Annotated in this window: 43 protein-coding genes and 1 tRNA gene (1 of these 44 running past the window's edge); 9 read left to right on the forward strand and 35 right to left on the reverse strand. The window is 31.9% G+C overall.

Features of this window, described 5'->3' with window-relative positions; genetic code table 11:
• Window positions 1-998: aspartate--tRNA ligase (aspS, locus tag ACKVOV_RS07260; RefSeq protein ID WP_409206098.1), on the reverse strand; the 998-nt coding region annotated here is incomplete at its 3' end.
• A 102-nt stretch (window positions 999-1,100) separates the two neighbouring features.
• Here aspS and ACKVOV_RS07265 point away from each other — a divergent pair.
• Complete coding sequence (locus ACKVOV_RS07265; RefSeq protein ID WP_409206099.1) at window positions 1,101-2,105, forward strand: TlpA family protein disulfide reductase; 1,005 nt, start codon at window positions 1,101-1,103, stop codon at window positions 2,103-2,105.
• 58 nt (window positions 2,106-2,163) lie between these two features.
• Here ACKVOV_RS07265 and ACKVOV_RS07270 read toward each other — a convergent pair.
• Window positions 2,164-2,245: transfer RNA gene (locus ACKVOV_RS07270), tRNA-Leu, on the reverse strand.
• Between the two features lie 177 nt (window positions 2,246-2,422).
• Here ACKVOV_RS07270 and ACKVOV_RS07275 point away from each other — a divergent pair.
• The 3 genes from ACKVOV_RS07275 to ACKVOV_RS07285 all read left to right on the forward strand — a co-directional run bounded on the left by ACKVOV_RS07275 (window position 2,423) and on the right by ACKVOV_RS07285 (window position 5,610).
• A complete protein-coding gene (locus tag ACKVOV_RS07275; protein ID WP_409206100.1) occupies window positions 2,423-3,811 on the forward strand; it encodes a dipeptidase in 1,389 nt (462 codons plus the stop codon).
• A gap of 12 nt (window positions 3,812-3,823) precedes the next feature.
• A complete protein-coding gene (locus ACKVOV_RS07280) occupies window positions 3,824-4,375 on the forward strand; it encodes a class I SAM-dependent methyltransferase (RefSeq protein ID WP_409206101.1) in 552 nt (183 codons plus the stop codon).
• 134 nt (window positions 4,376-4,509) lie between these two features.
• Complete coding sequence (locus ACKVOV_RS07285) at window positions 4,510-5,610, forward strand: DUF4407 domain-containing protein (RefSeq protein WP_409206102.1); 1,101 nt, start codon at window positions 4,510-4,512, stop codon at window positions 5,608-5,610.
• 63 nt (window positions 5,611-5,673) lie between these two features.
• Here the strand turns inward: ACKVOV_RS07285 and ACKVOV_RS07290 are convergent, their stop codons facing one another.
• Window positions 5,674-7,005: an efflux RND transporter periplasmic adaptor subunit gene (locus tag ACKVOV_RS07290; RefSeq protein ID WP_409206103.1), complete on the reverse strand. Its 1,332-nt coding sequence runs from the start codon at window positions 7,003-7,005 to the stop codon at window positions 5,674-5,676.
• Window positions 7,006-7,011: 6 nt separating this feature from the next.
• The gene (locus tag ACKVOV_RS07295) at window positions 7,012-8,454 is read right to left on the reverse strand and encodes a TolC family protein (RefSeq protein ID WP_409206104.1); all 1,443 of its coding nucleotides are present in this window, start codon (window positions 8,452-8,454) and stop codon (window positions 7,012-7,014) included.
• Window positions 8,455-8,601: 147 nt separating this feature from the next.
• On the opposite strand from ACKVOV_RS07295, the gene ACKVOV_RS07300 reads away from it, so the two are divergent.
• The gene (locus ACKVOV_RS07300; protein ID WP_409206105.1) at window positions 8,602-9,996 is read left to right on the forward strand and encodes a DUF4403 family protein; all 1,395 of its coding nucleotides are present in this window, start codon (window positions 8,602-8,604) and stop codon (window positions 9,994-9,996) included.
• On the opposite strand, the gene ACKVOV_RS07305 is transcribed toward ACKVOV_RS07300, so the two are convergent.
• From ACKVOV_RS07305 to ACKVOV_RS07400, 20 genes are all read right to left on the reverse strand, one after another.
• The gene (locus tag ACKVOV_RS07305) at window positions 9,997-10,260 is read right to left on the reverse strand and encodes a hypothetical protein (RefSeq protein ID WP_409206106.1); all 264 of its coding nucleotides are present in this window, start codon (window positions 10,258-10,260) and stop codon (window positions 9,997-9,999) included.
• A complete protein-coding gene (locus tag ACKVOV_RS07310) occupies window positions 10,250-10,792 on the reverse strand; it encodes a DUF420 domain-containing protein (protein ID WP_409206107.1) in 543 nt (180 codons plus the stop codon). Before ACKVOV_RS07310 ends, ACKVOV_RS07305 begins: the two co-directional genes overlap by 11 nt.
• Before the next feature lie 3 nt (window positions 10,793-10,795).
• Complete coding sequence (locus ACKVOV_RS07315) at window positions 10,796-11,479, reverse strand: SCO family protein (protein WP_409206108.1); 684 nt, start codon at window positions 11,477-11,479, stop codon at window positions 10,796-10,798.
• A gap of 10 nt (window positions 11,480-11,489) precedes the next feature.
• A complete protein-coding gene (locus ACKVOV_RS07320; protein ID WP_409206109.1) occupies window positions 11,490-12,164 on the reverse strand; it encodes a hypothetical protein in 675 nt (224 codons plus the stop codon).
• A gap of 78 nt (window positions 12,165-12,242) precedes the next feature.
• The gene (locus ACKVOV_RS07325) at window positions 12,243-12,593 is read right to left on the reverse strand and encodes a cytochrome C oxidase subunit IV family protein (RefSeq protein ID WP_348075778.1); all 351 of its coding nucleotides are present in this window, start codon (window positions 12,591-12,593) and stop codon (window positions 12,243-12,245) included.
• A gap of 28 nt (window positions 12,594-12,621) precedes the next feature.
• Window positions 12,622-13,629 (reverse strand): cytochrome c oxidase subunit 3, encoded by a 1,008-nt coding sequence (locus ACKVOV_RS07330; protein ID WP_409206110.1) that lies wholly within the window; start codon window positions 13,627-13,629, stop codon window positions 12,622-12,624.
• Between the two features lie 40 nt (window positions 13,630-13,669).
• Window positions 13,670-14,254: a heme-copper oxidase subunit III gene (locus tag ACKVOV_RS07335; protein ID WP_409206111.1), complete on the reverse strand. Its 585-nt coding sequence runs from the start codon at window positions 14,252-14,254 to the stop codon at window positions 13,670-13,672.
• A 5-nt stretch (window positions 14,255-14,259) separates the two neighbouring features.
• On the reverse strand, window positions 14,260-15,162 hold the full coding sequence (gene cyoE / locus ACKVOV_RS07340) for a heme o synthase (protein WP_409206112.1): 903 nt from the start codon (window positions 15,160-15,162) through the stop codon (window positions 14,260-14,262).
• 79 nt (window positions 15,163-15,241) lie between these two features.
• Window positions 15,242-17,359, reverse strand: coding sequence for a gliding motility protein RemB (locus ACKVOV_RS07345; RefSeq protein WP_409206113.1), 2,118 nt, complete (start codon window positions 17,357-17,359; stop codon window positions 15,242-15,244).
• 10 nt (window positions 17,360-17,369) lie between these two features.
• Entirely contained in the window at window positions 17,370-18,113 is a 744-nt protein-coding gene (gene deoC / locus ACKVOV_RS07350) for a deoxyribose-phosphate aldolase (protein ID WP_409206114.1), read from the reverse strand.
• 104 nt (window positions 18,114-18,217) lie between these two features.
• Window positions 18,218-18,595 (reverse strand): VanZ family protein, encoded by a 378-nt coding sequence (locus ACKVOV_RS07355; protein ID WP_409206115.1) that lies wholly within the window; start codon window positions 18,593-18,595, stop codon window positions 18,218-18,220.
• Window positions 18,567-18,947: a glycine cleavage system protein GcvH gene (gene gcvH / locus ACKVOV_RS07360; RefSeq protein ID WP_409206116.1), complete on the reverse strand. Its 381-nt coding sequence runs from the start codon at window positions 18,945-18,947 to the stop codon at window positions 18,567-18,569. Before gcvH ends, ACKVOV_RS07355 begins: the two co-directional genes overlap by 29 nt.
• 67 nt (window positions 18,948-19,014) lie before the next feature.
• A complete protein-coding gene (gene sprA, locus ACKVOV_RS07365; protein WP_409206117.1) occupies window positions 19,015-26,259 on the reverse strand; it encodes a cell surface protein SprA in 7,245 nt (2,414 codons plus the stop codon).
• Between the two features lie 3 nt (window positions 26,260-26,262).
• Complete coding sequence (gene ruvA, locus ACKVOV_RS07370; RefSeq protein WP_409206118.1) at window positions 26,263-26,844, reverse strand: Holliday junction branch migration protein RuvA; 582 nt, start codon at window positions 26,842-26,844, stop codon at window positions 26,263-26,265.
• Between the two features lie 72 nt (window positions 26,845-26,916).
• Window positions 26,917-29,235 carry an NADP-dependent malic enzyme gene (locus tag ACKVOV_RS07375; RefSeq protein ID WP_409206119.1) on the reverse strand — a complete coding sequence of 773 codons (2,319 nt, stop codon included), beginning with the start codon at window positions 29,233-29,235 and terminating at the stop codon, window positions 26,917-26,919.
• 87 nt (window positions 29,236-29,322) lie between these two features.
• Entirely contained in the window at window positions 29,323-29,685 is a 363-nt protein-coding gene (locus tag ACKVOV_RS07380; RefSeq protein ID WP_409206120.1) for a nuclear transport factor 2 family protein, read from the reverse strand.
• A gap of 109 nt (window positions 29,686-29,794) precedes the next feature.
• Window positions 29,795-30,703, reverse strand: coding sequence for a pseudouridine synthase (locus ACKVOV_RS07385; protein WP_409206121.1), 909 nt, complete (start codon window positions 30,701-30,703; stop codon window positions 29,795-29,797).
• A 237-nt stretch (window positions 30,704-30,940) separates the two neighbouring features.
• Window positions 30,941-31,858, reverse strand: a complete 918-nt coding sequence (locus tag ACKVOV_RS07390; protein WP_409206122.1) for a geranylgeranylglycerol-phosphate geranylgeranyltransferase — start codon at window positions 31,856-31,858, stop codon at window positions 30,941-30,943.
• A gap of 34 nt (window positions 31,859-31,892) precedes the next feature.
• Window positions 31,893-32,831, reverse strand: coding sequence for a mevalonate kinase (locus tag ACKVOV_RS07395; RefSeq protein WP_409206123.1), 939 nt, complete (start codon window positions 32,829-32,831; stop codon window positions 31,893-31,895).
• 33 nt (window positions 32,832-32,864) lie between these two features.
• Window positions 32,865-33,947 carry a diphosphomevalonate/mevalonate 3,5-bisphosphate decarboxylase family protein gene (locus ACKVOV_RS07400; protein ID WP_409206124.1) on the reverse strand — a complete coding sequence of 361 codons (1,083 nt, stop codon included), beginning with the start codon at window positions 33,945-33,947 and terminating at the stop codon, window positions 32,865-32,867.
• Window positions 33,948-34,042: 95 nt separating this feature from the next.
• Here ACKVOV_RS07400 and ACKVOV_RS07405 point away from each other — a divergent pair, with 95 nt between their 5' ends.
• A complete protein-coding gene (locus ACKVOV_RS07405; protein WP_409206125.1) occupies window positions 34,043-34,534 on the forward strand; it encodes a TspO/MBR family protein in 492 nt (163 codons plus the stop codon).
• Between the two features lie 55 nt (window positions 34,535-34,589).
• Here the strand turns inward: ACKVOV_RS07405 and ACKVOV_RS07410 are convergent, their stop codons facing one another.
• The 11 genes from ACKVOV_RS07410 to ACKVOV_RS07460 all read right to left on the reverse strand — a co-directional run bounded on the left by ACKVOV_RS07410 (window position 34,590) and on the right by ACKVOV_RS07460 (window position 51,750).
• A complete protein-coding gene (locus tag ACKVOV_RS07410) occupies window positions 34,590-35,744 on the reverse strand; it encodes a T9SS type A sorting domain-containing protein (RefSeq protein ID WP_409206126.1) in 1,155 nt (384 codons plus the stop codon).
• A 207-nt stretch (window positions 35,745-35,951) separates the two neighbouring features.
• Entirely contained in the window at window positions 35,952-38,519 is a 2,568-nt protein-coding gene (locus ACKVOV_RS07415) for a LytTR family transcriptional regulator DNA-binding domain-containing protein (protein WP_409206127.1), read from the reverse strand.
• Between the two features lie 132 nt (window positions 38,520-38,651).
• Window positions 38,652-39,866: an NAD(P)/FAD-dependent oxidoreductase gene (locus tag ACKVOV_RS07420; RefSeq protein WP_409206128.1), complete on the reverse strand. Its 1,215-nt coding sequence runs from the start codon at window positions 39,864-39,866 to the stop codon at window positions 38,652-38,654.
• Window positions 39,866-40,525 (reverse strand): glycerophosphodiester phosphodiesterase, encoded by a 660-nt coding sequence (locus tag ACKVOV_RS07425; protein ID WP_409206129.1) that lies wholly within the window; start codon window positions 40,523-40,525, stop codon window positions 39,866-39,868. The genes ACKVOV_RS07420 and ACKVOV_RS07425 overlap by 1 nt, the downstream gene beginning before the upstream one ends.
• A gap of 54 nt (window positions 40,526-40,579) precedes the next feature.
• Window positions 40,580-41,986 (reverse strand): alpha-amylase family glycosyl hydrolase, encoded by a 1,407-nt coding sequence (locus ACKVOV_RS07430; protein WP_409206130.1) that lies wholly within the window; start codon window positions 41,984-41,986, stop codon window positions 40,580-40,582.
• Window positions 41,987-41,996: 10 nt separating this feature from the next.
• Window positions 41,997-43,835: a glycoside hydrolase family 13 protein gene (locus tag ACKVOV_RS07435; RefSeq protein WP_409206131.1), complete on the reverse strand. Its 1,839-nt coding sequence runs from the start codon at window positions 43,833-43,835 to the stop codon at window positions 41,997-41,999.
• A 58-nt stretch (window positions 43,836-43,893) separates the two neighbouring features.
• Window positions 43,894-46,008, reverse strand: coding sequence for a glycoside hydrolase family 97 protein (locus ACKVOV_RS07440; protein ID WP_409206132.1), 2,115 nt, complete (start codon window positions 46,006-46,008; stop codon window positions 43,894-43,896).
• A 4-nt stretch (window positions 46,009-46,012) separates the two neighbouring features.
• Entirely contained in the window at window positions 46,013-48,298 is a 2,286-nt protein-coding gene (locus tag ACKVOV_RS07445) for a glycoside hydrolase family 65 protein (RefSeq protein WP_409206133.1), read from the reverse strand.
• Between the two features lie 72 nt (window positions 48,299-48,370).
• Window positions 48,371-49,027 (reverse strand): beta-phosphoglucomutase, encoded by a 657-nt coding sequence (gene pgmB / locus ACKVOV_RS07450; protein WP_409206134.1) that lies wholly within the window; start codon window positions 49,025-49,027, stop codon window positions 48,371-48,373.
• Window positions 49,020-50,549, reverse strand: a complete 1,530-nt coding sequence (locus ACKVOV_RS07455) for an MFS transporter (protein WP_409206135.1) — start codon at window positions 50,547-50,549, stop codon at window positions 49,020-49,022. The genes pgmB and ACKVOV_RS07455 overlap by 8 nt, the downstream gene beginning before the upstream one ends.
• 184 nt (window positions 50,550-50,733) lie before the next feature.
• Complete coding sequence (locus ACKVOV_RS07460) at window positions 50,734-51,750, reverse strand: LacI family DNA-binding transcriptional regulator (RefSeq protein WP_409206136.1); 1,017 nt, start codon at window positions 51,748-51,750, stop codon at window positions 50,734-50,736.
• A gap of 227 nt (window positions 51,751-51,977) precedes the next feature.
• Here ACKVOV_RS07460 and ACKVOV_RS07465 point away from each other — a divergent pair, with 227 nt between their 5' ends.
• The 3 genes in view from ACKVOV_RS07465 to ACKVOV_RS07475 are tightly spaced (at most 17 nt apart) and all read left to right on the forward strand, a layout consistent with a single transcriptional unit that may run on beyond the window.
• A complete protein-coding gene (locus ACKVOV_RS07465) occupies window positions 51,978-55,013 on the forward strand; it encodes a SusC/RagA family TonB-linked outer membrane protein (protein ID WP_409206137.1) in 3,036 nt (1,011 codons plus the stop codon).
• 12 nt (window positions 55,014-55,025) lie between these two features.
• On the forward strand, window positions 55,026-56,618 hold the full coding sequence (locus tag ACKVOV_RS07470) for a RagB/SusD family nutrient uptake outer membrane protein (RefSeq protein ID WP_409206138.1): 1,593 nt from the start codon (window positions 55,026-55,028) through the stop codon (window positions 56,616-56,618).
• A gap of 17 nt (window positions 56,619-56,635) precedes the next feature.
• A protein-coding gene (locus ACKVOV_RS07475) for a SusE domain-containing protein (protein WP_409206139.1) crosses the window boundary here: on the forward strand, window positions 56,636-57,671 show its 5' portion. Its footprint extends 53 nt past the window's final position; only the first 1,036 of its 1,089 coding nucleotides appear in the window; the start codon lies at window positions 56,636-56,638; its stop codon lies beyond the right edge, outside the window.

The raw sequence follows: 57,671 nt of genomic DNA on the forward strand, positions 1-57,671 counted from the left end.
TCAATTTCTTTTCTAGAATATTCTCCAACACCTGGAACTGCAATAGCTACAACTAATTCGGCAGCATTAAAAACTGGAAAATCTTTATGTTTTGCATATTCGTTTAGTTCTCCAAATTCCATCCCGAAACGAATATCTGGTTTGTCATTTCCATAGGTTCTCATAGCATGATCATAAGTCATACGAGGAAATTTTTCTACTTCAATTCCTTTTATTTCTTTTAATAAATGACGTGTTAGTCCTTCAAAAACATTCAAAATATCTTCTTGTTCTACGAATGCCATTTCGCAATCTATTTGTGTGAATTCTGGCTGACGATCGGCACGTAAATCTTCATCACGGAAACATTTTACAATTTGAAAATATTTATCCATTCCACCGACCATCAATAATTGCTTGAATGTTTGTGGTGATTGCGGCAAGGCATAAAACTGACCTTCGTTCATTCTAGATGGAACTACAAAATCCCTAGCTCCTTCTGGTGTAGATTTTATTAAATATGGAGTTTCTACTTCACAAAAATCTAAATCCGATAAGTATTTACGAACTTCCATTGCTACTTTATGACGAAAAAGTAAACTGTTTTTTACAGGATTTCTTCTAATGTCAAGATAACGGTATTTCATGCGAATATCTTCTCCACCGTCAGTTTCGTCTTCTATTGTAAATGGAGGTGTTAATGAAGCATTTAAAATAGTCATTTCAGAAACTAAAATTTCTATTTCACCCGTTGGTATATTTTTATTTTTAGCTTCACGCTCAATAACCGTCCCTTTTACTTGAATAACAAATTCACGACCAAGAGTTTTAGCCAATTCAAAAACTGTTTTATCTGAACGACTTTCGTCGAACATTAGTTGTGTGATTCCGTAACGATCTCTTAAATCGACCCAATTCATAAAACCTTTGTCTCGAGATTTCTGAACCCAACCTGCCAGCGTAACTTCTGTATTGATATGCGTAGCGTTTAATTCGCCACAATTATGACTTCTGTACATTACCTAAAATTTAGGTTGCAAAAATACTATTTTGTTTGAAGTTTGTACTTAAAATAATCGAAATAATTGTAAGTTTGATTACATATAATTAAAACAACACATATGAAAAAATTATTTTTGATCGCATTAACCACTTTTTGTTCTATTTACAGCTTCGGACAATCTAAAAATACAGTAACCTTTCAGGCAGAAATAGCTAATAGAAACGGCGATGTTATTTATATTAAAGACAATAAAAACAAAACCATTAAGGAAATAAAAATTAATGACAAAGGAGTTTTTAAAGACACTTTTGAAATTGAAAAAGAAGATTTTTATATCTTTTTTGACGGAACCGAATACACACGATTGTTCCTGAAAAATGATTATGATTTAAAATTGAAAATGGATGCCAAACAATTTGACCAATCTATCATTTACACTGGAAAAGGTGCAGCCGAAAATAATTATTTAGCACAAGATGTCATAAAAGAAGGAGACGTAAATCCTGAGAAATTAGTCGCTTTGAGCGAAGAAGATTTCAAAAAAATGACCGATGAAAAGAAACTAACAGAAGAAACATTTTTAGATAAATCTAGTTTAGATAAAACATTTATTGAAATTCAGAAGAAAAATATTTTGATGAATATTAAAGGTTTACAAAAATATTATAACGAAAGTAAAGCAGTTCAGAAATTGAATAATGCTACTGCGCCAACATTTAATTATGTAAATCACAAAGGAGGAACTACAAAACTAGAAGACCTAAGAGGAAAATATGTATATATTGATGTTTGGGCAACTTGGTGTGGTCCTTGTCGTGGAGAAATTCCTTTTTTGCAAAAAATAGAAGAAAAATATCACGGAAAAAATATAGAATTCGTTAGTATTTCGGTAGACGTGCAAAAAGATTTTGAAAAATGGAAAAAATTTGTAAGCGACAAGCAACTAGGAGGAATACAACTTTTTGCTGATAATGATTGGAATTCGGATTTTACCAAAAGTCTTAACATTAACAGTATTCCTAGATTTATTTTAATTGATCCAGCTGGAAAAATTGTAAATGCTGATGCCGAGAGACCTTCTTCTCCAGAACTTCAAGAGACATTAAATAAACTATTGAATTAGTTAGAAATAACATCAAATTAATTAAAAAACAAAAACCCAACTTTTCAGTTGGGTTTTGTGCGGATAATAGGACTCGAACCTACACGCCTTGCGGCACCAGATCCTAAGTCTGGCATGTCTACCAATTTCACCATATCCGCGAAATTTGTGAGTGCAAATATAAACATAATTTTGAATTATAGATTATGAATTATGAATTTTTTTATTGTATTTTTGAGAGATGATATTAAAAATCAATAACCAACATAATGTATAATATTTAAACATTTGATTTTTAGAGTTTTAATTTTAAATCTTCAATTTTAATTAATAAAATAATGAATACTATAAAACAATACGTTCAAGATAACAAGCAACGTTTCATAGATGAATTAATAGAATTATTAAAAATTCCTTCTGTAAGTGCTGATGCTGCTTATTCTAAAGATGTTATTAAAACTTCCGAAGCAGTAAAAATAAGCCTTGAAAAAGCAGGTTGTTATTTTGTTGAAATTTGCGAAACACCTGGATATCCTATCGTTTTTGGCGAACATATTATCGACAAAAATTTACCTACAGTTTTGGTTTACGGACATTATGATGTACAACCAGCAGATCCTATCGATTTATGGACATCTCCTCCGTTTGAACCAGTAATTAAAATAACCGATATTCATCCAGAAGGCGCTATTTTTGCTCGTGGATCTTGCGATGATAAAGGCCAAATGTATATGCACGTTAAGGCATTCGAATATATGATTGCCAATAATAATTTACCTTGCAATGTCAAATTTATGATTGAAGGTGAAGAAGAAGTAGGCTCTAAATCACTTTCTTGGTTCGTAGAACGCAACCAAGAAAAATTAGCATGTGATGTCATCTTAATTTCTGATACTGGAATGATTTCTAACCAACAACCGTCAATCACAACTGGTTTACGCGGATTAAGTTATGTTGAAGTAGAAGTCACTGGACCAAATAGAGATTTACATTCTGGTCTATACGGTGGAGCCGTGGCTAATCCTATCAATGTTTTAGCAAAAATGATTGCTTCACTTCATGACGAAAATAACCATATTACTATTCCTGGTTTTTATGATAATGTAGAAGAATTGTCGCTTGAAGAAAGAGCCGAAATGGCAAAAGCACCATTCAATTTAGACAACTATAAAAAAGCACTCGATTTAAATGATGTTTACGGAGAAAAAGGATATGTTACTAACGAAAGAAACTCTATTCGACCAACTTTAGATGTAAATGGAATTTGGGGTGGATATACAGGTGAAGGTGCAAAAACAGTAATTGCCAGCCAAGCCTTTGCAAAAATATCTATGAGATTAGTTCCTAATCAAGATTGGGAAAACATTACAGAGTTATTTACCAAACATTTTGAAAGCATTGCTCCATCAGGAGTTACTGTCAAAGTAAAACCACATCACGGAGGTCAAGGTTATGTGACTCCAATAGATAGTATTGGATACAAAGCAGCAAACATGGCTTATACAGAAACTTTTGGAGTTCCTGCTATACCAGTACGTTCTGGAGGAAGCATTCCTATTGTAGCGTTGTTCGAAAAAGAACTAAAAAGTAAAACAATACTAATGGGATTTGGTTTAGATAGTGATGCCATTCACTCGCCTAATGAACATTTCGGAATTTTTAATTATCTAAAAGGAATTGAAACTATTCCATTATTTTACAAGTATTTTGTAGAATTAAGCAAATAATCACAAAATACTTTGAGCAAAAAAAAGTTTATCTCAGAAGTTTTCAAATCAGGAGGAACTATCGGTGCATTATCACCAAGTTCCTCTTTTCTTGCAAAAAAAATGCTAAAACCTATTCATTTTGACAATGCAAATTGCATTGTCGAATTTGGGCCAGGAACTGGTGTTTTTACACATAAATTATTAGAAAAAATGTCTTCTAATGCTATATTATTAACATTTGAAATTAATCCTGCATTTCATGATGAATTAATGAAAATTAAGGATTCCCGATTAATTGTTATAAATGATAGTGCCGAAAAAATAGACCATTATCTGCTTTTACACAATCAGAAAAAAGCAGATTATATTATTTCTTCCTTACCTTTTGCTATGATTCCAGATGTTGTTGTAGACAATATTTTAAAAAACTCTTTCGAAGTTTTATCAGAAAAAGGAAAATTTATTCAGTTTCAATATTCATTAAATGCATTGTCAAAATTGAAAACTCTTTTTAAGAAAGTAGATATAAATTTTACTTTCTTAAATATTCCTCCAGCATTTGTCTTTACTTGTGGCAAATAACTATGAAAATTACAAAATGATTTCAGAGCAAATATTTAATAATTAAGGTTTTATAAAAAATAAATCAACGTTTTATACTGAATTTAGATTTTTGGCGTTAAATTTGTACATCATCAATCAAATCAAAATCAATCATGTTAAAACGTTTTTTTATTCTGTGCTCCGGCGCAGATAGGAATTTACTTTCCTCTTGTTCTGAAGGAGAACAAACCAAGTATGTTGGCATTGGAGCCACAGTTTTCTTCACAGCTATTATGGCTTTTATAGCTAGTAGTTACGCACTTTTTACTGTTTTCGATAGTATTTATCCCTCCATCTGTTTTGGAATTGTATGGGCTTTTCTTATTTTTAATCTCGATCGATTTATTGTATCTACAATTAGAAAACGTGACCGATTATGGAACGAATTTCTCCAAGCGACACCAAGGATAATTCTTGCTATGATTATCGCAGTAGTAATTTCGAAACCATTAGAAATCAAAATTTTCGAAAAAGAAATCAATACCGTTTTGCTCAAAGAGAAAAATCAATTGGCAATGGCTAATAAAAAGCAGATTTCAGATTATTTCAAATCTGATTTGGATAAAAACAAAGCCGAAATTGATAGTTTAAAATCTCAACTTTCTAAAAAAGAAAAAGAAGTAAATACTTATTATGAAACTTATATAGCAGAAGCAGAAGGAACTGCAGGTACAAAGAAATTAGGTAAAGGTCCTGTTTTTAAAGAAAAAATAGCAAAACACGATTTAGCAAAAAAGGAATTAGATACTTTACAAAAAAGAAACTTGGCAAAAATCGCCGAGAAAGAAAAAAAAGCTAAAACACTACAAGCTGAATTAGATAAAAAAGTAACTGATACACAACCTATAATTGATAGTTTTGATGGTTTGATGGCACGAATAAATGCTTTAGGAAAATTACCTTCTCTTCCATCTTTTTTTATTATGCTTTTATTTTTAGCCATTGAAACATCTCCAATTATTGCTAAAATGTTATCTCCAAAAGGAGAATATGATTATAAATTAGAAGATAATGAAACATCTCTAAAAACACATATAGAACAAAATAATTACCAACGAAATCTTCACAAGCAAACTGACGCTTCTATTTATGATAGGGTTTATGATGATATTCGTGACGAAAAAGAATTGTACGAATATAAACGAAAACGAGCCAAAGAATTACTCGAATTACAAGCAGACGTTTTCCTAGAAAAACAAAAAAATGTAATGTAAGTGAGAATAAAAAAAAGCCAAAAATTTAAATCAATTTTCGGCTTTTTTTATTTTTATTTATTTTTAGCTATCCTTATTTTCTTTTTTCTTTTCGGCAGCAATTTGTTCTTTGGTTTTTACATAAACCACATCACCAGGATTTAGTTCTTTAGTAACCGTTGTGTAAGGTCCTGTAACAATCGTTTCTCCTTTTTTAAGACCCGAAATTATCTCGATATAAGTATCGTCTTGAATTCCAGTTGTTACAATACGAAGTTTTACTTTATCTCCAACTTTAACAAAAACACATTCATATCTTTTTTCGTTTTTCACCTCTGGCACTTCACCTTCTTTGTCTGAATTTTTATCTTCAACAACAAATGCTTTACGCGAAGAAGTGGTATCTGTCCTCATTACAACAGCACTAATAGGAACAGCAACAATATTTTCTTTACGAGTAGTTATAATATCAACAGTTGCTGTCATACCTGGACGAAAAGGGGAGAAATTTGACGATTTCCCTACCATTAAATCTTGGTAAGATTCCTTAAGAATTCTAACTTTTACTTTAAAATTTGTAACTTGATCAGCAGAAAGTGCTGTACTTGCAGAGTTAGATATACTGGTTACAATTCCTCTAAATTCTTTTTTTAAATAAGCATCTACTTCAACTTTTGCAGAATCTCCAATTGCAATTTTTACAATATCATTTTCATTTACGTCTACTTCAACCTCCATATTATTTAGATCGGCAACACGCATCATTTCGGTCCCAGTCATTTGTTGTGTCCCCAAAACACGCTCTCCTAACTCCACTCCAAGTTTAGAAATTGTCCCATCAACAGGCGAATAAATAGCTGTTTTTCCTAAATTTTCTCTAGACTCATTTACGGTAGCCGATGCGCTCTGCACGTTATAATATGCTGCTTGCTTAGCTGCCTGAGCACCTTCGTAAGTAGCCACAGATTTATCCCATTCTGCTCTAGAAATTATACCTTTATCATATAATTTTTTACTTCTCTCATAACTGGCTTTTGCTTCTTTAAACTGAGCATCTGTTTGACTTAAACCAGCTCTAGTATTAGACAAACCAGCTTGAGAACGATTAAGTCCTTGTGTATATAGTTTAGGATTAACCCTTACTAATAAATCCCCTTTTTTAACAATTTGCCCTTCTTTAATAGGAAGAGCGATAATCTCTCCTGAAACTTCAGATGAAATTTTGACTTCAATTTCTGGCTGAATTTTCCCAGTCCCAGAAACAGTTTCTATTACCGTTCGTTGTGTTGTTGTAGCAATTTCTACTTCTTTCCCTTTGTTATTGTCGCCTATAACACCTGATTTTTTAAGATATATTGCACCTATAACTGTAGTAACAGCTAATCCCAATAAAATATATTTTGTCTTTTTTGTCATGATAACTTATTGTTTTTTAATAATTGGAATTCCAAAATAAAATTCTAAAATTTTAGTTCTAAAAATATAATCGTATTTAGTTCTTAAAACATCCGATTGGGCATTTACAAATAAAGTTTGCGCCTGATTAAAATCGAAAACATTCATTAATCCTACTTCGTATCTTTCTTTTGCATAGTTTAATGCTTGTTGTCTTGCTTCTAATGTTGAAACTGCTGCTTCATGAGTTTTTTGCGCACCTTTTGTATCGGTATATGCTGTAAAAACAGTTCTCTCTAAATCTAATTCTTGTTGCTGCAATGTTGTTTTCGAACGATCTAATGCAATTTTTGAACGAGCTACATTATTTCTTGCTGAAAATCCGTTAAGAATTGGAATACTTAAATTTAATCCAAAATTTTGTCCTTTATTATCACTAAACTGATTAAAAACAGCATCTGGTTTACCTAAAATTGTAGAAAAATTAGGTTGCAAAACAGCTTGATTTGTACCATCTACATAACCAATTATCGATGTTGGATTGCTAGTATTTGGTGTGAATCCCACTACTCTATTTGAATATCCTGCACGTGTACTAAAACTATAAAAACCTTGTAACGTTGGCTGGTAAGCACCACGAGCAATTTTAACTTCCTTCTCGGCAATTTGCACGTTTGTTTGGGCAATTTTCAAGTCAGTTCTAGTTTCTTTTGCTTTATCAAAAATTGTTTTTGGATCCTGCATTAAAATAGAACTTTCTTGAACAGGAATTTCCGCATCTGCAATATCAAATTCTTGAAAATCATCTATTTGTAATAATTGTGCTAAACTTAATTTAGATAAAAACAAAGCATTTTCGGCAGCAATCAATCTCTGATTATCTGTAGCTACTGTAGCTTTTACATCAAGCAAATCTCCACGAGGTGTTACTCCTGCGTCTACAAGCTCGTTAGTTCTTTCTAACTGTTTATTATCGTAAGCCAATTGTTGTTGTTGCACTTTTAGATTTTCTTTATTAAAAAGTATTTGCAAATAAGCATTTACAACATTTAATGAAACATCTTCTTGCATTTTTGTAAGTTGATATTGAGAAGCAATCCTACTAAGGTTTGCTTTTCGCAACTGATTTTGGTTTTGTAAACCTTTATAAATATCTATACCAACATTTAATCCTGCTGAAGTAAATTGTGTTGTTTGATTTTCTAACAAACCCGTGGTAATATTCTGATTTAAACCAATATTCCAAGAATGAGATCCTTGTGCATTTATTGAAGGAAGAAATCTTCCTATTGCATCTTTTTTTGAAATATCAGACAACTGCTTATCTAAAGTAGATTGCTTTATTGAAATATTATGTTCGACTGCATAAGTTACACATTCCTCGAGCGTCCATTTTTTGGCTTGACCAAAAGAAACGAAAGAGTAGAACAATGTTGTAATTATTAAAAATGAGTATTTTATATTTTGCATTTTATATAATATGGAAGTTTTTTGCATAGCGAATTTAATCTTTTCTAATTAAATTTACAATAAGACTACTGCTTTAACAATTTGTTACAATTAATGCATGAAAAATTTTAAAAAATAATTTTACATTTGTTCAAATTACTCTTTTTGATGAAAAACATTTTGCGAATTATTGGATTTTTTACAATTGCGATTTTTTACACCAGTTGCTCGACAACTCAAAAAATAGAACTTATGAAACCCGAGCCAGATGAAGCTACACCTATAACTTATCCTGTAACTTCTTCTTACATTAGTTTTCCAGTAACATTAACGCTAAAAGATATTGAAAATCAAACCAATAAAGCTTTAGTAGGTTTAATTTATGACGACCATAATATTGATGATGATAAAACCGAAATGAAAATCTGGAAGAGTGCTCCAATATTAATTTCGGAAGAAAACAATAAGCTAAAAACAATTGTTCCGCTAAAAATTTGGGCAAAAGTTAAATACGGAACATCTGCACTAGGAATTAATTTATACGACACTCGCGAATTAAACCTAAATGGAACAATTACTTTTTTGAGTGATGTAAAAATGAGTAATTGGAAAATTACTACCACAACCGAACTACAAGATTTTGAATGGCAAGAAAGCCCAACGATTATAATTGCTGGAAAAGAAATTCCTATTACTTATTTAGTAAATCCAACTATACGGATTTTTAGAAGTAAAATTGAAAAAACTATTGATAACTCATTAGAAAAATCGCTTGATTTTAAATCTAATATTCTCGAAATGATGCAAAAAGCAAGTGAACCATTCGAGATGAGTCTAACATATCAGACTTGGCTAAAAGTGACACCACAGGAAATATATGCTACCGAAGCTACTTTAGAAAAAAAAGCTGTTTCAATGACTGTTGGTCTTAAATGCTTGATGGAATCCTATATAGGACAAAAGCCAAAACCTAATTTCGCAAAAGAAAAAATGGTATTGAAACCCATTGCAAATCTACCTGAAAAAGTAATAGCAAATATTGCTGCAGTTTCTACTTATCAAGATGCTTCTAGGGTAATGACAGCTAATTTTAAAGGAAAAGAATTTGGCGAAGGAAAACGAAAAGTAACCATACAAAATGTAGAAATTTGGCACAAGCAAGGCAAAATGGTTATTGCACTAGATATGCTTGGAAGCTTAAATGGGCGCATTTATTTATCTGGTTTCCCACAATATAATACAGAAACCAAAGAATTGTTTTTTGATAATTTAGATTATGCCTTAGAAACCAAAAGTAAACTCATGAAAACTGCCAACTGGTTTGCACAAGGTTTAGTATTAAACAAAATAAGAGCCACTTGTCGTTACTCGATACAACCAAATTTAGAAGAAGGAAAGCAAAATATTCTAAAATACTTAAATAACTATTCACCCATGACTGGCGTTTTTGTAAACGGAAAATTAAACGATATTGTTTTCGAAAAAGTACAACTGACTAACAATGCTATTGTTGCTTTTTTAAATATTACAGGAAATGTGAAAGTAAATATAAATGGAATGTAGTTAGTTTTTCTTCCTATACATTCTATAAACTGCAAAAGCAATAAGAACCACTAAAACATACGGAATAATCATTAGATATACAATTCCGTCATTTACTGCCTCTGCTTGCGATACGTTTCCTGAACTTTCTAGCGAAGCACGACACATAGCACATTGGGCATTTGAACTTAAAGTATAGAAAGCAGAAAGTAGAAAACAGAAAACTATAATTTTTCCTGAATATCTATTCTTTATATTCTTTGTTCTATTTATTTTAGTTTGCATAATAAGGGGAAATCATTAAATAAACAATTACTCCAGTAACAGCAACATATAACCAAATAGGAAAAGTGATTTTTGCTATTCTCTTGTGTTTGTCAAATTTTTCTGCCAATGCACGAACGTAAGTAACTAAAACCAAAGGAATAGTAATTATAGATAGTGTAATATGAGTAATTAATATAAAAAAGTAAACCAATTTTAAAACACCATCTCCTCCATATTTTGTAGCTTCAGATGTCATGTGATACGCCACATACATTCCTAAAAATGCTACCGAAAGTGCAATAGCAGTTTTCATTAAATTCTCGTGTAGCTTTCGTTTTCCGTTTTTGATAGAAATAACCGCCCAAACTAACACTATAGCCGTAATTCCGTTAATTGTTGCATAAATAGGTGGCAAAAAAGACAATGGCTTTACATCGAAACCTAAATCTCTTAGTTTAACTTTAAATAAAATTGCTACCACAAGAGGAATTGCTATTGATAATATTGTAATCCAAACATTATACTTTTTTTCTGAAATCTTATTTTCCATTTTTTATTCTGCTAATAATTTAGTAATATCTTGTTTTATTGCCGTTATTCCTTTTTGTTCTAAACCATCATAATAAATAATAGGGTTCCCAAATTCGTCTTTTCGGCAACGAATATTTCCATCTTTATCTATTAATGCAAAGAATCCAGAATGCTCAAATCCTCCAGGTATTTTAGTATTTTGCCCGACAAATAAATTAAATCCTTTGTTTGCGATTTCAAAAATTTTAGTCTTATCACCAGTTAAAAAATTCCAATTTATTCCTTTTGCACCTATTGTTTCGGCATGTTTTTTCAGTACTACGGGTGTGTCATTTTCTGGATTTATAGTGATGGAAACAATTCCGAAATTAGTATTAGTAGCGAATGCTTCTTGAACCAGTTTCATATTCCTATTCATAATTGGACAAATAGATGGGCAAGTAGAAAAGAAAAACTCGACAACATATACTTTCCCTTTATAACTTTCGTTAGAAATTGTCAATTTATCCTGATTTATAAGTGAAAAATCTGGTGCTTTCCCTATAGTCATCAAATCACTTTTAGTCGATGTTGGTGTTCCTTCAATATTTAATCTATCACCTTTTACGACATCATTATTTTTTATTCTGTCAATAATTTTAGGAACAAAATAAATTCCAAAAACTAGAATAATAAAAGCGGTACCTATGTATGATTTATTTTTCATATTTAAATAATTATTTACTTTCGTGCAAACGGAAATCTTTTCTTTTATTGTTACGTTTTAAAGCTAATCGATATTCTCTCAACATAATTTTTACATCGTCAGACATATCATTATGCAAATCGGCGGCAGAATTTGTATTATAACTTTCTTTATATTCGTTTTTACCTTCTTTATTTTTCCCTTTTCGTCCACGGTGATTTTTATCCTTATCTATAATAATAACCTTTGTTGTGCTAAGATTTTCGTTAAGATGATCATGAAGTTTAAATGAATCAAAATAAGACTGAATCTCATTTGGTTTAGCAAAAACGAATTTCCAGCCTGATAAATCATCCGAAAATCTAGATAATTTCTCTAATAAATCTTCTACTTGTTTTTCAGAACCTTCTTGAACGATCATTACCAATTGAAAATCATGAAATCCTTCATATTTTCCATATATTTTTTGGTTCAGATTAAATAAGTTTTCTTCATTCTTTAGTACATCATTCCCTAAAAATCCTAGAACTGTAATTTTGTTTGTGAGAGAAACTGGCTTTCCATCTAAACTTTTCCATTTTGGCAACTCTTTGTTATCTCTAGAAATAGTTGGCAAAAAAAGTGAATTATGAGTTGCTGTTGCAAATATTAAATAAATTAAAACAGGAAGTATTAGAAGGACAATTAGGACTAATTTATTTCTCATAGGGAAAGTATAATTTATTTGAGTACAAAAATAAAAAAAGCTCCTGTAATAGGAGCTCTTTTTTGAATTAATATGTTGTTAAAAATTCCATTTAATTGTGGCGTTTTTAAAAACTTCGAATATATAATCAGCTTCAACTAGCAAAATAAATACTAAATAAATAATTAAGAATACAACTGTTCCCACAACTGCCCAACGCAATGATGCTGTTTCTCCTTCTAAGTGCATAAAAGCCCACATAATCCAATATGCTTTATACACTGTTAATGTGATGAAAATCCAGTTTAACAAATTCATACTTAAAAAAGTATTAAAATGTAAAAAATCAGGTTTAACGATCCCTAAAATAACCTCTACTATTGTAATTATTGATAACAATCCGAATACTTTCCAGATTCTTCCTACATTTGATACGTGTTCGTGTGACATAACAATATATATTTTTCTTATATTAAAATTAAACTAGGTAGAAGAATGTAAATACAAACACCCAAACTAAATCGACAAAGTGCCAATATAAACCTACTTTTTCTACCATTTCATAAGTTTTTCTTTTATCATAAGTTCCTAAAAGTACATTGAAGAAAATTAAGATATTAATCATTACCCCTGAAAATACGTGAAAACCGTGAAAACCAGTAATAAAGAAGAAGAAGTCGGCAAATAATTTTTGTCCATATTCATTACGAACTAAGTTAGCACCTTCTACTACATATTTAGTTCCCTCAATTCTTTTTAGTGACTCTTCACGAGTTAAAGTAACTTTCCTTTTTGTTTTAGGATTGATAACTTCTGTACGAATTAACACATCTGAATGCGCTTTGAATCCTTCTACCACTTCTTCTACTGAATAAGTTGGCAAAGTCTCGTCTCCAAAAAACCAAATTCCTTTGCTTTTAGTATCTTCTACTCTTTCACTAGGAATATCGGCCGCAAATTCAGCAAGCGCTACTCTTTTGTACACAATATGATCAGCTGTTGAAAGTTCTTTATCAATTTTTTCAAATTGTAATATAGAACCTCCTTTAGTTTCTACTGCACCATACTCACCTTTTATGAAATTCTTCCATTCCCAAGCTTGTGAGCCTACGAATATAAAACCACCGATTATAGTAAGAAACATGTAAAGAACTACTTTGTCTTTTTTCATTTGATGACCTGCGTCTACAGCCAGAACCATTGTCACTGATGAAAAAATCAGGACAAATGTCATAAATGCGACATAATACATAGGTGCAGAAACACCATGCATAAAAGGAAAGTGTGTAAAAACTTCATCAGCCAAAGGCCAAGTTTCGATAAATTTAAATCTTGAAAAACCGTATGCTGCCAAGAATCCTGAGAATGTTAATGCATCGGAAACGATGAAAAACCACATCATCATTTTTCCGTAACTAGCATTCATCGGCTCATTTCCGCCGCCCCAAGTTTTGCCTTCAGCACTAGTAGTAACTGTCGTTGCCATAGAATTGTGTTTATAAAGTTGTCAAATTTACAATATTTTCTTATTTTACGAAATATAAAAATAAAAACAAATATACCCAAAGAATATCTAGAAAATGCCAAAACATCGCACCAAGCTCTATACCAGTACTTTGAGTTGAATTGTATTTTTGTTTAAAATGATTATAAATTATAATTAATAATGAAATTATACCTCCTGCGAGGTGTGTTAGGTGCAAAACTGTTAAAACATACAAGAAAGAAGAAGTAACTGTACTTGCACTTCCTGTAAAAAAATAACCCATTTCTATTACCTGACTAAATCCTTTTAGTTGCAAAAGAACAAAAGTTATCCCTAAAACCAAAGTAGTTAATAAAAATAATGTTGTTTTTTGCCTGTCATCTTTTTGAATTGCTTTTTTTGCCAAATAAATAGTCAAACTACTTATAATGATTACAATTGTACTAAAAGTAAATGCTGGCGGCAAAATCATAGTGTGAACCCAGTCTTTTCTTGATGAACTCACTAAATAAGCACTTGTTAATCCTGCAAAAACCATAAACATACTTATCATTCCAAAAAGCAACAACAATTTGTAAGATCTTGCTTTTCTTTCGTTATGTTCTTGAATAGTCATTCCTTCCATAATTATTATCTTAAAAATTTATCTAATATATATACCACTTGAATTAATGATATATAAGCAACACTTACTAACATTAACGTTTTTGCAGACTTATCTGTTTGATTTTTGTATAATTTGACAGCATAAACAAGCATCCACAAACCTAATAAACCAACAATTATCGTAGAAACAGTTGTCAAATACAAACGTCCAGTATAACCGAAACTAGGTAAAATGGAAGCGACAGTTAACCACAATGTATATAAAATAATTTGAGTTGCCGTTCCTTTGTTCTTACTCCCTGTCGGCAACATAAAGAAACCTCCTTTTTTATAATCTTCAAATAAAAACCAACCTATTGCCCAAAAATGAGGAAATTGCCAAAAAAATTGAATTAAAAATAGTGTTCCTGCTTCAATCCCAAAATCATTTGTAGCTGCTACCCACCCTAACATAAATGGTATTGCTCCAGGGAAAGCACCAACAAAAACTGATAATGAAGTTACCGTTTTGAGCGGTGTATAAACACAGGTATACAAAAATATTGAAATCGCCCCAAACATTGCTGTTTTAGGATTTATCATATATAAAATCCCTAAACCTATAATGGTTAAAATCGTTGCTATTATAAAAGCTGTGTTTACAGACATTCTTCCTGCAGGAATAGGTCGATTCTTAGTTCTATCCATCAAAGCATCTAGGTCTTTTTCGATAATTTGATTATATGCATTAGATGCTCCAACCATACAATAACCACCTATAGCCAGCATGAAAAGTGTATAAATACTTCCTAAATTAAACTCATAAATCCCTAGCATATATCCTGCTAACGAAGAAAAAACCACACTAATAGCAAGACCTGCTTTAGTAATTTCTTTGAAATCAGTGAAAATAGATTTTATGGAAGGAAATGTATTTGTTGCGCTCAAGGCAGAAATATTTATTTTTTAAAACTTTGCAAAGATAACAATAACCAATAGGAATATTCAAATCTAATATCTTTATTTTTTAATAATCTAAATACCAGTTAAACACATCTGCACGCAATCCTATCGAAAACCAAGTAGTACTTTCTTTGAATGTTGTAATTGTATTAACTTGTGGCGAAAAATTTCTGTAAATTAAATTACCAAATAGTTTTAAATTTGTGCTTGGATTTAACAAATATCCTACCTGAATATCTGCAATAAAAACATTCGTTTTATTACCTTGACCTATAGAAACTCCTTTCTCATAAGCTCTATCTACATCATAGTCTTTATAAATATTAGATCCATAATTTTTTGTATCGGTTGCGGTATCAAAATCGAAACCACGAATTCCTACACTCATTTTTGCATCAGCAAATAATCTTTTTTTATAAAAACGTGCAATAGTTGTTAGCTCCTTAAAGTTAGATCCCCAATTGTGCCCCATACTTTGATTATTGTGTCCGTAATTTGTAATTGGATTACTATGTGCATAAACATAAGGGCGAACATGGTTATATTCTGCTTGTAGATATAAATTTTTTATACCAAAAGCATTAAAATATTTCGCTCCCAATTGATAACCATATTTATTTTTCCAGCTTTTCTCGCCCGATTTCATATCGCCAAGTGAGAATTCGTCGAGTAAGAATTGTCCATATAGATTGATATTATTATTCCATTTATACTTAGATGTAATTCCTAAAACTGCATTTCCGCTTCTGGCAGAAGAAGAAAATTCGACTGAACGATAAAAAATAATTGGATTTACAAAATTAAGATCAAAACCACGATTGTTATCATTTGTCCAAATTACAGATTCAAAAAAACCAATATTCAATCTCTTTGAAGCATTCCAACTCAAATAATGATTTGCCATATATTTTGTAGCATACGTTCTGTCTAATGTTACTTCAGGACGAACATCTTTGAGCCACATATAAGTATTGGTGTATTTTATTTTCCAAAACGTAGTATTTATTTTAAAAAATGGATACGGACTTGCTCCATCACCTTCCAACAAAGAACGGTAACCGTCACCTATGAAATTTCGACCGTAACCCAATTGCAAATTAAGATGTTTGCTTGGCGTATAAGTAATATTTGCATCTGCGGAAGGGAAATCGTATTTTGTAGTCTTAAAATCTTTTGCAATACCAATCCCTGGAATAATTGCTGGATTTCCTCCCGATGGCTGAATAGAATTTGCATATCTATTATAATAATCGGCAAAAACTCCTTGGCTTTCATAAATGGTTGTAGTAAAGTTTAATTGTTCTCCCAATCCTCCTTGTATTTGTAAACCACGTGTATTTACATAAGTATAATCTTCGGCAGTTGGATTACTTTTCCCCATTCGTAAATCGAAAATAGGATTTAGTGTAAACCAATAATCTTCCCCTTGTATTGCAACTAAGTTTTCATTAAACAATTTTCGTCCCCACCAACCTTCTTTATTTATTTTGATTGCATTATAAGCTTCGTCAAAATTATGATATTTCGCAACTTCAGAATAGGTATATGGTTTTGATGCCGTATGATTATTAGTCCCAACTTGATTCATTTCTGCATCAAAATTTGTGTATAAATTATGTGAGAAAGGAATATTAAGATGGCTTTTGAATTGTGGATTTTTAAATTCTTTATAATTTAATTTTACCGATTCAAATTCTGGGTTTTCTTTATTTGCTAAAACTGAAGGCGAATTTGCAATTTTGTTTTCTTGTAATAATTTTTCTTGTGCTATTTGGGCTGCACTTTGCAGCGGTATTGCTATTGTAAATGTATATTTCGCATATGTAGGTTTTCCATTATATGTAGGAGGCGTGATTTTTGGCAAAGCCGAAAAAACTCTTTTAGTTTCAGTTATTAGTTCAGAATACATAGCATCTGTATACAATACTTTGAAAGTTCCTGTACTATCTACTTCAAACAATGTGATAATTTTTCCTTTGAAATTATTTTGTTTTGCAACATCTGGCAATTGAAAATTATTAAAAACAAAATCTTGTAATTGATTATAAAAACAAGTTTCTAATTCCTGATTCATTGTATTTGAACAATGTGGAAAAATAGGGAATTTCTCTTGGTTACTTACTTGCGAAAACAAATTTTGAACATACAGAAAAACTACAATTAGTAAAAGATATTTTTTCATTTTATTATTTTTAATAATTTCCTGTAGAGACATTTCCGTCTGCAATGGTTTTAGCTGCCGATGTTCCTATTCTTTTTACACCCAATCGAATCATCGCCAACGCTTCCTCTAGCGTTCTTACACCACCAGCTGCTTTTACCGGAAGTGGATTTGAGTTTTCTAACATTAAAATAATTGTAGGAATTGTTGCTCCATTTGGCAAATTATCTTCTGTTTTATAAAAACCTGTTGATGATTTTACAAAGACATGAGCAAAATTTTCTTCTTTAAAATTAGCAATAATTGTATTCTTTATTAATACCGAAATCTGAATGATTTGATGATTTGTAAGCGCTGCTACTTCGATAATAAATTTCACTACTTTCTTATGCGATAACCCCAATTGAGTACAAGCAATAATTTCTTGTTTAATTAATTCTATTTCGCCTCTCTTAAAAGCTTCGTAGTTTATTACAAAATCAAGCTCGTCAGCATGATTATTTATTGCTTCTTGTGCTTCTTCTAATTTTTTTTCTAAGCTAGAATTTCCTTCTGGAAAATCTATAACAGTTCCAATTAGAACTTTAGAATTAGCTTTGTCAATCAATTTTTTAGCCAATTGTACCTTATCAGGACGAATCATTACCAGCTTAAATTCCTCATTAATTGCTTCATTAATAAAATCTTCGACTACTTTAGTATTTTCAATTTCAGATAAATTAGCTTGTGATGCTGTTTTTAAGTAAGTAGAATCTAGATATTGCTTGATGTTCATAATAATTTAACTTGAGATTTAAAAGTTATAAAAATAGAAAAATCCCATCGAAATGGGATGTTTTCTTTAATTTTTATTTACACATCACTTTAGGGATGATTTTTTTATTTAAAAAGTTTTCTAGCTACAAAAATACCCATCAAACTTCCTGAACTATTGGCTACAACATCCCAAATATCTGCTTGTCGTGTTGTTGTTAGATATTTCTGTGCAAACTCGATAGCAATCCCAAAAAATATTGAGATAATTACTAACGCAATTTTATTGTTTAACAAAACACTTTTCCTAAACAATAAATACCTATACCATAATATAACAAAACCTAAATAGAAAGTAAAATGGACTATTTTATCTTCATTTGGAAAACTAAATTTTGGGGTGTCGATTGTCGTTTTTAAACTTAAATAAAGTATTATAAAAGTCCAAAAAATAGCAACCCAAAATGAATTTTTACTAGGCGCCAATAAGTTTTTTATAGTCATCACTAGAAAGTAATTTTTCAATTTCAGATGTATTAGAAATTTTTACCTTAATCATCCAAGCTTTTCCATAAGGATCGGCATTTACAACTTCTGGTGTTACTTCTAGAGCTTCATTAAACTCAATTATTTCGCCTGAAAGTGGTAGGAATAAATCAGATACTGTTTTTACAGCTTCCACAGTTCCGAAAACTTCATCTTGTGATAGAGTTTGATCTAATGTTTCTACTTCAACATATACAATATCTCCTAATTCTTTCTGAGCAAAATCTGTAATTCCTACTGTAGCAATGTCTCCATCGATACTTACCCATTCGTGATCTTTTGTGTACTTTAAATTAGCTGGTATGTTCATTTTATTATTTAATTTTAATTTAAAACAAAAGTAAAATTATTACCGTAATAATCTTATTTTTTAATAATTAATTTCCAAAGTTATATCTAATTGTAAATCCTGCACGAATAGTGGTTAGCGGAAACGATGTCGAAATAACTGCTTTAGAGAACGTATAATCGAAAAAGAAAAGCGTTGTTAGGTTTTTGCTAAAAGCATAATCTGCGGTTAGCTTCGCAGATACAATATTTTGCCCTCCTGCTAATTGATTATTGTTATAATCTAAATTTCTAACTATTGTTTTATTATTTCTAAACGAAACATCTCCTCTAATATTTACATCACTCTTTATTAGTCCTGTTGCATTATCGGCTAATCTAGATTTTATTTGGACATCTTTTATACGATAACCCAACCCAACAACATATTCGACTCCTTTTAATTCAGTTAGCAAGTTATTATCGAAACTTAGAGACATTGTTCGGTCTTTTTTCATTTCGGCAAGAATTTTTATAGAGCTTTTCATTTCAAAATCCAATCTAACTAACGGACTAAATTGTTCTGTTAAGTTGACATTACCAATAATGTTTTTGTTTTGAAAATTACCTCCTGTATCATAAGACGCTGGATTGGTATATTCAAAATTAGAACGGAAAGAATTTATTGTATATGCTGCTTTATATGCGTGTTGTACAGAAAATCTTTTGAATTTATCTTTAAAGAATTTGTATCTCATAAGTCCTGTATATTTTACAGTCCAGTTAGGAATTGGAATATTCCTAAATGCTCCCAATGAAACTCCAGAAGCATCACCTCCTGTATAAGCTGCTAAAAATGATGGTAACAAAACCGCTTGGTTATTTTTCCCGAAACCTATTGGGTATCCATAATTAGGATTGTTAACATCTGTCACTCTAGGAAACTCTGTTGTGCCGTAAGAAATTGTGGCCAATCTATCTGCTACTACAAGTCTATTTTGTCTAAAATTATCAAATGCTGGCGATGTTACCTCATCACTTTGAGAGAAAGCTGTTTTAATTAAAACTGTTGAAATCGAAAAATTTCCGTAGTTATAAGGAGAATGGGAATTATAATTACCTCCAGTTACATCAAATTGTTCTGAAAAATTATCTGAATAAGTTCTATCAGCAATTAAATCGATTTTTAGATCTGGAAATAATTCGACATTTGCGTTTGCAGTAATATGTTTTGTTTTTACTTGTGTGAAATTCTGATTAAACTCAGGATAATTTGTTAGCCAACCATTCTTAGCCGCTTCAAAACGCACATCATCTTGTAAACCAAACACAAATCCTAAGGTTGGTTTAGACGAACCTAAAAATCCAATAGATGGTAAATACCCAGGAAGCATTGTCCCACTAGTTTCATTATAATTTATTTGAATATTTTTTATACTAGTAGCTACTCCTATTAATCCATCTAGAAATACGTTAGGTTTTATTTCTTTAACCTTTGGTTTTGCAACTACTTTCTCTCCCGGTTTTGGTGGTGCAGGTGGTGCTACAGGTGTTTTTAGAGTTTGCTTTTGTTTTACTCCTTTTGTTAATCCTATATATTTATAAAAAGTATCCATATTGAATGCTGTATTCAGTTTATGTGAATTTGCATTCTGTATTGTATTTCCTAAATCGTAAATATTTCCCGCACCATCATCAAAAGCTTGTAATGCTAATGACGCTCTTTGCCAAGAATAATCTCCTGTATAGGTATAATCAGATTTTATAAATGCTAATGCTGGAATTTTATTTATAGGCAATTCATAATTAGCAGTTAGTTGTTGTGAATGTTGATTTGGTGTACCTATATTCCAGTAATCATCCCAGATAGTAAAATCATCGATAGGATTATTATTTGCATCTAAATAATTTCTAACCAAGTTCGCTGTTGTTGCAGTATAATTAAGTCGTAAAGTTTTTGTTAAATTATAATTGAAGCCATAATTATAATTAAACATATTGTTACGTTTATACAAAGGATCTAATCCAATTCCTTGCACGTCAATTTGTCTGTATTGTTGTTTGTTATATTGTCGCATAATAGTCGAACTAAAATTCACACTAGTAGGCAAATAATTAAAATTGAAATCACTTAACATTTTCCAATAACTACTTTTCTTCAAAAACTTTGTATTTTTAAATGGCTCAATAGGTTTTGGTTGAAATGTAAAAGCATAGTCTGCAGATGTTCTTACTTGTTTGTCTTCTACATTCTCTATTTCAAAATCATGATGCTCGACTGAATTATATGAATACGAAACTGTTAGATTTTCTGGATCATAAAAATGTTGTTTTTGTTCCGCCCCACGATCTTTTCTTACCCCTATAAAGTTGATGCTTTTTCTTTTTGTGAAATTGATAGCACGATCTTTAAATTCTGCTTTATCAGTAGGATCTGTGGTTACATCTAGCAATTGTTTTAGCTTAATATCCTGATTAAACGGATCATATTCTGGTGTGATTATTTGTTCTCCAATACCATAATTAAATGGTAGGTTTATTCCCCATTTTTTAGGCAATAATTTACCCAAGTTCATATTTGTAACAATATCATATTGCTTAGTATCTTCACGACTACGTTCGTTTGGACTTTGTTCTAAAGAACCAAAACCTATGGTATTCATTCTCCCTGTTGCAGAAAGTGTCATAAAATCGGCAAGATTGGTATCTAGACTTGCAATAGCTGCCATACCTCCTTTGTTATCCGTATCGGCAAGGCGTAGTTCATTAAACCAAACTTCTCCTCGATTATGTGAATTTATAACCGTAGAAGGATTTTTAACCCCCATCATCAATGTTCTTACATAACCAAAATTTGGATTTCCTTTAATACCTATTCTCATCCCTGCTTTTGCTGAAGGATCTAATGCAACTGCATCTTGAAAGAAAATACCATTTGCATCAACAGGCTGAGTCCCTTTTAAGTTTAAAATTTTAAGCTGAGTTAACAAAGCCGTTTGTAAATCGATTTCATTTTCTACTGGCCAAATTTCAGAAGCTGACACTGCATTTTCTTGAGTAACTTTTAGTGGTATTTCTATCTGATAAAAGTTATTTGTAAAATCATTTCCAAAACGAATAAAAGCAACCATTTCATTATCCTGAATAGGTGTGTTTTCTCCATTTGGGAAGCCTGCAGATGTTCTTCTTAATGACTCAGCATGCAAGAACATTTTTAGTTTTTTGTACTGACGCATATCCACATCTACATTCTTAAAAACTGCTCTAGAATCTCCTGCTTCTAATCCTTTTGTTCCAGATTGTGGGTTTCCTTTGTCATAAACTTTTAACGAAAGTGATTGTTCATTCTGCTTAAGCACCGAATTATTATTATACAACTGCTCTCTTTCTACACCTGGAGGCGATACATATCTTATAGGTGATCTGCTACTATTTTCTTCAATATTTACAGCAGTTACATCGAAACCTGTTGGGTCATTAGTTGGATCAACATCTAAAGCTTGAAGTGTATTATTATACCTTCTCCATTCTCCACGTACAAGATCTAAAGCACCTAAACGAACTGTCACTTTATCGGCAAATCCTGACATAAACATACGCATAAAACGAATAGACTTGAAATCTGAAATTCCGCCTTCAATATTTGCAGCTGTTGCTTCAAGAATAGGAATTTTAAATTGCACCCATCTTGCTTGGGTTGTGTTTCCGTTTGCAAGCGTAACTTGGGTTTCTCTTACATCAGAAACATATTGATCACCTACTGACAAATTTGGTTTAATATCTACCGTAAATTTATAATAAGCATCAATGGTATTCATTGTATTATCTCTATTAATATCTTCTACATCTGGAGTTGTTGTAGAACCTCTATTGGTATCCGAAACATTTACCGGTGAGTTACCTTCTAGACCATTATAGTTTTTATATCTATCGGTAATAGAGCCTGAAGCACTTAGAAAATATTGATAATTATCTTGTGCTGGATCTGATCCTGCAAATGCTGGATATTTCGCGTTTTCTTCAGCATCTGACAATCCGTTAAGACCTACATCTTGTTGTGCTCTATTAGCTTCATCAGTATCGAAAGCATAAATTAATGATTGTGATGCTGGAACTTTACCCCAAGTTGTATTAATCACATTTGGATTGGCTCCGCCGGCAGGCAATCCGTTTTCGTATAATTTTCGCCCATCTTTTAGGACATCCTCTGAAATTTCACCTAAATTAAATGTCAATTTTCCAATATTTGCAGGATTTGTGTCACTTGCCGTTCCAAAATAAGGATCTAACATCCAAAATTGAATGTATTCTACATTTGATTGTTCAAAATTTGTAGAAGAAATGGAACGCATAATTCCTCCAAAATTATTTTGAGGTGTTGGTAAAGTATTCCCTACTGCTAATGGGTTAAAGTTATAAGGACCACGTTCTGCAGGATAATAAGTCATATCTAATGTAGGAACGACAGTGGTTTCTCCTACTGCAATATCAGTATTTGGATATAATTCTGAACTGTAAACTCTCCTAGTATTATTTCGAGAAACGTCGTTATCATCTATTCCTGCTGGTCTTTGGCTTGTATAAAAAGTTGGATCGATAGAATACCAAGACATTTTTGCACGTTTGTCATTATATGCTAAATTATTTTCCGCTACTTCTCCACCAAATCCTACTGGTGAACTAGACAAACTCCAAGCAAAAGGAGATTTCATATCTATTGTAGATTGAGAACCTTCAAAATCATCAACATATACTGTTGCTTCTCCCTGAAATTGATCTGTTTTAGATGTCCCTGGTTTTAGAAAAGCGACTTCTCCTCTAAATGATAAATTAGAAGGAACATCGGTATCTAAATTGGGTAATTTATTAACTAATCTAGTAAAAAATGGCACCTCTGTAGAAAAATTTCCGTTTGCCCCAAAAATTGTATTATTTATAGATTCTTGACCATAATTTGTTTTTTGTGTGAATGGTCTTTCTGTCATTCTTAATAAGGTTGCACCTATTTGAAACTTGTCAGAAAACTTATGTTCAACATTTACACCCATAAATCTTCGGGTTTGCTGACCAAAAACTGAATTATTTTCGACAGAAACACTAATAGGTGTACCAGAAGCTTGTAATGAAGGATCGAGAATTTGCACTCGTCCTGCTTGATAATTTACACTATAATCTATTCCTTCTTGCAATACTCTCCCTCCTGCAGTAACCACAACCGAACCACGAGGAACATTTGCAGCTCCTAAAGAAATTCCTTCTCCTCCAGTAGATTTAAACTTTCCTTTAAGTTGGAATTTATTCTTTTCACTTTCTTGTAAAGCTTGAGCTTGAGTTTTACGATACAAACTCGAGAAAACGTATTTTTTCTGATTCGCATTATAATCTATAGGTGAATTTGGATCTCCATTATAGTTTTCACCTAAATTTGAACGCAATTTGTTAAATAAGTGTTTCCCAAAAGGCTCTACTGTTGTAAATATTATTCTACCATTTTGAGTATCGACGGTTAAACCTGGGATAAAATCAAAAAAACCATCTCCAGATGTACCATTTGCATTATTTTGTGGGTCATTGTTATAATCTAATCTATCTACATTAAACACTTTTAGCAAAGGTGTTCGAGTTACTAAATCTTGAGGACTTGGTAATGACCCAACAAGTTCTATATAATTTAGTGGTGATGGGTCAGAATATAATATATTAAATTTAAAATCTTTAGCATCTAATTGATATGCTCCTGGTATTTGATAAATATTTTTCATCATCAAATTCCATGCTGGTTTAGTTACACTTGCTAAATTCCCTTTTAACATCTTAAGAATCAAACTTTGAGTAGTAGGAACACCTGTTGCATTTACATTAGTTGCAGCTACACCATCGGTACCGAACTCCCCTACCTGATACACTTCATCTCCAATTGTATATTGATATGCAACGGCTAAAACCTCATCGTTAGACAATCTTTGATTTAATGACAAGTAACCCAATTGGGTATTAAAAGTATATTCATTGGGTGTTAATTTTCTTGCATTTTCTAGTTTAGCATAATCGGTTCCTTCAGATGGTGCTGGAGCAACTCCACTAAACCCTTGTCCAGCAGTTGCAATTTCACGAATAGCGGAATTTAAATTACTATTACCAATACCAATTTTTGTAGGATCGAAATTATTATTTTTATTATCAGATGGTGTATCTGCCGGTGTATTAAAAAATGTTACTGGTGGTGTTATCCCAATAATTTCAGCATCAGTAAACCCTGTAAGTTTGGCCTCTCCTAAATCTTGTAAGGCAACAATATTTCTTAAATTATTTCCATCAGGAGAAGTGTTTACTCTATTTTGCCTATTGGTAATCCAAACTTCCATTCTAGTAATTTGAACTCTAGAATCGATAACTGGATAATTCCTAAGTGCCGAATCATACTTATTTCTAAAATATTGTGATAAAAAAAAGTGTCTATCTACATCATAATCTAACCCAAAGAGGTTAAATTCCTGAATTGCTCCTCCTCCTTCTGACGTAACTGTTTTTGTTTGAGATTTTTGTTCAGAATATATCCCCGTAACAGTTGTTTTTCCGAATTGAAATTGGGCTTTCACTCCAAATAAACTCTGAGCACCACGTATTAATGTACTATTTAGGGGCATACTTACATTACCAACTTCAATTTTTTGAAGAATATCATCTTCAGTTGGTGTGTATTCTAATTTTATTAAATTTTGAAACGCAAAAGTAGATTCAGTATCATAATTTGCATTTACTTTTAATCTTGTTCCAACTTTTCCAAGCAAGCTCAAACTAATTCTTTGGTCAAAATCGAAAGTAGTACTTTTTCTATTTCTTGGAGAAAAAGAAGGATTATCTTGTTTGGAATAACGCATTCCTAAATCGACCTCGACTGTACCTGTAGGCTTTACATCGATAGTATTACTTCCAAAAATAGTTTCAAAAAAGCCTGAGTTAATATAATATCTTGGCAATAAATCTTTTTTAGCATCTTTACTAGCTGCTTTTTTCCCATCGATTGCATCAGATTTTTTTTGAAAATACTCACGCATCGACTCTCTAGAAATTAATTCTTGATATTCTTTTGGTGTCAGAACAATTGGATAATTAATATTAAACCCTTCAAATGTTTTGGTATAAATATATCTGTCTGTAACTGGATCGTACGAATATGCTTCTAAAACGCTATTTGGATTTGGGAGTTGTATACTACCAGAATCATAACCTTTAACTGTATCTTGTGGATCCGTAACAACTTGTGCATTAGCAGCAATTGAAATAAAAAAAAGCAGTATAAAAACACTGTTTTTAAAAAACGAATTCGAATTATATAAACTAAATTGTCTCAACGATTATAAATTTTTTAAGGCTTGTTTGATAATAGTCTCTACGGTTGCATCTGGCATTGTTGCAACAATTTTTTCAACAACCTTTTCGGCCGATTTTCTAATAAATCCTAAAACTTCTAATGCAGATAACGCCTCATCTTTATTTGTATTGCTTTGTGACATAGAAACTTCGTCTAAATCATAAAGTTTTAACACTTTTTCTTTTAAATCTAGAATGGTTCGTTGGGCAGTTTTTAGACCAATTCCTTTAATTGACTGAATAGTACCTACATCTCCAGAGCCAATGGCATTTATAATTTGTTTTGGTTCGATTGATGATAACATCGTACGTGCAATATTTGCACCAATTCCTGAAACAGAAATGAGTAATTTGAAAATTTCTTTTTCAGATTTTTCGAAAAAACCATATAACGAATGACTATCTTCCTTGACTATGAGGTGTGTAAAAAGCTTAATAAAATCTGTCGTAGGCAACAAACCATAAGTATGCAACGAAATATTAACATGATAACCAACACCATTACAGTCTATTATAACTTCTGTAGGTGATTTTTCGACTAATTTTCCCTGAATGTGTGCTATCATAAATAAATTCGTAAACCTTCAAATATACTAATTTTCTCTAATTTTAGTTACTTTTTTTGACCAACTACTTGATTACTCGATTAAAATAACCTCTTCTGTTTTTTTGCTGGATTTTAGTTTTTTCTCTTTCTCTTGTGCATCAACAGCAGCAACAGCAGCCATATTTACCATTTCTTCCACACTTGCTCCTAATTGAAAAATGTGTACTGGCTTATCCATTCCCAACATTATTGGTCCAATAGAATCTACTTTATACAATTCCTTTAGCATTTTATAAGTAATATTTGCAGATTCTAAGTTTGGAAAAATAAGAGTATTAACTTTATGACCTACTAATTTAGAAAATGGAAATTTGCTTTTTAACATATCTGGATTTAAAGCAAAATCTGTCTGAATCTCACCATCTACAATCAAATCCGGATAATAATTATGAAGATAAGCAACTGCTTCACGAACTTTTGCAGCACTTTCATTACTTGAAGACCCAAAATTAGAAAATGAAACCATTGCAATTACAGGCTCTAAACCAAACATTCTTACTATTTTTGCAGTCATTAAAGCAATTTTGGCCAAATCATCTGAACTTGGATTTGGGTTTATTGCTGTATCTGACAAAAACATAGGTCCACGGGCAGTCATCATCATATTTGTGGTTGCAATTCTTGTAACTCCGGGTGCTTTCCCAATAAGTTCCATCATAGGTTTTACAACTGATGGATAACTTCTAGAATATCCAGTTACTAAGGCATCTGCCTCACCTTCATTAACCATCATTGCTGCAAAATAATTACGCTCACGCATCCATTTTTGAGCATCTAACAAGGTAATTCCTCTACGACGACGAGATTTCCAATATATTTCGGCAAAACGCAATCTTCTTGCATCTTCTTCCTTTGTTTTTGGATCTAAAATAGCTACCTCAGCATCAAAACCGATTTCTTCTTTTAACTCTAAAATAATTTCTTTATTCCCTAATAAAATTGGGATTCCAATACCTTCTTCATGTACAATTTGGGCTGCTTTTAGTACATCGAGATGATCTGCTTCAGCAAAAATAATTCGCTTTTTATCTGTTTTAGCTCTGTTAGCTAACAAACGAACCATTTTATTATCAGAACCTAATCGTTCTAGTAATTCTTCTTTATATTTTTCCCAATCGGTGATTTCAATTTGAGCTACACCACTTTCCATAGCAGCCTTTGCTACAGCTGGAGCAACTTCAGTTATTAATCTTGGATCGAAAGGTTTTGGAATAATATAATCCCTTCCAAAGTTTAATTTGGTTTCCCCATAAGCAATATTTACTTGTTCAGGAACAGATTGTTTTGCTAGACATGCCAAAGCTTTAACAGCTGCCATTTTCATAGCTTCGTTAATTTTTGTAGCCCTAACATCTAATGCTCCACGGAAAATATAAGGAAATCCTAAAACGTTATTTACTTGATTAGGGTAATCTGAACGGCCAGTTGCCATTATAATATCTTTACGAGTAGCAATGGCAAGATTATAATCTATTTCTGGCGTTGGGTTTGCCATCGCAAAAACAATAGGATCGTTTGCCATTCCTAATAACATTTCTGGCGTAAGAATATTTCCAGCAGAAAGTCCTAAAAAAACATCGGCATTAATTAACGCTTGATGCAAATTGATATTTGGTTTTGCTTTAGAGTATCTTTTTTGTAAGTCGGACAAATCTGTTCTTTCCGAAGAAAGCACGCCATCTTTATCGAACATAACAATATTATCCGGGTTTACTCCTAAAAGCACGTATAAATTAGCACAAGCTAATGCGGCTGAACCAGCTCCAGAAACAACTAATTTAACTTCTTCAATTTTTTTATTAGCTAACTCTAATGCATTTAATAAAGCTGCCGATGAAATAATAGCAGTTCCGTGTTGATCATCATGCATTACTGGAATATTCAACTCTTCAACCAATCTTCTTTCTATCTCGAAAGATTCTGGAGCTTTAATATCTTCTAAATTTATTCCACCAAAAGTTGGCGCAATGGCTTTGACTGTTTCTACAAACTTATCAATATCTGTAGCATCAACTTCTATATCAAAAACATCAATATCTGAGAAAATTTTAAACAACAAAGCTTTTCCTTCCATTACTGGTTTAGAAGCTTCTGGACCAATATTTCCAAGACCCAGAACAGCTGTTCCGTTAGTAATTACAGCTACTAAGTTTCCTTTGGCAGTATATTTATAAACGTTGTTTACATCTTTTGCAATCTCAAGACAAGGCTCTGCTACTCCTGGCGAATAAGCCAATGATAAATCACGTTGCGTAGCATATTTTTTAGTAGGAACAACTTGTATTTTCCCTGGTGTGGGTTTTGCGTGGTATAGTAATGCTTCTCTTCTTTTATTATTATTCGCTGACATATTTTAAAATTACTATGAATTTACAAAGTTAAAATATGCATTGGAAGTACGAAATTTTTTAGGTTAATCTTTTAGAAAGTTTTAATTCTATCCGTGGTAAACTCGTGACAAAATAATTTTTCCGTGTCTAACTTCTAGAACTTCAGCAACAAGGATATCTTCTTCGTTTTCTACTTGACGAATATATTCCATAAAAACTCTATCTGTGTTTGCTGTAAGCGACTTAACTTTATAATGCAAACTTGGCAACCTATCAAAAGCTTCTTGCCACCAAATTCTCATAGCTTCTTTACCAACTACTAGACCATTCGTTTCTGGTTTATGAATTTTTAGTTTCGGACTATAATGTTCTGCTTCATCATCATAAAGTGCTAATAATTTTTCCAATTCTTTATTATTGAATGTTTCGAACCAACGAAATGCTATAGATTGTAATTTTTCTGGTGTCATATATTTTGTTTCAAACACAATGTTCACTAAGAATCCACAAAACACACAAAGCATTAATAGCCTTAGTGAACTTTGTGGATTCTTAGAGAACTTTGGAATTAATTTTGTATTATGTATTTTTTAAATTGATAATTTCTTGTTCGGTTAAGAAACGCCAATTTCCTCTTGGTAAATTCTTTTTAGTCAATCCCGCAAATGAAACTCTGTCTATGCGAAGCACATCATACTTGAAACTTTCAAAAATAGCACGAACAACTTTTACGTTTGCCGTTTTTAGCTTCAATCCTATCTCGCTTTTAGGTTCATTTTCAATATAGCTTACATCTTCTACAAAAACACGGTGACCATCTATAACCAATCCCTTGTTGATTTTTTCTAAATCTTCAAATTTTAAATTTTTATCTAGGGAAACTTGGTATATTTTTGATGATTTTTGACTTGGTAAACTAAATTTACGAATCATATCCGTATCATTTGTAAACAATAATAACCCTGTTGTATTCTTGTCCATTCTTCCTACTGCAGCAATTTTTGCATTAGTAGAGCCTCTCACCAACTCTAAAACATTACGATTTTCCTGACCTTCTTCGAAAGCAGTCGTAAAGTTTTTAGGTTTGTTTAGTAAAATGTATTCTTTCTTTTCTGGTGTAAGCACCGATCCGTCGAAGTTTACGACATCACCTGGTTTTACCATATAACCCATTTCGATAACAGGAATTCCATTAACTTTTACATTACCTGATTGTATGTAAATATCGGCATCACGACGTGAACATGCTCCTGAATTAGAAATGTATTTATTAAGGCGTATTTCGTCTTTCACCTTTGGTCTTTTAGGTGCTTGATTTGGTTTTTTCTCTACTTTATTTGGGTCTACTGCTTCAACTTTTGTTGTAGGTTTTACTTTTTTTGGACCTTGGGCACGCTTTGCCATCGCTGGTTTTGGCTTGTTAGAACTTGGACGAGTACTGTTTGGTCTCGCTCCACTTCCTTTTTTATTGCCTCCTGAATTATTCATAACTTCTGTATTTACTTCTTCTCTTGGGTCTTATGACCTCAAGTTTGCAAAGATAGTGTTTCTTTATTTGATAATGAAATTAGGAAATGTATAGTTTATTTTTTAGCCCAGATTACTTCACTTATTTTTTATTTTCAATTGAGTTCAGTGAACTTCGTTTGCAACGGAAATCCTTTTGTTTTTTTCTTTAAAAAACAAAAGATTAAAGTGAAAAGCTGGAAATAGCTCCTAAAAAAATTATAATTTCAGCAATGCTTTTCCGTTTATTAATACCGAAGGATTTATCAGGACGATGCAAAAAACTCCTGCAACGATAAGTATTTTTAGCACAACATGAAGTTGCACATATTCGGGTTGTGTTTGGGATTTCCAGAGTTTGAGTAGAAAGAAAATCAAAATCATTAAACTGACATAAAAATAGAGATCCATATAACCTACGTCATATTTTTCGATTAATATATACACTGGAATGATGGTCGAAATGGTTAGAATTGTGATAATTTGTTTTGAAATTCGCTCTCCGAAACGCACAGGAATGGTTTGATAATTGTTTGCAATATCACCTTTTATGTTTTCTAAATCTTTAATCATTTCGCGAATAAAAATGAGCAAAAAAAGAAACATTGCATGAGCAAAAATAACAGGATAGAAATTTTTGAAATACAATAAAATACCAAAAAAAGGCAAAACGGCAAGTAATGAAGCTGTTAGATTTCCAACAATTGGGTATTTTTTTAATTTGTGTGAATAGAACCAAATTAAGAAAATATAGGTTGCAAAAAACAAGGCCGCTCGAAAGGAAATAATAAGCGCAAGTATTGTGGCAAGAAAATTTAGCAGAAAATAAACTTGTAATTTTGTTTTCTGACTGACCAATCTGTCTAATCTAGTTTTGTTAGGACGGTTGATTAAATCTTTTTCTGAATCGTAAAAATTATTGATAATATAACCCGATGCAATAGTTAATGTTGATGCAAAAACGAGTATAAATAAACGCCAATCTAAAATAACATCGAGTGCTCTTTTTTCGGGCGAAAGGATAAAAATAGAGGACAAATATTGCGCTAAAACGACTACCGGAATATTATAACCACGCACGACAGAAAACAAACTGAAGATTTTGATTAAGAATAATTTTGATTTACGTGTTAGCATTTATTAAGTCGAAAGTTGTAAAGCTTGAAAGTCCTTAAAACTGATAAACTACTTCCAATTTATAATCTTTTAGTGACATTCTTGCTTTTTCTAGGTCTTGTGTAAATCCTAAAATATAACCACCACCGCCAGAACCACAAAGTTTTAAGTAGTAATCATTTGAGTCGATACCACGTTGCCAAAGTCCATGAAATTGCTCTGGAATCATGGGTTTAAAATTATTTAAAACCACTTTAGACAGCTTCTTTGTATTGGCAAATAATGATTTAATATCGCCACCCAAGAAATTTTCCACACAAGCATCAGTGTGTTTTATAAACTGTGATTTTAGCATTTTTCGGAAACCTTCTTCTTTTAAGCTTTCCATAAAAATATTTACCATTGGTGCAGTTTCTCCCACAATTCCAGAATCTAACAAGAAAACTGCTCCTTTTCCGTCCAGACTTTGAGTAGGAATTCCTGTTGCTTCGATATTATCTTTAGAATTGATTAGAATTGGAATGCTCAAATAACTATTTAATGGATCTAATCCCGAACTTTTCCCGTGGAAAAAATTTTCCATTTGAGAAAAAATATTTTTAAGTGTTAATAATTTTTCACGTGTCAGATTTTCTAAAACTGTGATTTTATTATTAGCATATTTATCATAAATTGCTGCAACAAGAGCACCACTACTTCCTACTCCGTATCCTTGGGGAATACTAGAATCAAAGTACATTCCGCTTTCTATATCGCTATTTAAACTTTCTAAATTGAATGTAACTAATTCTGGCTGTTCTTCTTGCAAAGTGGCCAAATGAGAAGCTAATCTTTTCAGATTTTGATTAGACTTTATAGCTTCAACTGAAGGATTTTCGTCAGATTTTAGTGCTCCATTATAAAAATTATAAGGGATAGACAATCCTTTTGAATCACGAATAATTCCGTATTCTCCGAAAAGTAATATTTTTGAGTAAAATAATGGTCCTTTCATTTATTTTTAGTTTTCAGAATATAAATATACAAATTAAATCAATTGACTTCCAAATCCAATTTCGTCACAAATGTACTGACCATTTTGACAATAGCCAACTAATTCGTCCTTAATAAATTGCAAAATTATCTCTTTATTATTTTCAGGGTACAAAACGTGAACATTCGCTCCAGCATCTAACGTGAAGCAAACTGGAATATTGTTCTCATTTCTAAATTTCCAGATTTTATTAATAATTTCTAAAGTGTTTGGCTTCATCAGAATAAAATAAGGCATTGAAGTCATCATCATAGCGTGCAAAGTCAAGGCTTCGCTTTCTACAATTTTGATAAATTCATCTACATTTCCGTTTTCTAAAACTATTTTCATTTTAGATAAATTTTCGTGTGCTTGCTCAAATCTTCTGCTAGCATAAGGATGATTGTGCATTAAATCGTGTCCAACGGTACTAGAAACTTGCTTTTCACCTTTATCTACCAGTAAAATGGTGTCTTGGTAGTTTTTGAAATTTTGATGAATTATTGATGGAAATTCGATTCCAAATAAATCTGAACTTTCAGAAATCTCTCCATGTTTTCCCCAAACCACAACACTCCCTTTCACACTTCTACAAGCACTTCCAGAACCTAGTCGAGCTAAAAACGACGCTTTTTGATAAAAATAATCATCATTCATCGACGGATTTAACGCTTTTTCTAAACTCATAATAGTCATTGCTAAAGCCGCCATTCCTGATGCAGAAGAAGCAATTCCCGAGCTGTGCGGAAAAGTATTATGAGTATCGATTGTAAAATGGAATTCTTTTAGAAACGGACAATAAATGGCAATTCGTTCGAAAAATTTCTGGATTTTAGGTTTGAAATCTTCTTTAGCTTTTCCTTCAAATAACAAATCGAATGAAAAATCATTGTTATTTACTTTTTTAATAAAATTTAATTTTGTGATTGTTTTACAATTATTCAGCGTAAAACTTATAGACGGATTTGCTGGAACTTGATTTTCTTTCTTTCCCCAATATTTAACTAAAGCAATATTACTGGGCGAACTCCACTCGAAACTTCCATTTTTTAGCGTAATATCTTGATTTTTTATCACAAAATCTTTTTCAGAAATCATATTTTAAAAATTTTAACAAAGATACTTTTTTTGCCAATTCGTTGCTTTTTAAATTAGATTATTATTTATTTGTTAAATCTAATTTACCAACCATTTTGAAAAAAGCTAATTTAACTAAAATCATCCTCTCCATTTCAGCCTGTGTTCTTATTGGTTTTTTATCGAGTTTTGCAACACGTTCTTCTGTTGATACATGGTTTTTAACACTTAAAAAACCTTTTTTTAATCCGCCAAGTTGGTTGTTTGCACCTATTTGGACTATTTTGTATATCCTAATGGGCTATAGTTTTTCTATCATTTGGAATAACAAAGGTCAAAGCAGAAAAAGTAAAGAAATTATTAAAAATGCAATGATGCTTTTTGGGATTCAATTAGCTCTAAATGCGATCTGGTCAATTTTGTTTTTTGGATTATGCAATCCTTTTCTAGCTTTAATAGAAATTTTATTACTTTGGTTGATGATTTTTGAAACCATAAAAGCTTTTAAGAAAGTCGATGTTTATGCCTCAAAACTACTTATTCCATATTTAGTTTGGGTAAGTTTTGCTACTATTTTAAACGGAAGTATTTGGTTTTTGAATAGTTAAAAAAGCCCAATCTAGTTAGATCAGGCTTTTGGTTTTTTTTTAAGATTAGTTAAGTTTAATTTTTAACTATTTTTTCTACAAATACACCTTCATTTGTCTCGACATTCATTAAATAAATACCAGAGCGCAAAGAGGTTAAATCTATTGTTTGAGGATTAAAATTTTCTAATGCAGTAGTCATTATTGCAATATTATTAGTATCATAAACTGTGATCGTTTTTAGAACAACATCCATTTCTGTTTTCTCAATAACAATAACTCCATTTGTAGGATTTGGATATGTTGTAAACTTTTTTGGTTTCCTTGGAGATCTATTCTCATCATTAGGGTCAGTGATTGGAGCTGTTACGCTTTTTAAAGTAGCTGAATCATTTGGTGTTCCAACAGCAACATTCATACAAGTGGAAAAAGTTTTCGACCATACGTGATTCGTCCATCCATAGGAACCATTAGGAATAGTATAAACAATAGGAGTATTAGAGCCTACAGGCGTATATCTATATTGCAACTTTACAGTATAAGTTGTGTTTGTATTTGAACTATAAAAACTACTGTTTGGCGTAAAAGCATTCGACGAGCTATTTATATTAAAATTGCTCAATAACTCAATTGTTGAAATTGGAAGCCCAGAAGTTTTTATAACATTAAATTCTAATCCTGTTTTATTTATTACTGTACCATTAACATGATAGCCAAAATTACCTGTAAATAAATTGGTATGAGTGTCTGTTTGACAATATGGTGTCAAAACTACATTTAAAGCTGGATCTGGAAGTTTATTTACGACTATCCGAAAGAAAATAGAGTTTGACAAGTTTCCACATCCAAAACTCATTTTTAAAGTAGTAACTCCTACAGGAAAAGAATAATTATTTGGTAGAGTAACATAAGTAGCTCCTGATTGACCATTATTAACCACGAAAGCACCACTTGGAATTGCATTAATTGAAATCAGTCGCAAATTGGGCAGATTACAAGTAAACACACCATCCTTTTTCAATTTAAAAGTTCCTGTTAACTGATTCTGATAAAAAGGAATCGTGTAGGTATGTGTATAAGTACCAACTGAAGGGAAATTGGGACTATAGAGATAACTAGCAGCATTAGTATTTGCCAATTCAATAGTCTGAGCTTGAATAAGAGTGCTTGTTAATAAGCAAAAAAGGCAAAAAAATAGATCTTTTCTAAATTGTAATAATTTGTTTTTCATAATAGTTTGTTTTTAAAATTAATACTGCAAACCTAAAATGAATCCATAATAAAGACTTACAAAAAAATCTATTTGTGACAAACCCTCTATAAAAAAGTGACGAACTTTATAAAACAAAAACTAACTATAAATGGTTCTTGGGATGAACCTCATTTATTTTGGGATTAAATTATTATCAAAATTGTATTACTATTTGACCAGCAATTCTTAAAAAACTATTTTATCCAATTCGGACAAATACGTTTCTCCCACTGGAATTTCGTAATCATTTATATAAACTGCCTTTTTACTTTTTTTATTAATTTTATCAATTCGAACAATATAAGATCTATGCACTCTTAAAAACTCCAGCGAATCAGAAACTAATGTTTTAAAATCTCCTATTTTTTCTCTTACTGTATATGTTTTTGTTACTGTAACGATATCTATATAATTTCCAGATGATTGCACAAACAAGATATCCGATGTTCTAATTCTAATTTCCTTTCCAGCTTCCTTAAACGAAAAATAATCATCTTTTCTTTTAATTCTCTTCATCAACAAACGAAGTAGTTCTCTTACTATATCTTCATTATAACTTAATACGCGGATTTTAAAAAAGAAATAAATAATTACCCCCAAAACAAGCCCTAAAAATCCTAAAAACCAAAATGTTTGCCAAAATGGTTTGCTTATACATATTGAAATTTGAATACACTCGTTTGAGAAAGATTTACCATCTTCGAGTACTTTTACGAGTAACCTATAATTCCCTGGCGGTATATATTCATAAGAAATTTTCCTATCCTGTGTGTATTTCCATACATTATCAAGTCCTTCTAACTTATACTGATATAAAATTTCTTTTTTTAATGAAAAAGATACTGCTTCAACAAAAAAATCGATACGATTCTGGCTATAGTTTAGATCTAATAGATTATTATTAAACAAAAAAAGTTTATCATTTATTGCAATATCTCTTATTCTTAAAAAATAATGTCTTTTAGAAATTAATTGATTAAACTGATTTTTAGAAAATACACAAAGCCCTTTTGTAGTTCCTACATATATAGAGTCATCTATTATCTCTGCATCTTTTACTTGATTACTAAGTAATCCATTAACGGTAGTGATATAATCGATGGTATAATTTAAATTGTCCGAAAAATGAATTCTATTAATTCCGTAATTCGTACAAGCCCAAATAGTATGTTTATCTTCTACAACTATTTCTGTAACAATATCATTAGACAATCCCTTTGTTTTATCTATTGCATATACATGGTCTGTAGATTTATTATAAACCAATACACCCTTTCCTAATGTAGCCATATAGAAAATTCCGTTGGATTTCACATAATCAATATCATCAATACGATATTTGAATAAACCTTGCTTCTTTTGGGAAATTTTTCCGTTTTCTGAAATTTTTAATCCATCAATTGTTCCAAAATATAATGTATTATCAACAAATGAAATGTCATGAATCCTAAAATTAAGTGTATCTGACAGAATTTTTTCTTTATTTAAGGTGGTAAAAAAACCATATTGACTAAATGATAAAACACTGTCATTATCATCCGATATCTTCAAAACACCTCCAACATTTGGGTTTTTATAGTTCTTAGGAACTACAAATGTCTGATTGTCAGAATAGCAAAAAGTAGTTCTTAAATAAGGATGGTATTGTACAAAAGCTGAGTTATTAAAGACTCCTTTGTAAATTTGCTTAACTTTACTTTTAAATTTCTTTTGATAAATGTTACCATTAAAGGCTCCAATAAACAAATTTTTATTTTTGTCACTTGTTAAAGATTGAACCCTTGAATTCTCAAAAGTGAATTTTTTAATTTGATTTATTCTTTGATAAAACACTCCTGCATCGGCAGTAGCAACCCATATTCCATCATAACAATCTTTTAGAACTTTTGTAACGGAATGATCTTTTAGAAATTCTTTTATAAATTTTCCATTATAGTCAAAAACCTTAAAGCCTTTACCTCTAAATCCAACCCAAAAATGATGGCTGTCATATTTACCAGCACCTATAGGATTGTGATTGTTAAAACTAATATCTATTGTAGTTTTGTCTTTTCTATAGAGTCGAATTATATTATCAGATATCATCAATTTATTGCCCTCAGAAAGAAAAATTATATTTCTAATAGTTCCTTTGTCATAAGGAACATCATATTCATTTTTTATTGATGAGAAATAGCTCAAAAATTGTTTATTATTAACTTTTAAACTAGTCAAATACCTAGGAGTCTTCAAGCTTATCTTAGCTTTGCTAAATTCAACTATCTCTGAAAGGGTACCTTTATTATTTATCTTAAATGAATTAGTGCCATTGGAAAGATATAAATCTCCTTGCTTTGTAACTGCTAAACTTTTAACAAAAAAAGTGGGTATATTAAGAGTCTTTATATATTTAGTAATTACTGTATTATATTTATAAGGAATAAATTTACTGGTGCCATTTTTAAAATAAAATAGTTTCCCGTTAAAAGTAGAGCACCATATTTGCTCATTTTCTTGAGGATAAAATTCAAAGATGGTAATATCAGTTAACCCATCTTTGGGTTCGAAATTTCTAAATTCATAACCATTATATTGGCATAAACCTCTATCCGTAGCAAACCACATTGTTCCGTTTTTATCCTGAAATGAACTATACACCTCATTGCTAGGCAATCCTTCTTCGGTTGTGAAGTTTTGAAAATCTTTTTCTTGACTAATTCCTGAAAAAGAAAAAAGAAAAAAAAAACTAATTAAATATTGGGAGAATAAGGGCATTATAACTTTATAATTATTTTTAAATAAATCGCATCGATAATCTTTATACTTTATTAAGAATAGTCTTAATTCTTAACAAATAAAAGTATATTATTTATGAAGGTTTTATTTAAATAATATGTTAAAAAAACATTATTCCATAATAGAACTAGCTACAATAAAGCCGCTTGTCCAAGCATTTTGAAAATTAAATCCTCCTGTAATAGCATCGATATTTACAATTTCTCCAGCAAAATAAAGATCAGATAAGATTTTGCTTTCCATGGTTTTAAAGTTTATTTCTTTTAAATCGATTCCGCCAGCCGTTACAAATTCCTCTTTGAAAGTACTTTTCCCGTTCACTTGAAACTCCGCATTGGTGAGTTGATTAGTCAAATTTGTTAATTGATTTTTTGTTAAATCTGCCCATTTTGCTTCTACATCTATTTGTGATGCAAGAACAATACTTTCCCACAATCGGTTCGGAATATCAAATGGCGATTTTTTAGAAACGGCCTTCTTCGAATGTTCCAATTTTAATTCTCTTAAAGTTATTGCTGTTTCTTCAAATATTTTATCGTTTAACCAATTGACAACAATAGCAAACTGGTATTTTTTGTCAGACAATTCTCTTGCTCCCCAAGCCGAAAGCCTTAAAATTCCTGGCCCTGACATTCCCCAATGCGTAATTAACAAAGGACCAGAAGCTTCAAGCTTTGAGTTTTTGACTTTGACAGAAGCCAATGCCGAAAGCCCCATTAAATCCTTGATTCTCGCATCTTTAATATTAAAAGTAAACAAAGACGGGACAGGCTCAATAACTGAATGCCCTAAACTTTGAAGCATTTCCCAAATTTTAGGGTTGCTTCCTGTAGTCATTATTATTTTTTTGCAAGCAAATGTTTCGTGATTGGTTTCTACTTTCCAAAAGGCATCACTTTTAAAAATAGATTGCACACTTTGACCCGTTAAAACATCGATTCCGAGTTTTTTCGTAGCTTCTAGAAAACAATCTATTATGGTTTGTGAGGAATTAGAAACAGGAAACATGCGCCCATCGTCTTCAATTTTGAGTTCGACACCATGTTTTTCAAACCAATCGATAGTATCTCCAGAGCAAAACTGATGAAAAGGACCACGAAGTTCTTTTTCGCCACGAGGATAAAATTTAACCAAATCGTTTGGTACAAAACAAGCATGCGTCACATTACAACGACCACCTCCAGAAATTCTTACTTTGCTTAAAACTTCCTGACCTCGTTCTAGAATAGCAACTTTAGTTTTTGGATTATTTTCAACTATATTGATAGCTGTAAAAAATCCTGCAGCACCACCACCAACAATAATTATATCGTATTTTGAATTCATTATATTTTATCTGGAAAATCTGAAATGATACCATCGACATTCAATGATTTGACAAAGGTAATATCTTCTAACGAATTTACGGTCCAAGTATGAATTTGAAATCCTTCCTTTTGAATTCTTTCTACAATATCGATTGTTAATAATTTAAAATACGGATTAATACTAAAAGCTTTTATTTCTTTGGCGAAAGCGATTGCATCATCGATATTATCTTCAGTTAAAACACCAATTTTAATTGTAGAATTTAACTGTGAAATTTCTTTTAAAACTGTCCAATCAAAACTGGAAACTATAAATTTTTCGATATTCCAGTGTTTTTTAGATAAATAATTTTGAATTAACTCAACAACTAACTTCGTTGTTTTGACGTCTTTAATTTCAATGTTAACAAAGCATTCTTGGTTTATTAAATCCAAAACTTCGATTAAAGTTGGAATTCCAAGTTGCTTTAATTCCACAGAAGTGAAGTCTTTTACAAAACCATTTCCTTTTGTGGTTCTGTTGATGGTTTCATCATGAATAACCATAATTTCTGCGTCGGAACTTAAATGAACATCTAGTTCGATTCCGTTCACTTTTAGTTCTAACGCTTTCTTAAACGAAGCCAAAGTGTTTTCGGCGACATATCCTTTAGCACCGCGATGTCCTATTTTTAGCATAAATCAAAAGTATAAAAAAACGCCTTTACTAAAAGGCGTTTTTAAAATTAAACTTTATTCTGCAATTAGAATTTTATATTCCCATGGTTTGAGGTTTAGCTTCTGATCTTTTGCGAATGTTATTTTTTGTCCAGACATATAATCTGTAAATATCCCTTCTATTGGAGCAGTGAAAGCAGCATTTGCTTTAGTTAAATTGCTTACAAAAATGATTCTATTTCCTGATTTTTCTCTTTCAAAAGCAAGAATCTTTAAATCATCGGAAGTTAAAATTCTATTATATGAAGCTGGGTTTTTTCCGCCATTTAAAGCTGGGTTTTCTGATTTTAATTTACCTAATTTTTCATAAATAGTCATCATTTTTCCCACTGTGTGCGGAATGGTGTCTTTCTCAAAGAATTTTAATCTCTTCTTTAAATCATATTCTTGACCATTATAGATTAATGGCATTCCCGGCAAAGCGAAAGTTAACGCCGCAAAAGTTTCTGCAGCGTCTCCCATCCTTTCGTACTCTGTACCGTTCCATGAGTTTTCGTCATGATTAGAAGTGAAATTCATGGAAATATCATCATTTTGATATACTGAATCATTTTTTTTGAGAAGGTCATCAAAAGATTTTATAGTTTTTTCGCCTTTGGCAATTTCGTTCATGACATGGTGCATTTCCCAAGCATATTGCATATCGAAAGCTTTCTTCATCAATTCCGGTTTTTCAGCTTCCATAAGCATAAAAACGGGTTTAATCTTATTCAGCTCTGTTGTTGTATTTTCCCAAAAATCGGTAGGAACTTCGGCAGCAACGTCACAACGGAAACCATCAATATTAAATTCTGTTAACCAGTATTTCATATCTTCCAACATGGCTTTACGAAGATTTTGATTGTTATAATCTAATTCGGCAACGTCTGTCCAATCGAAAGGAGCAATCATTTTACCATTCTTATCATGTGTGTAATATTCCGGATGCTGAGTTACCCAAGCATGATCCCAAGAAGTATGATTGGCAACCCAATCTAGAATGACATATATTCCGTTTTCATGAGCCGTTTTTACTAGTTTTTTAAAATCTTCTTTTGTTCCATAATTACTATTAATACTTCTGTAATCTTTTATAGAATAAGGACTTCCAAGGTATTTTTCCTTTTCTACAGTATCCGTAATGGCTTCAATAGACAAATTCCCTTTTGCTTTGCGATTTTTAACTCCTACTTCGTGAATTGGCATAATCCAAAGAATTTTTATGCCTAATTTTTTAAGTTTAGGAATGTCTTTTGTGAACTCATTAAAAGTTCCTTCGGGTGAATACTGACGAATATTTGCTTCATAAATAACCGAATTTTCAGAAAGTTCTGGTGTAATAGCGGCAATGTCTAACTGCTTTGCTTCAACTGGTTTTTCAGTTTCTTTTTTGCAACTTAACATTGTGATGAGTACCAATGTTGATAAAATTATTTTCTTCATTTGATATTTTTTATTTCAATTCTAGAATTAATGCCGATTTGCCTTCTATTACTAAATCCTGTTTTAAGTCGAAAATTTTTCCTGAAATCACTTCTTTTCCCGAAACGTAATTTTGAATACTTTCTCTAAATCTATCTAGTTTTATTACTTGTTTGTCTTTATTATTATTTACGACAACCATAACACTTTCGTTCTCATTATATCTGAAATAAATATACACATTATTTTCTGGAATATATTGTGTTGTTTTACCAGAATGAATTACTGCTTTTGTTTTCCTCCAAGTAAATAATTTTGATGAAAAGTCGAAATATTTTGCTTGTTCTATCGTTCTTCCTGCTTTTGTAAAGGCGTTATTTGTGTCACTATTCCAGCCACCAGGAAAATCTTGTCGAATATCCGCATCACCTTTTCCTTTGTCTCCAGCCATTCCTATTTCGGAACCAGAGTACAATTGAGGAATTCCTCTTATTGTAGCTAACAAACTCATTGCCATTTGATATTTTTTGAAGTCATTTTTATAATTTTGATTAAAACGATTCGTATCATGATTTTCGGTAAAAATTAAAAGATTATTTGGATTATCATATAAAAAATCATTGACAAAATTATTGTAAAATTTAATCATTCCATCAAACCAACCCGCATTATCTTCATTGAAAACATTACCAAAAACATCATGCAACGTAAAATCCATGACGCTTGGTAAATTAGAATTATAACTTTGAATTTTTGAAATAGGGCTGTTTTTTTGCCAGTACGAAATTTGTGCTTGGTCGTGCATCCAAACTTCTCCAACAATGTTAAAATTGGGATATTCATCCGTTATCGATTTCGTCCATTTTGCAATAGCGGCTTTATCATTATATGAATAAGTATCTACTCTAAATCCATCTAAATCAGCATATTCTATCCACCAAATAGCGTTTTGTGTTAAATAATTTAAAACCAAAGGATTTGATTGATTCAAATCGGGCATGGAAGGTACAAACCATCCATCCATACAGTTTTTCGCATCAATTTTTGAAGCATTTGGATCATATTGTGTTTCCATTCGATAATTGGATTGCGAATATCCTGGGAATTGATGTACCCAATCGTAAGTAGGCAAATCTTTGTACATCCAATGTTCGGCTCCCCAATGATTAGTTACATAATCCATCACTAATTTTAAATCTCTTTTTTTGGCTTCTGCCGAAAGGCGTATATAATCTTCATTTGTTCCGTAACGAGAATCTATTTTGTACACATCCGACTGACCGTAAGTATGATAGGAATAATTCTTATCATTATCTTCACAAAGTGGCGTACTCCAAATTGTTGTAGCACCCAATTCTTTTATATAATCCAAGTTTTTTATGATTCCTTCTATATCACCACCGTGACGTCCGCCAGGATTATTTCTATCGGCTTTTTCTTGGGTATCTTTTGTGCTGTCGTTGTTAGTATTTCCATTAGCAAATCGGTCTGGCATTATTAAATACATGACATCCGATGAATTGAAACTTTTTCTTTGTGCAGAATTATTTTTTCTGTTTTTGAACGAATATTTTTGTGTAAACGCTACTTTTTTGTCTTTTGAAAATGAAAAAATAACTTCAGAAGCTGGTGTTTTTTCAGTATTGATAGTGACAAAAATATAATTTGGATTTTCTGTCTTTTGAACCTGAGTAATTACAACATCATCATTTACAGAAACGTCATTTTGAGCTATATTTTTACCATAAAACATAATTTGTAACGAAGGATTTTGCATTCCTACATACCAAAATGGAGGTTCAACTTTAGTAATTTGAGCTGAAACTTGTAACGAAAAAAACGTTAAAAACAATAGTATTACCTTTTTCATATTTTAATTATATTTAGAACCCTTTCAGAGTTTAAAATTCTGAAAGGGTTTAAATTATTTATTTTACCTCAACAATACTAATAGCATAACCACCGCCCGAAGCTGCAGTTAGTTGCAATTTTGTTTTATTGGTCACTTTTTGTTTTGTTATTTTATAAGCCTGTGGATTGGTTTTATAATTAGCATCGCTCGCATCAGCATAAATGGTAGCTTCGTATTTTTTATCTTTTTCTAAAAAATCTAGCGTAATAGTTGATGTTCTAACATTTAATCCATTTACGTTTCCAACAAACCATTTATTTGAATTTTTATCTTTTCTGGCTGTTGTGATATAATAACCAGGTTCTGCTTCTAGATATTTTGAGGTTGACCATTCTACTGGTACCTCTTTAATAAACTGAAAAGCATCTAAAAAGCGATTGTAATTTTCTGGTAAATCCGCTGCCATTTGCAATGGACTGTACATGACTACATATAAGCCTAATTGATTGGCAATTGTAGTATTACAGTGTGAATTATTTCCCGGATTTAATTTCGAAATATCCATTTCAAAAATTCCTGGAGTATAATCCATTGGTCCGCCCATTAATCTGGTGAAAGGTAAAACAGTGGTGTGATTTGCTTTTGACCCTCCAAACGCCTGAAATTCTGTTCCTCGTGCCGCTTCGTTTCCAATCATATTAGGATAGGTTCTACAAATTCCTGTAGGACGAACGGCTTCATGAGCGTTAACCATAATTTTATATTCCGCAGCTTTTTCCGTAACATATTGGTAATGATTTAAGATAGATTGACTGTAATGGTGTTCCCCTAGAGGCAAAATATTCCCAACATAACCTGTTTTCACAGCATCATAACCGTTGTCTTTCATAAATTGGAATGCTTTATCTAAATGACGTTCGTAATTACGAGTAGCGCCCGAAGTTTCGTGATGCATAATCATTTTGATCCCTTTAGATTTTGCATATTCATGAATAGCTTTAACATCGAAATCTGGATAAGGCGAAACAAAGTCAAAAACATAATCTTTTTCATGACCAAACCAATCTTCCCAGCCTTCGTTCCAGCCTTCGACCAATACACCTCCAAAACCATGAAGTGCTGCAAAATCGATATATTCTTTAACGTGTTTTGTATTCGCAGCGTGTTTCACACTTTGTTTAACTTTTGAAAAATCGGTGATTCCAAGTTGTACTGATGGCAAATCATCAGTATACGCCCAAGAGCTTTTACCTGTAATCATTTCCCACCAAACACCCACATATTTTATGGGTTTAATCCAAGACGTATTTTCAATTTTACAAGGTTCATTTAAGTTTAAAGTCATTCTAGAAGCTAAAACTTCTCTAGCATCATTGCTCACGATAATGGTTCTCCAAGGCGAAACACTTGGCGCTTGAATATGTCCTTTATTTCCTTGTGCATCTGGTGTTAAGTGCGATTGAAATACAAAGTTTTTATCATCCAAATTTAAATGCATGCACGAATAATTTATCAATGCGGCTTCATGAATATTGATGTAAATTCCATCGGCAGATTTCATCATTAATGACGTTTGTACACCTGTGTCTGAAAATTGTTTTTGAGAAGCATTTTCGGAAACAGCACTTTTAAACAAACCTCTAATTTCAGATAATTTACTTTCTGTGTAATCGTATTCTTGTGTGTCGTAATCGCCCGGAATCCAAAAAGCAGTGTGATTTCCAGTCATGGCAAATTCCGTTCTTTCTTCTTTGATTACAAAATAGATTAAATTTTTTTGCTGAGGAAATTCGTATCGAAAACCTAAACCTTCATTAAACAAACGAAAACGAATAATAAGTTCTCTATCGGTTTCATTTTGTTTTAGTTTTACGGCTAATTCGTTATAATGATTTTGAATTTCAGTTTCTTCGCCCCAAACGGTTTTCCAAGTTTCATTGAACGTACTTTCTTTCGTATCAATGACTTTAAAATCATTCAACAATGACTTTTTATCTTTTTGTAATTCTAAACCTAATTTACTTTGTTTAATAACTTCTTTATTTTTATATAATAAAGTATAGGTTGGCGTTCCGTCTTTTAATAGCGAAAACGACATTTTAAAACTTCCATTTGGCGATTTAAATTCCTGTGCAGAAACGCCTAAAATAGACATTAAAACAATGATAACTGAAACAAAATATTTTTTCATTATACTAATTTTTTACTAATTGCGATTCGCCATTAATTACTATTTCTACCGATTGATTTCCTTCGACCGAAACTTTGGTTTCTTGATGATTGACTTCTACCTTCACTATGGCGTTTCTGAAATTCACTTTAAATGAATAGCCTTTCCATTGTTCTGGAATTCGAGGTTCAAAATGCAATTGATTATTTTTTACACGCATACCTCCAAAACCTTCTACAATACTCATCCAAGTTCCCGCCATACTTGTAATATGACAACCTTCTTCGACTTCTTTATTATAGTCATCTAAATCCAATCGAGACGTTCTGAGATAAAAAGTATAAGCCATATCCATTTTATCCAAAACAGCTGCTTGAATAGAATGTACGCAAGGCGAAAGTGAACTTTCATGAACGGTAAATGGCTCATAAAAATTGAAATGTCTTTCTAATTCTTCTTTAGAAAAATGATCTTCGAAGAAATAAAATCCTTGCAAAACATCGGCTTGTTTGATATAGGGAGAACGTAAAATTCTGTCCCAAGACCATTTTTGGTTTATTGGTCGTTGCTTTTTGTCTAAATCGGCAACTTTAACTAATTCTTTATCTAAAAATCCGTCTTGTTGTAAGTAAATATTATGATCTTTAGAATAAGGGAAATACATATTATCGGAAACTTTTTTCCAAGATTGTAGTTCTGCCTCTGTAATGTTGACTTTATCGATAATGCGTTTGTGATCCGAAGGATATTCTAGCGCTACTTTTTTGAGTTGATCGTAAGTATAACTCAAACACCATTTGGCAATATAATTGGTATAAAAATTATTATTTACGTTATTTTCATATTCATTTGGACCTGTAACGCCTAGAATGACATATTGATCTCTTTTGGTAGAAAAAGTAGCTCTTTGATGCCAAAAACGAGCGATTCCAATGAGGACTTCTAAACCTTTTTCAGGAATATATGAATAGTCTCCCGTAAAACGATGGTAATTAAAAATAGCAAATGCGATAGCGCCATTACGATGAATTTCTTCAAAAGTAATTTCCCATTCGTTATGACATTCTTCCCCATTCATAGTCACCATAGGATACAAAGCCGCTCCGTTAGAAAATCCTAATTTTGTAGCATTTTCAATGGCTTTGTCGAGTTGATTGTATCGGTATGTTAGTAAGTTTCTGGCTACTTGCTGGTCTTTTGTAGCCATGTAAAACGGAATGCAGTAAGCTTCGGTGTCCCAATACGTAGATCCGCCGTATTTTTCGCCTGTAAAACCTTTTGGGCCAATATTGAGTCGAGAATCTTTCCCTAAATAGGTTTGATTTAATTGAAAAATATTGAAACGAATGCCTTGTTGTGCTTTGACATCGCCATCAATAGTAATATCTGACATTTCCCAAATTTTTGCCCAAGCCTCAATTTGATCTTGTAATAAATTATCGTATCCTTTTGCTAAAGCTGATTTTATAACATTTTCGGCAGCAACTTGTGTGTTTTCGTGGTTTAATGAAACGGTATATCCTCCTATTTTTTGGATGGTTATTTTTTCGCCTTGAGCGACTTCATATTCATATGAAAATTGAACTTTTTCGCTGTTTTTTTCAATATGTATTGGAGAAGCATTTGCATTTGTACCATTTAACAAAATGGTATTCTGCATAAAAGTTGTTGCCGTAAAATGTGTTTTGAACGTTCTAGCAGTTACAAAAGCTTCGTTTTCGGAATATTGAGCATTTAATGGTTCCCAAAATTTTTCTTCCCAGTTGGCATCTTCGTTGTGAACTCCAGCATCAATATAGGGTTTGAAAATAATTTGAGCTTTTTGGTTTACCGGAATAATTTCATAATTAATCACTCCAACTTCATCTAAATTTAAAGATAAAAATCGGCGAATGTTAACTAGAATTTCAGTCCCATTTTGCAAGATTGCTTCAAAAGAACGATGGTACCAACCTTCTTTCATATTCAGTTCGCGACGAAAGTTTTTGACCGATTTACATTGAGCCAAATCTAAGTTTTTACCATTGATTTCGATATTAATTCCTATCCAGTTCGGCGCATTGAGCACTTTGGCAAAATATTCAGGATAGCCGTTTTTCCACCAACCTACTTTTGTTTTGTCTGGATAATAAATTCCTGCAATGTAACTTCCTTGAAAAGTTTCTCCTGTATAATTTTCTTCAAAATTGGCACGTTGTCCCATAGCACCGTTTCCGATACTAAAAAGACTTTCGGACGATTTTACGCTATCAGCATGAAATCCTTCTTCTATGATAGACCAATTATCTGGTTTTATATAATCTTGATTCATTTTTTTCAATTTAAAGATTTAAGAGTTTGATGAAATTAATTCTCAAACCTTGAACACTTTATTTTTAATCTTCTATCTCTTAATAATTGTATCGATAAAACTAGTATCAATGTGTAAAAAATTTGGAAAACAAAACTGAGCCTCATGCAATGTTTTTGTTTCACCAATACCGATACTGAGCATATTAGCAATATTTGCTGCTTGAATTCCTGCCACTGAGTCTTCAAAAACTATTGAATTTTCATTTGTTGCTTTTAGCAATTGTGCAGCTCGTAAAAAAACTTCTGGATCAGGTTTGGCATTAGTTACATCATTCCCATCGACAATAGCATCAAAAAAATGTAATAATTTTACTTTCTCTAGAATTGGTCTAGCATTCTTACTAGCTGATCCTAATGCAATAAGTTGATTATTTTCTTTGATAAATTCTAAAGTTTCTCTAACTCCTGGAAGAATTTCAGACTCATTCATGTTTTCTATATAAGAAAGATAATCTTCATTTTTTTTGGTTAACCAATAATTTTTATCCTCTTGCGAAGCTTCAATATTTCCTAATCCTAATATTATTTCTAACGATCTTATTCGGCTTACACCCTTCAGTTCTTCGTTGTGTTCTGGTGTAAATTCGATACCTAACTGGCTTGCAATTTTTTGCCAAGCAATAAAATGATATTTTGCTGTATCGACAATAACGCCGTCTAGGTCGAATATGAATGCTTTTTTATTCATTTAAACTTATTTTCGATTTATCATTAATAGTTAATGCTAGGATTCCTGCAAGAATCATTGATGCTCCACCAATTAACAGTGCATAAATAGGTTCGCTATTAAAGTATTTAGAAACCAAGAAACCTAAAATTGAAGCTGCAACCAATTGTGGAATTACTATAAAAAAATTAAAAACTCCCATGTAATACCCCATTTTATTTGATGGTAAAGAACCCGAAAGCATTGCATAAGGAATAGATAAAATACTTGCCCAAGCAATTCCGACACCAATCATTGGAAGCCATTCCATTGTAAAAGCTGTTGGTTCTGAAATAAAATAAATAGAAATTAAGCCCAAACCTCCACAAACTAATGCGATAAAATGCGTAAATTTTCTACTTGTATATTTTGCTAATAATGGCAATAAAAAAGCCGCAATTGCCGCAATTAAATTATAATTAGCAAACATTTCTCCAACTTGATTTGCGCCTGTGTTATAAGCCGCAGATGTCGTGTCTGTTGTTTTGTAAATGTGTTGTGTAACGGCAAGCGTGGTATAAATCCACATTGAGAAAAGTGCAAACCAAGAAAAGAATTGAACCCAAGCTAATTGTTTCATGATTTTTGGCATAAACTGAAAATCATTCATAATAGTAATGAACCCGTTTTCAGTTTTATTTGTTTTTTGCATCAAACCCGAGACAAACATTGCTAATCCCCCAAGTCCAATTAGACCTAATGATAAAACATATAAATCCTTTTTTAATTCATAATGAAAAATTGCAAATGAAAAAACAGTGCTTATAATTAGAAATAAAATACCTTTTGTTAGGTGAGATTTCCCATTTGACGCAAACCATTCGACAGAATGAGTTTCTTTTTTGTATGCGGCTTCTCTATTTTTATCAAAAACTTCTAATTCTTCTGGAGAATATTCTTTAGATGTAATAACTGTCCAGAGAACAGTTATTATAAAAGCAATACCGCCAAAATAAAAAGAATACTTTACTGAATCTGGTATAATTCCCAACGGAGCAGTATTACTAACTCCAAAATAAGTAAAAATTAAAGGTAATTTTGAAGCAAAGTAAGCCCCAATTCCAATAAAAAAACTCTGCATAGCAAAACCGGTGGTTCTTTGATTGTCAGGTAAATTATCTCCAACAAATGCACGAAAAGGTTCCATCGAGACATTAATTGAAGCATCCATTATCCAAAGCATTCCAGCAGCAAACCAAAGTATAGGAGAATTTGGCATTATAAATAATGCCGCTGATGCGAGAATAGCACCAACAAGAAAATATGGTTTTCTTCTACCTAATTTAGTCCACGTTCTATCAGAAAAATAACCAATAATTGGCTGAACAATTAGACCTGTTAATGGCGCGGCAACCCAAAGAATTGGGATGTCGTCTATGTTCGCACCTAATGTTTGAAATATTCTACTTACGTTTGAATTTTGTAGAGCAAAACCCATTTGTATTCCTAAGAAACCAAAACTCATGTTCCAGATTCCCCAGAAACCTAATTTACGCTTTTCCATTATCGTTTTTATAATTTATTACGATAAGCGTTATGTGCTTATCAAAAACATAATTTTATTTCGAAGTAAAAGTATATGCTTTGATAATTATGGTAAATATATATAAATTTTTAGATTTTAGATTTTAGATTTTAGATTTTTTGCAAAACTCAACAACTATAACGTTAGAGTTCTGATAACTTTTTTAGATTGTCGACTCTCTTTCCACCAAATGTGTTTCTATAATTTCGGTGGTGTAAAACTCATCTTCTTCGTCATTTTCTAATCGATCAATGAGTAATTTAGCCGCTTTTTGCCCCATCGAAATTCCATTTTGGCTTACAGTCGTTATAGATGGTGTCGAGTATTTAGAAATAATCCCATCTGTAAATCCTATAACTGATATATCTTCTGGCACTTTTTTGCCAATTTGATTAATTGCTTTTATGGCCGTTACTGCAAACAATTCATTGACTGCAAAAACAGAATCTATCTCATTTTCTTTAATAAACCTTTCAATTTCTGAAGTACAGTTATCAATATCCTCGATTTTTAAAATAAGCTTTTCATCTAAAATAATATTATTTTGTTGTAGAGCATGCAAATAACCTTCGGTTCTTAATTTGCCCACACTAACATAATCGACAGTTGTTATGAGTCCTATTTTTCTCATTCCTTTATAAATAAGAAAATTTACAGCATCTTGTGCAGCTGTTTTATCATCTATAATTACTTTGTCACAAAAAATATCATTGGTAACCCGATCAAACATGACAACAGGCATTCCTTGGCTAGTAGCTTCTAAAATATGATGAAAATCTTTCTTTTGTTGTGTTTCTTTAGACAAAGACATAATAAAGCCATCTATACTGCCATTAGCAAGCATTTCCATATTAATAACTTCCTTGTCAAATGATTCGTCCGAAAGACAAACTATAACATTGTATCCTTTTTCATTAGCAAGATGCTCGATACCACTAATAACGGTAGCAAAAAAATGATGCACAATTTCTGGAATAATAATCCCTATTGTTTTAGTTTTTCTATTTTTTAGACTTAGAGCAATAAGATTGGGTTTGTAGTTGTATAGTTTAGCAAATGCTTGAACTTTTTGCCTAGTATCTTCACTAATTTCAGCACTATCTCTAAGTGATTTAGAAACTGTCGATATAGATACATCTAGCTCTTTAGCAATTTGTTTTAAGGTTACTTTTTTTCTCATTATTTAGTTTCGAAAGTATTAATTCGCAAATAAAGGTAGATTTATTTTTTATTATTGACAATTTATTAAGTAAAAATATATGTTTTAGAGAAAGTTGTCAACACGAAAACGTTTTCGGAAGCCCTTTTCAAAAAACCGTTTAGGTTCGTTCGTTTATTTAACTAAATTTAACATTCGAAGTAAAAATATACGCTAATAAAAACAAAAAATTAACCTAAACAAAATGTATGAAAACAATGTATAAAAAGTTACTACTTTTATTACTCATGCTCCCAGTTAGTTTGCTTGCACAGAGCAAATTAAGCGGTACCGTTACAGACAAAGCAACAGGAGAAAATATGCCTGGAGTTAATGTAATAGTTAAAGGGACAAATAATGGAGTGTCTACAGATTTTTCTGGAGCATTTACGTTATCTAATCTAAAAAACGGAGATGTAATTACCTTCTCATTTCTTGGATTTAAAGAATTTACTTTAAACTACGTAGGACAAAAAACAGTCACCATTGCAATAGAGGAAGAATCTTCTAAATTAAATGAGGTTATTGTAGTAGGTTACGGAAGTGTTAAAAAGAAAGATGCCACTGGATCTGTCGATCTAATTACTTCGAAAGAATTTAACAAAGGCGCTATTTTTTCTGTCGATCAGTTACTAACAGGAAAAGCTGCTGGAGTTAGAATTACAAACAATGGTGGAGATCCAGATTCTGCGCCAAACATTCGTATTCGTGGTGGTGGATCTATAAGTGCTGAAAACAGTCCATTAATTGTAATAGACGGTGTTCCTATTAGTAATGAAAATGCTGCTGGAAATAATAATTCTTTAGCGTTACTAAATCCAAACGACATTGAATCTTTCAGTATTTTAAAAGACGCCTCTGCAACAGCAATATATGGAGCAAGAGCATCAAACGGTGTAATTTTGATTACTACCAAAAAAGGAACTTCTGGAGCAACAGAATATAATTTCTCAAGCAGTGTATCTATAGGATCTATACAAAAGAAAATTAATATGATGGATGGTGCTGAATACACAAACTTCATTCAAACAAATTTCCCAGGTTACACCAACTTATTAGGGGTAGATGATCCAAGCACAACTGCAACAGATAATCTTTCTACACCTGAAATTGAAGGAAGAATATTATCTAATACTAACTGGCAAGATGCAATTTATCAAAATTCAGTATCCTCAGATAATAACTTTAGTGTAAGAACTAATTTATTTAAAAAAATGCCTTTTAGAGCTTCTTTGGGTTATACAAAAAATGAAGGACTGGTTAGAACTAGTGAGTTTAAAAGATTCACCCCTTCTATTAGATTAACACCTATGCTTTTCGACAATCATCTTAAAATAGATGTAAACGCAAAAGGATTGTTTTCAGAGAAAAATGCAATTGATGAAGGCGGTGCTTTTGGAAATGCTTTAAATATGGATCCTACAAAACCTATTTATGATTACAGTTCAACAAATATTTTCGACGGCTATTATCAAGGAATGAATGGTGTAGCGTTAAATGGACCAACCAATCCATTAGCAGTTCTTGAACAAAGAAGACGTCCAGAACAAGTTAGCAAAGTCATTGGAAATGTAGAGTTTGATTATAAATTACACTTTTTTCCTAACCTAAGAGCGGTTTTAAATTTAGGTCTTGAAGCTTCTAAATCGAAAATCGAAGAAACTTACGGGGAAAAATCTATTCAGACTTATCAAAAAATAACAGGAGTTTTTAATCCTGGTGTAAATTACTCTGAAAACCAGACTATCACTAACAAATTGATGGATGCTTACTTGGTGTACAGCAAAGATTTAACGGGTTTGATTAAAAAGTTTGATATACAAGGTGGTTATAATTACCAAAATTTTGTAACCGATGGTAACAAGGTAAATTATAAGTACAATACAACTACTGGATTGCGTGAAGAGAATGTAGATAAAAACAATATAAGTAACCGTTATTATCATGCATTAAACTTACAATCCTTTTTTGGGAGAAGTAATGTAGATATTGCAGGAAAATATTTGTTCACATTCTCTATGAGAGCTGATGCTTCCTCATTGTTTAATAAAGCTAATCGTTGGGGTTATTTCCCAGGAACAGCTTTTGCTTGGAAAATAAGCGAAGAAAAATTCTTACAAGACTCTAAATTAATTTCTAATCTAAAACTACGATTGGGTTGGGGTAAAACAGGGCAACAAGATATTGCACGAATTGATAAAATTGGTTACTATCCTAACAGCCCTTTATTTAGTATTGGAAATCAAAACAGTCAATATTTACCAGGTTACAATACTTACTCTGCACTTGGATTTAATTCTAGCCTAACTTGGGAAAAAACAACTACTTATAATGCAGGATTAGATTTTGAATTATTCAAAAATCAAGCTATTTCAGGAAGTGTAGATGTATATAAAAAATATACTAATGACTTACTTGCTAAAGTCCCTCTTCCTCCAGGACAAGGACTAACTAATGATTATGTTAAAAATGTTGGTTCTACAGAAGGAAAAGGAATTGAGGCTAATTTGAATATCAAAGTTATCGATAAAGAAAACTTTAATATCGATTTAAATGGAAACGCAGCCTATAATTATAATAAAGTTACCGATTTACAAGGTCTAACATCTGTACTTGCCGACGAATCATCTATCCCTGACGGAACAGGTGTTAAAATCGCACATCATGTAGTTGGATTACAGCCTTATTCTGCTTATGTTTTTGAGCAAATTTATGATGCCAACGGAAGACCGATTGAAGGTGCTTATGTAGACAGAAATAAAGACGGCGCAATAACTGATAGTGACAAATATTATAAAGCAATGCGTCCTAACTGGACATTTGGTTTCGGATTAAACGCTAATTACAAAAATTTTGACTTCACTACTAGTTTCAGAGGTCAAAAAGGCGGTTTGGTTTATAACACAAAAGAATTACTAGTTGGAAATGTAGCTCATGCAGCACCTGTTGCAGCAACTTCCCTAAACAATGTATTAAGTGACTTAACTTTTAATAATAATATTGGCAATTCATTTTCAGACTATTTGTTACAAGATGCCAGTTTCATTCGTTGCGAGAATATTACATTAGGATACAAAATGAATAAAGCAATTAAAAATGCTTCGTTAAGATTATATGTAGCTGGAAACAATTTGTTTTTAATTACTAAATATAGCGGACAAGATCCTGAAAATTTCAACGGAATAGATAACAATTTTTACCCAAGACCTAGACTTTATAGTTTTGGGGTAAATCTTAACTTTTAATAATAAAAGATTATGAAAAATTTAAAAATTAAAATTTTAAGTTTGGGGTTAGTTGGTTTGCTATTTAGTTCGTGTGTAAACGATTTAGATACAACACCAAAAGTAGAACTTTCTCTAGAAAATTTACTTGCTCAAGACCCACAAGCTATTGAAGGACTTGTGTCTAAAATGTATGGAACTTTTGCCCTTTCTGGACCTAGTGGTCCTGGGAGCTCAGATATTTCTGGACCAGATCCAGGAGAAACTGCTTTCTTAAGAGGAATTATAAACTTACAAGATTTTACTGCCGATGGTATGAAAAATCGTTGGGGAGATGATGGTTTAGACCAACTAACCACAACAAAAGATTGGAGTCCTAATAATAAATTCTTTAAATATTTATATGATAGAGTTTATTATACTGTACCACAAACGAGTAATATCATCAAAATCCTTAACGAAGGTGTCGATGTTCCTAATGAAGAACAATATGTTAGTGAATTGCGTTTCTTGCGCTCTTTAGCTTATTACTACATGATTGACTGTTTTGGAAAAGGCGTTTTAGTTACAGAAGCAGATTTAGGAAATGCAATTCCTAAACCACAAGCGAGTAGAATTGAATTATTCAATTTTGTTGAAAGTGAATTGCTTGATGTAGAATCTAAAATTGCACAAACAAATAGTTATGGTAGAGCAAACAAATCGGTAGTAAGGATGTTGTTAGCAAAATTATATTTGAATGCCGAAGTTTATACGGGAACACCTCGTTACAATGATGCTGCAACATATATTAACAAAGTAATTACACAAGGTGGTTACTCATTATCACCTAATTTTGTTTCTAATTTTTCTGGAGATAACAATAACTCAACAGAAATTATTTTCCCACTTATTGCAGACGCACTTGCTAGTCAGAGTTATGGCAACACTACTTACATTGTAAATGGAAGTTTAAATAGTGATACTATGACACTAAGCAACTACGGAGCAACTGATGGTTGGGGTGGTCATAGAGCTACAAAAGCATGGTATGGATTGTTTGGTAGTTCAGCTGGAGCACTAGCAGCTTCAACTGATGTTAGAGCACAATTATTCTGGACTGGAGGTCATACTTATGAAATGACAGATTATAAAACTTGGACTAATGGATATCCATGTGTTAAATTTAGAAATTCGAATTTTTCAGGTCCATCAACTCCAACTTCTTTCTCTGGAACAGATTTCCCTTTATACAGATTGGCAGATGCTTACTTAATGTATGCAGAATGTGCAGTTCGTGGCGCAACAGGAACAACTTTAGGACAAGCATTAACTTACCTTAATGATGTTAGAACAAGAGCTGGTGCTACTGCATTAGTTGTTGGTGATCCTGGAGTCCCATTTGTTGTAAATTCTCCAGCTTCGTTACAAGTAATTCTTGACGAAAGAGCAAGAGAATTAAATCTTGAAGGTCATAGACGTTCTGACTTAATTCGTTTTGGAAAATTTGCAGGAGGAAGTTATTTATGGCCTTGGAAAGGTGGTTCTGCAACAGGAACATCTATTTCTAGTAACTATAATTTATTCCCAATCCCTTCAACAGCTTTAGAAGCAAATCCAAATTTGACACAAAACCCAGGTTACTAACTATAAATTTTAAGAAAATGAAAAATATATTAAAAAAATCAATTTTTGCCCTTTTATTAATTTCATTGGGCTCATGTACAGAAAAAGACATCGATCCTGTTGCGGTTGCTAATGGTGGTCCCGTACTTTCTATATCAACTGTTCCAGCAGGTGGTTTAGTATTAAGCCCTGCAAATGCAAACAATTTAATTGCTGCCTTAGATTGGGAACACAGTGAAAACGGTGTGCCTTCTCAAGCAAATTACACTGTAGAAATTGCAAAAAGCGGAACCGATTTTGCAGCACCAATTGCTGCTGGAACAACAAACAGTAAATTTTTGTCTTGGACACACGAACAATTAAACGGGTTTCTTCCAGAACCAACTTTTACTCCTTATACTGCTACTAATATAGATATTAGAGTTAAATCTTCTTTGGGTAATGGGGCAAATGCATTGATCCAATATTCAAATGTAATTACAGTTAATGTAACTCCTTACACTAATGCATTACCAAAAATTGCAGTACCTGGAAACCACCAGGGTTGGTCTCCAGCAACTGCACCATTACTAGCTGCTTCTGCATATGGAAAGACAGATTATGAAGGATTTGTTTGGCTTGATGGGGATTATAAATTTTTAACCCCTAAAGTTGATGGGACTTTTGATTGGGGTACTCCAGATTTTGGAGATGATGGTAGTTTTGCAGGAACTCTTGTAGAGACTGGAGAATCAAACTGTAATGTAGGAACAGCAGGTTATTATTATGTAAAAGCAAATACTGGTGCTGTAACTGGTGCTAATCCAAATGGATTAAAATACTCTGCAGATCCTGCTAGTTGGGCTATAACTGGTGCAGCAACTCCAAACGGATGGCCTGACCCTGCTTTAGATCATGACATGACATATAATTCAACAACAAAAAAATGGCAAATTACAATTGCTTTAACAGCTGGAGAATTTAAATTTAGAGCAAATAATGGATGGACATTAAACTTAGGTGGTGATAATAATGGAGACGGGTTTATGGATTTTGGCGGTCCAAATTTATCAATAACTACTCCGGGAACTTATA

It is taken from the genome of Flavobacterium sp., assembly GCF_046153165.1.
In the GTDB taxonomy this organism is placed as follows: Bacteria; Bacteroidota; Bacteroidia; order Flavobacteriales; family Flavobacteriaceae; genus Flavobacterium.

Bases quoted from the DNA above. Each gene is read 5' to 3' on its own strand.
- ACKVOV_RS07330 (WP_409206110.1), bottom strand. From the start codon at position 13,629: ATGGCAACGACAGTTACTACTAGTGCTGAAGGCAAAACTTGGGGCGGC.
- ACKVOV_RS07325 (WP_348075778.1), bottom strand. From the start codon at position 12,593: ATGTCACACGAACACGTATCAAATGTAGGAAGAATCTGGAAAGTATTC.
- ACKVOV_RS07440 (WP_409206132.1), bottom strand. From the start codon at position 46,008: ATGAAAAAATATTTTGTTTCAGTTATCATTGTTTTAATGTCTATTTTA.
- ruvA (WP_409206118.1), bottom strand. From the start codon at position 26,844: ATGATAGCACACATTCAGGGAAAATTAGTCGAAAAATCACCTACAGAA.
- ACKVOV_RS07415 (WP_409206127.1), bottom strand. From the start codon at position 38,519: ATGCCCTTATTCTCCCAATATTTAATTAGTTTTTTTTTTCTTTTTTCT.
- ACKVOV_RS07310 (WP_409206107.1), bottom strand. From the start codon at position 10,792: ATGGAAAATAAGATTTCAGAAAAAAAGTATAATGTTTGGATTACAATA.
- ACKVOV_RS07460 (WP_409206136.1), bottom strand. From the start codon at position 51,750: ATGAGAAAAAAAGTAACCTTAAAACAAATTGCTAAAGAGCTAGATGTA.
- ACKVOV_RS07345 (WP_409206113.1), bottom strand. From the start codon at position 17,359: ATGAAAAAATATCTTTTACTAATTGTAGTTTTTCTGTATGTTCAAAAT.
- ACKVOV_RS07305 (WP_409206106.1), bottom strand. From the start codon at position 10,260: ATGCAAACTAAAATAAATAGAACAAAGAATATAAAGAATAGATATTCA.
- ACKVOV_RS07375 (WP_409206119.1), bottom strand. From the start codon at position 29,235: ATGTCAGCGAATAATAATAAAAGAAGAGAAGCATTACTATACCACGCA.
- ACKVOV_RS07300 (WP_409206105.1), top strand. From the start codon at position 8,602: ATGAAAAACATTTTGCGAATTATTGGATTTTTTACAATTGCGATTTTT.
- ACKVOV_RS07420 (WP_409206128.1), bottom strand. From the start codon at position 39,866: ATGAATTCAAAATACGATATAATTATTGTTGGTGGTGGTGCTGCAGGA.
- ACKVOV_RS07445 (WP_409206133.1), bottom strand. From the start codon at position 48,298: ATGAATCAAGATTATATAAAACCAGATAATTGGTCTATCATAGAAGAA.
- ACKVOV_RS07470 (WP_409206138.1), top strand. From the start codon at position 55,026: ATGAAAAATTTAAAAATTAAAATTTTAAGTTTGGGGTTAGTTGGTTTG.
- ACKVOV_RS07425 (WP_409206129.1), bottom strand. From the start codon at position 40,525: ATGCTAAAAATAGGACATCGCGGTGCTAAAGGATATGTCGCCGAAAAC.
- ACKVOV_RS07390 (WP_409206122.1), bottom strand. From the start codon at position 31,858: ATGCTAACACGTAAATCAAAATTATTCTTAATCAAAATCTTCAGTTTG.
- ACKVOV_RS07315 (WP_409206108.1), bottom strand. From the start codon at position 11,479: ATGAAAAATAAATCATACATAGGTACCGCTTTTATTATTCTAGTTTTT.
- ACKVOV_RS07275 (WP_409206100.1), top strand. From the start codon at position 2,423: ATGAATACTATAAAACAATACGTTCAAGATAACAAGCAACGTTTCATA.
- ACKVOV_RS07285 (WP_409206102.1), top strand. From the start codon at position 4,510: ATGTTAAAACGTTTTTTTATTCTGTGCTCCGGCGCAGATAGGAATTTA.
- ACKVOV_RS07320 (WP_409206109.1), bottom strand. From the start codon at position 12,164: ATGAGAAATAAATTAGTCCTAATTGTCCTTCTAATACTTCCTGTTTTA.
- gcvH (WP_409206116.1), bottom strand. From the start codon at position 18,947: ATGAACATACCAGCTAATTTAAAGTACACAAAAGATCACGAATGGGTA.
- ACKVOV_RS07265 (WP_409206099.1), top strand. From the start codon at position 1,101: ATGAAAAAATTATTTTTGATCGCATTAACCACTTTTTGTTCTATTTAC.
- ACKVOV_RS07335 (WP_409206111.1), bottom strand. From the start codon at position 14,254: ATGGAAGGAATGACTATTCAAGAACATAACGAAAGAAAAGCAAGATCT.
- ACKVOV_RS07455 (WP_409206135.1), bottom strand. From the start codon at position 50,549: ATGGAAAAGCGTAAATTAGGTTTCTGGGGAATCTGGAACATGAGTTTT.
- ACKVOV_RS07410 (WP_409206126.1), bottom strand. From the start codon at position 35,744: ATGAAAAACAAATTATTACAATTTAGAAAAGATCTATTTTTTTGCCTT.
- ACKVOV_RS07430 (WP_409206130.1), bottom strand. From the start codon at position 41,986: ATGAAGAAAATAATTTTATCAACATTGGTACTCATCACAATGTTAAGT.
- ACKVOV_RS07290 (WP_409206103.1), bottom strand. From the start codon at position 7,005: ATGACAAAAAAGACAAAATATATTTTATTGGGATTAGCTGTTACTACA.
- ACKVOV_RS07395 (WP_409206123.1), bottom strand. From the start codon at position 32,831: ATGAAAGGACCATTATTTTACTCAAAAATATTACTTTTCGGAGAATAC.
- deoC (WP_409206114.1), bottom strand. From the start codon at position 18,113: ATGAACATCAAGCAATATCTAGATTCTACTTACTTAAAAACAGCATCA.
- ACKVOV_RS07400 (WP_409206124.1), bottom strand. From the start codon at position 33,947: ATGATTTCTGAAAAAGATTTTGTGATAAAAAATCAAGATATTACGCTA.
- ACKVOV_RS07465 (WP_409206137.1), top strand. From the start codon at position 51,978: ATGAAAACAATGTATAAAAAGTTACTACTTTTATTACTCATGCTCCCA.
- ACKVOV_RS07295 (WP_409206104.1), bottom strand. From the start codon at position 8,454: ATGCAAAATATAAAATACTCATTTTTAATAATTACAACATTGTTCTAC.
- ACKVOV_RS07380 (WP_409206120.1), bottom strand. From the start codon at position 29,685: ATGACACCAGAAAAATTACAATCTATAGCATTTCGTTGGTTCGAAACA.
- ACKVOV_RS07385 (WP_409206121.1), bottom strand. From the start codon at position 30,703: ATGAATAATTCAGGAGGCAATAAAAAAGGAAGTGGAGCGAGACCAAAC.
- ACKVOV_RS07435 (WP_409206131.1), bottom strand. From the start codon at position 43,835: ATGAAAAAGGTAATACTATTGTTTTTAACGTTTTTTTCGTTACAAGTT.
- ACKVOV_RS07355 (WP_409206115.1), bottom strand. From the start codon at position 18,595: ATGACTATAAAAAACTTATTGGCGCCTAGTAAAAATTCATTTTGGGTT.
- pgmB (WP_409206134.1), bottom strand. From the start codon at position 49,027: ATGAATAAAAAAGCATTCATATTCGACCTAGACGGCGTTATTGTCGAT.